This window comes from Streptomyces sp. NPDC006193, assembly GCF_040613915.1.
Classification (GTDB): Bacteria; Actinomycetota; Actinomycetes; order Streptomycetales; family Streptomycetaceae; genus Streptomyces.
This window is the reverse complement of the sequence record NZ_JBEXTB010000011.1, coordinates 1-57,671: the sequence shown is the minus strand read 5'-3', so window position 1 is coordinate 57,671 and position 57,671 is coordinate 1. Positions and strand designations below refer to the sequence as shown.

Below are 57,671 nucleotides of genomic sequence, written 5' to 3'. Positions count from 1 at the left end.
CGGCCTCGACGCCACCGTCAACTTCCAGAGCGAGACCGACCCGGACGGCGTCGACACCGTCACCGGTCTCATCCAGACCGACGTCTGCGCCGAGCCGGGCGACAGCGGCGGTTCCCTCTTCACCCAGGACGGCAGCGCCCTCGGCCTCACCTCCGGTGGCAGCGGCGACTGCACCAGCGGCGGCCAGACCTTCTTCCAGCCCGTCACCACCGCCCTGCAGGCCACCGGCGCCACCCTCGGCGACGGCGGCGCCGGCGCGGGCGACCAGGCGGGCGCCGGTGACGAGGCCGGTGCCGGCGACGAAGCCGGCGCGGGCGACCAGGCGGGCGCCGAGGGCCAGGCCGGGGCCGGTGACGAGCCGGGCGCCGGCGGCGAGGCCGGCGCGGGCGAGCAGGCCGGGGCCGGTGACGGGACCGGAGCCGGTGACGAGGCCGGCGGCGAGCAGATCGGCGGCGGCGCCGACCCGGCCGGCGAGCACTCCGGCGCCGGTGCGGCGCAGGACGGCCACTCGTCCCCGACCCGCACGCACTGAGCGCACCGCCACCCTTGACTCCCCGCCTGCCCTCCGCGGTTCCGGCCGGCGGGGACGGTCCGGCCCTCCGGCGGGAGGGCCGGACCTCGCCGCGCGTCAGCCGCCGGGGCGCGTCAGCCGTCGCCGCGCGCCCGCAGCAGCAGCACCGCCACGTCGTCCACCCGGTCCCGCGCCGCCGTGGCGTGCCGGACCACCTCGTCCGCCAGGTCCTCCAGCGGCCGGCCGCCCGCCTCGGCGAGCAGCCCGCCCAGGCCGGCCAGCGCGTCCTCGATGTCGACGCCCGGGGACTCCACCAGGCCGTCGGTGTACAGGACGAGCAGCGAACCCGGCGCCAGGGGCACCTCCGTCGCCGGATACACCGCCGCCGGGTCGATCCCGAGCAGCGGCCCCCCGGCCAGGTCCAGCACCCGCACCCGTCCGTCCGGCCGTCTCAGCAGCGGCGGCGGATGACCCGCCCGCGCCATCACGGCCCGCCCCCGCGCCGGGTCCAGCCGCAGATACAGACAACTGGCGAACAGGCCGGCCCCGAGATCGATCAGCAGCCGGTTGGTGCTGCCCATCACCTCGTGCGGCCCCTGCCCCACCGTCGTGAACGCCCGCACTCCCGTGCGGAGCTGCCCCATCAGGCCCGCAGCGGTCACATTGTGGCCCTGCACGTCCCCGATCACCGCCGCCGCGTGCGGCCGGGCCGGCAGCAGGTCGTAGAAGTCGCCGCCGATCTCCATGCCGTGGGTGGCCGGCAGATAGCGGGCCGCCGCCTCCACGCCGGGCAGCGCGGGCAGCGAGTGCGGCAGCAGCGCCTGCTGCAGGCCGTGCGCCAGGCGGTGCTTGGCGTCGTACAGCAGGGCCCGCTCCAGGGCCTGCGCGATCAGCCCGCCGAGCGAGCTCAGCACCGCCCGCTCGTCTGCGGGGAACACCTGCGGCTCGGCATAGGCCAGGACGCAGGCGCCGACCGGCCGCCCGGACGCGACCAACGGCAGGCAGGCCCAGGCCGCGAAGCCGTCCGGCCCCTCCTTCCGGCCGGGACACAGCCGCTCCAGCTGCTCGCGTGAGCCGAGGAACGCGGGCACCCCGCTGCCGAGCACCTGCGTGCCCGGGATGCGCTCGGACAGCGGCAGTCCGTCGAACCGCTTCACGACCTCGGCGTCCGGGTAGCCCCGGTGCCCCAGCACGTGCAGCCGCCCGCCCTGCGCCCGCAGGAGCATCAGCGCCTGACTGCCGACGGCCGGCGCCACCTCGTCCCAGACCAGCTGCACCACGTCCTCCACCGACACCGCCTCGGTCAGCGCCCCCGCCAGGCTCAGCACCTGGGAGATGGTCACCAGCCGGGACGGCGCCGGGACGGCCCGCGGAGCCGTGCGCGCCGTCTCCGTCACCGCACGCGCCCGGCCGATGCGCACGCTGAGCCCGGTGGCGCCCGGGTACAGCCGGAAGGACAGCCAGTCGCCCGGCGGGCGCAGCGCCACGAACGACGTCGCCCGCTGGCTGATCAGTGCCGCCCGGTAACGGTCCTCGTACACCGGGTCGTTCAGCCAGGGCACCGACACCCACGGCAGCGTGCCGAGCAGTTCCCCGGCGGGTGTGCCGAGCAGTTCGGCGGCGGCCGCGTTGACGAAGCCGATCCGGCCGTGCAGATCGAGCGACACCAGCCCGTACGGCAGCCGGGACACCATCCGCGCCGCCTCGGCCGAACCCGGCGTCCCCGCCACGCCCGACACCGGCGCCGCGAGCACGTCCGGCTCGCGGCCGAGCGGCCGGTTCTCCGCCGCGGCCCGCTCCAGTTCCAGCGCCAGCCGGTGGCAGGCGGACGCCAGGCGATCGCGTTCCCGGTCCGACAGCTCCGGCGGTCGCGGACCCGGCCAGGTCAGGAAGACCGCGCCGTGCACCGCGCGCTCGGTCGCCACCGGCGCGGCGGCCAGCGCGAACGGATACGGCAGCACCACCGAGATCCGCGGGTAGCGGCGGGCCATCTCGTCCTCGCCGCCCACCCACACCAGCCGCCGCCGGCGCACCGCGTCGGCGACGGGGACCGGCGCGCTCAGCCCGACCCGTTCCCACGGCGCCGCGAAGGCCCGGGGCATCCCCGCCATCACGGCCATCTCCAGCACCGGCTCGTCGGGCCTGAGCAGATAGACCGCGCCGGAGTGCGCGTGCACCTCCTCCAGCAGTGAGGCCAGTGCGAGCGACAGCACCGGCCGGCCGGTCTCCGCCCCGCCGGCCCCCGGCGCCCGCGGCGGGTCTGGACCGTCGGACACGCCGACCACCTCCTCGTACGGCCGCGCGTCGCGCCCAGGTGACCGGACGCGCTTGCGGCGCCGCCCCGCGCACGGCCGGCGCACCTGCGGTCCTCCGCGTGCGCCCCCGCGGCGGCGGGCTTCGGATACCCCGCGAGGCCGTCCCCACGCCTCGCCGGAGTCCGGGGGACGGGGCACGCGCCCGTCGCCCCGAAGAGCGGGGGCGGGCGAGATCCCGTCGTCCCGGGGGTTCGGGCGGGCGCGCCGTGTGCTCCTTCGTGCTCCAGCACGGCGCCGGAGCACCGACGGCGGGCGTGTCGCAGCGAAGGAGGCGCGGGGGCGGTGTATGGGCCCGGCGTGTGCGCCCCTGCCGCGCCGGGATGGCTGAAACTGTGCGTATCGGCGGGGATTGCCGCCGGTCGGGGACGGGTGCCGCTCGCGAGCGGGCCGTGGCGGGATGTACGGCGACCGGATTCCGCCACTCGCGGGCGGAGTCGCCGGTGGCGGGCGCCGGACCGGCCCGCCCCGGGTACCGGATGACCTGCGCTGGCCGAATCGTCACTCCAGATCAGAGGCCGGGTTCAGCCACTCGCCGGACGGCGGTGGAGGCACCCGCGCCCGGCGCGGATCCACGGCGGAAGGGGCGCCGGATGAGCCTCCAGCGGCAGCTTTTTCCGGCGCGCGGGGTTTGCGGCGAAGACGCCGGGGCAGACGCGGCTGCGGCGATCCGGCCGCGCAGTCGTGTGCGGCGAGGGACCGCCGAAGTCGCCCCAGGGTGACGCGAAAGCATCGCCTGAGTACGCTCCGTTCAACTTCAGGGGGTTGCTATCGAGTGACTCACCGTGAAGACTGTGGCCGAGTTCCATCGAAACGAAGGTGATGCGGGTGCGCATCATGCCAATCGTCGGACGGCATGGGCTGAGACTGCGTATTGTCACACCGCGTTTCGGGCACTCGGGGCCGTCGGCTCCGTGTGCGTGAACAAGCCGGGAGGGGCCCGCGTGCACGCTGCGCGGGAAGGTATCGCCGAGGGGGATGATCCATGTCGGGTTGGTGCGCAGCACGCCGGGATGCGCAGGGGGGCCGCGGCCGGCCGCGCAGCCGCCTGACGTGTTGAGGGCCTGAGAGCTCTCGGTCCGTCCCGGCGCCCCGGCCGGCGTCCGCCGACCGCCCGGCCGCGCACCAGGAGGCGTGCGGGCGGCGCGCCCGCCCGGACCGGTTCCCGCGACGGCGGTGAGCCGTGCCCGGGGCCGCCCCGGCCCCCTGCGCCGCCGGCCGCCTCCGGACACCCCCTGCCCGCGCGACTTTTCCGTGCCCCGCACGCCGTCAGCAAGGAGACAAGGTGATCAGCAAGCAACTCACGGGCGACCCGCTCCTGCTGGAGGTGATGCCCGAGCGCTGGCGGGGCTTACGCGAGGCCGGACCGGTGCGGTACGACGAGTCCCAGGGGACATGGCAGGTCCTCGACCACGCCACCGTCTCCACCGTGCTCGCCGACCCGGCGACGTACTCCTCGGACCTGTCCGACCTCACTCCCACCCAGGCCGACTTCGAGACCTTCCGCCAGGGCAACTTCGTCGGCATGGACCCGCCGGAGCACCGCAAGCTCCGCACGCTGGTGAGCCAGGCGTTCACCCCGCGGGTCGTCCAGGGGCTCGAGCCCCGCATCGAGGCGGTCTGCGCCCGGTTGCTGGACGCCGTCGCGGACCACGACCGGTTCGACCTGGTCGACGCGCTCGCCTATCCGCTCCCGATCATCGTGATCGCCGAACTCCTCGGGATCCCCGCCGAGGAACACCGGCTCTTCCAGGAGTGGGCGAGCGTGCTGTTCGGCGGCGAACAGCTCGGCGAGGCGCCCGACATGGCCGACCTGGAGCGGGCCCTGGAGGCCATCGCCCCCACGGTGCGCGAGATGAACGGCTACATGCTGGAGCACATCCGCGCCCGCCGCGCCCGCCCCGGCGACGACCTGACCAGCAGGCTCATCGCCGCCGAGGTCGACGGCGTCCGCCTCGCCGACCAGGAGATGGTCGGATTCGTGGCCCTGCTGCTGGTGGCCGGTCACATCACCACGACCGCGCTGCTCGGCAACGCCGTCGTCGCCTTCGACCGGCACCCCGGCGTCCACGCCGCGCTGCGCGCCGACCCCGCGCGCATCCCGGCCGCCGTCGAGGAGGTGCTGCGCTGGCTGCCCCCCTTCCCCGAGCTGGGCCGCCGGGTCACCCGGCCCGTGGTCCTCGGCGGTCACGAGATCCCCGCGGACGCCCTGCTCATGGCCCACCTGGGCGCCGCCAACCGGGACCCGGCCCGCTTCGGGGAACCCGACGTCTTCGACATCGGCCGCACCCCCAACCCGCATCTGACCTTCGGGCACGGCATCCACTTCTGCTTCGGCGCGCCGCTGGCCCGGCTGGAAGCACGCATCGCCCTCCACATGCTGAACAAACGATTCCGCACGCTGGGGATCCCCTCCTACGAGGACGTCGTCTTCCAGAACCCGGCCGTCATCGTCGGCGTACGACATCTGCCCGTCGAGGTCGGCAGACCGTAACCCGGCGCGCACGCACGCGCCCCCGGCCGGTCCCCGCGCCGCTCGCCACGGGTCCGGCCGGCACACCCGCACATGAGACCCACCCACGGGAGTCCCCTTCTCATGCCGTACACCACACCCACCGCTCCGGCCGCCTCCAGGACGCCGTCGCTGTTACGCCGGGAGCTGCAGGACCGTCTCGACACCCTCGCCCGGACCCACCGCGTGCCCGGCGCCCAACTCGCCCTGGACACCGGCACCGACGTCGTCGCGCTGCACACCGGCACCGCCGACACGGCGACCGGGGCCCCCTTCACCCGGGACACGGCCGTCCCCCTGGGCTCGCTCACCAAGCCCTACACCGCCGCCCTCGTCATGCTGCTGGCCGACGACGGAGACCTGGACCCCGACGAGCCCGCCGCCGCGCACCTGCCCGAACTGGCCGGAATACCCGAGGTGACGATAGGTCACCTCCTCAGCCACACCGGCGGCCTGCCCACCGGACCCGACTCCGACACGGCCGCCGCCACCACGGCCGCCCGCTACCTCGCGGCCGTCTGCACCGCCGACGCCCAACTGTTCCCGCCGGGAACCGACTTCTCCTACTCCAACGCCGGGTACGTCGCCGCCGGCCGGCTGGTGGAGGCCGTCACCGGCATGCCGTGGCACGAGGCGGTCGCCGCCCTGCTGCTCGAACCGCTCGGCACGGCCCCCGCGTTCCTGGGCGGGAGCGCGCACACCCGCCCGGCCGCCGCCGGACACGCCGTCAACACCGCCACGGGACGCCCACTGCCGGCCCGGCAGAACCTGGCGCCGCTCGAAGCGCCCGCCGGTGCGCTGCTGGCCAGCGCCGTCGACCTGATCGCGTTCGGCAACGCGCTGATCGGCCGCTCGCACGTCCTGCCGCCCGCCGTCGCCAAGGACATGCGCCGCCCCGAGCCCGCGGCCCGCCCCGGCGCGCTCGCCGACGGCTGGGGCCTCGGAGTCGCCCTGTACCGGCAGGCCGACCGGGTGTGGTGCGGACACGACGGCAACGCCCAGGGCACCTCCTGCCATCTGCGGGCAGACCCGGAGAGCGGCATGGTGGTCGCCTTCACCGGCAACGCCGCGGGCGCCACCGCGCTATGGCGCGACCTCACCGACGAACTGGCCCGGCTCACCGGCGTGCGGGTACCCGCCACCGCCCAGGACGCGGACCGGGACCGGGGCCGCCCGGTGGCGCTGCCCGAGTGCGTGGGCGCCTACCGCAACGGCACCACGGTCTACTGCGTCGCGCCCGGACCGGACGGCTCACCGGCGCTCTCCGTGGACGGCGACCTGCCCCTCCCGCTGGTGTGCTACGCCGACCTCGCGTGCGACCTGCGGGATCCGGCCACCGGCCGCCTGGAGCCCGGGGGCCGCTTCCACCGCGACCCCGCCACCGGCCGGATCGACCGGGTGCAGATCTCCGGGCGCACGGCACGCCGCACCGACGACGGCTGAACCGCGCTCGCCGCCGCGCCCCGCGGCACCGCCGCCGTGTGCGGCACGCCGCCGGCGGAGCCGTGGCTGCCGCCGCCCGCGTGCCCGCCGCCGGGCCGGGCGGTCGCGCTGCCGCGCCGGCCGGCCGCCCGCCCGTTCCGCTGCCGCCGCCGCACCGGCCGGCGGGCCGGCGGGCGGCGGCGCCGCCGCGGCACCGCCGCCCGCACCCGCGGCCCGGCCGCCCACCCGCCCACCGCACCGCTCCCCGCCGGAGGCCGCCGCGTCCGGCCACCCAGCCCGCGCCGTACCGCCCCGCTCTCCAAAGGACTTGACCCATGACGGACCTGCACGACAAGCCCGCACCGGCGTCCTCCCGGCCGCGGGCCGGCCACACCGCCGGGGCGCCGCAGCGCGCCGCGGCCGCGGCGCACCCGACGCTCGGCGAGCTGTTCACCGCGTGGGTGGCCCGCACCCCGGACGCGCCGGCCCTCACCGACGGGCGGCGGACCTGGACGTACCGCGAACTCGCCGCCCGGGCCGACCGGCTGGCCGGGCACCTGGCACGGCGCGGGGCGGGCCCCGACCGGGTGGTCGCGCTGGTCCTGCCGCGCTCCATGGAGCTGATCGCGGCGGAGCTCGCCGTCGCCCGGGCCGGCGCCGCCTTCCTGCCCGTGGACCCCGACTACCCCGCGGAGCGCCGGGCGCTGATGCTCGCCGACGCCGCGCCCACCGTCACCCTCGACGACCCCCGGCTGGTCGGTGAGCTGCTGGAGACCGCCGACGCCGCGCAGCACGCGGCGAGAGCCGACGCCGACCACGCCGCGTACGTCATCTACACCTCCGGCTCCACCGGTACCCCCAAGGGCGTGACGGTCACCCACCGCGGCCTGGGCGGCTTCACCGAGGCCGCCGCCGAACGGTACGCCGTCGGCCCCGGCGACCGCGTGCTGCAGTTCTCCTCGCCCAGCTTCGACGCCTCCGTCCTGGAGCTGTGCGTCTCCGTCCTGTGCGGCGCCACGCTCGTCGTGCCGCCGCACGGTCCCTGGCTCGGCGAGGAGCTCGCCGCCGTCCTGGACGAGCACCGCATCACCCACGCCCTCATCCCGCCGGCCGCGCTGGCCACCCTGCCCGACCCGCGCGAGGGCGCCGGAAGCGGTCTGCGCACGCTGATCGTGGGCGCCGAGGCCTGCCCGGCCGGACTCGTGGACCGGTGGGCGCCCGGCCGGCGGATGATCAACTCCTACGGCCCGACCGAGGCCACCATCGTCGCCACCTGGACCGGGCCGCTCACGGCGGGCCGGGGCGCCCCGACGATCGGGGACGCCCTGCCGCACACCCGCGTGCACGTCCTCGACGCCGCCATGCGGCCCGTGCCGCCCGGTGCGGACGGCGAGCTGTTCGTGGGCGGCGACGCGGTCGCCCGCGGCTACCTGGGCCGGCCGGGCCTGACCGCGGCCCGCTTCGTCGCCGACCCCTTCGGCGCGCCCGGCGCCCGGCTGTACCGCACCGGGGACCGGGTACGGCGCACCGCCGACGGGGAGCTGGAGTTCCTGGGCCGGCTGGACCGGCAGGTCAAGATACGCGGCTACCGCATCGAACCGGGCGAGATCGAGGCGGCCCTGCGCCGGGCCGGCGCGGGCGCCGTCGGCGAGGCCGTGGTGGTGGTCCGCGAGGACGTCCCCGGCCGCCGCCGCCTCGTCGCCTACGTCACCCCGTCCACCCCGCCGCCCTCCCCGGCCGGCGCCGCCGCCGACGCGATGCCCGCCACCGTCCCGGCCACCCCCGGCGCCACGGCAGCCTCCGCCGGCCCCGCGGCCCCGCCGCGCCCGGCCCGGCCCCTCGACCCGGCGGTCTCCTCCGGCACGGAAACCTCCGCCGACCCGGCGCCCGCCGCCAGTCCGGCGACGTCCGCCGACGCCTCCTCCGACGTGGCGGCTTCGGCCGACTCGTCCTGCGCCGGCACGGCGGTCTCCCCGGACGCGGCAGCGTCCGACGCCCCGGCGGCCTCCTCCGATGCGGCGGCCTACGCCGACCCGTCGCCTTCCGCCGCTCCGTCCGCCGTCGGCCCGGCGCGCGGCGCCGCGGCGGACCCCGGTGTGCACGGGCCGGCGGACCGGCCGCGTCCGGGGCGGCCCCTCGACCCCGGAGCTCTGCGCGGTGCTCTGGCCGCTGTGCTGCCCGCCCACATGGTGCCGTCCGCCGTCGTGGTGCTGGAGCGGATGCCGCTCACCCCGCAGCACAAGATCGACCGGCGGGCGCTGCCCGCGCCCGAGCGCGTCCGTGCCGGAAGCCACGTGCCGCCCCGCTCACCGCAGGAGCGGGCGCTCGCCGCGATCTGGGCGGAGGTGCTGGGCGTCGACGAGGTCGGGGCGGAGGACGACTTCTTCGACCTCGGCGGCGACTCGGTCCTCGCCGCGCGCACCCTGTCCCGGATCCGCGACGAACTGGGCGTGCGGCTGACGGTGCGGGACGTCTTCACCGCGCGGACGGTCGCCGCCCTCGCGCCCCTGCTCGGCGACCCGTCCGCCGCCGCCCCGCCCGAGCCGATCCCGCCCGCCCCGCGAGCGGACGCCCTGCCGCTGTCCAGCGCGCAGCGGCGGCTGTGGTTCCTGGACGACCTGACCGCGGGCGGCACCGAGTACAACACGGGTGTCTCCCTGCGGTTGCGCGGCGCCCTGGACGAGGAGGCCCTGCGCCGGTCCCTGCACCGCCTCGCGGCCCGTCACGACGCCCTGCGCACCACGTTCCCCACGGTCGACGGGCAGGGCGTGCAGCGCGTGGCCGAGGAGCCGGACCTGCCCCTGCGGACGGCCGACCTCACCGGCGTGCCCGAGGCCCGCCGCGCCGAGGCGGCCGAGGAACTGCTCACCGAAGAGCTGAGCCGGCCCTACGACCTGGCGGCCGGACCGCTCACCCGCGCGCTGCTCGTCCGGCTCTCCGCCGACGACCACCTGCTGCTCCTGGCCCAGCACCACATCGTCACCGACGGCTGGTCGGTGGGCATCCTCACCCGTGAGCTCGCGGCCCTCTACGGCGCGGAGGTCACCGGCGAAGGCGACGGCCTGCCGCGGCCCGCCGTGCAGTACCCGGACTTCGCCGTCTGGGAGCAGCGGCAGCGGGCCGCGGACACGGACACCGCGGACCTCGCCTACTGGAAGCGCCACCTGACGGGGATCCAGCACCTGGAGCTGCCCACCGACCGGACCCGTCCCGCCGTGCGCACCACCGCCGGCGCGGCCCACCGGCACCATCTGCCCGCGGAGCTGACGGCCCGGCTGCGCCACCTGGCCGCAGGGCGCGGCACGACGGTGTTCACCCTGTTCGCGGGGGCGTCCGCGCTGCTGTTCTCCCGCTACTCCGGGCAGCGGGACGTGGCGTTCGGCACCGTCACCAACGGGCGGGGCCGCCGGGACCTGGAGGAGGTGCCGGGGTTCTTCGCCAACACGGTGGTCCTGCGCACGGACGTGGACGAGCGGGCGACCGTCGACCGTTTCGTGGAGAGCGTGCGGACGACGGTGCTGGACGCCTTCACCCACGACGGGGTGCCGTTCGACCGGGTGGTCGAGGAACTGGCCCCGCCCCGCGACCCCAGCCGCACCCCGCTGGTGCAGGCGCTCGTCGTGCAGCAGACCGCACTCGGCGTGCCGCCGCGCTCCGGCGGCCTGCGCCTGGAGGAGCATCCGCTGCCCCGCCCGGCCGCCCGGTTCGACCTGGTGCTGGAGTTCACGCCGGCCGCGGACGGCGGCTGCGCGCTGACCGTCGAGTACAACACGGACCTGTTCGAGGCGGCGACCGTGGCCCGGCTGACGGGCCACCTGCACCGCCTGCTGGAGGGCATGGCGGACGGCCCGGGCCGCACCCTGGCCGAGCTGCCCATGCTGTCGGCCGACGAGCAGCGCACGCTGGTGGACGCCTGGAACCCGCCCGCCCGTCACGCCCGGGAAACGGGCGACGCCACACTGCCGGCGCTGTTCCGCGCCCAGGTGGCCCGTACCCCCGACCGGACCGCCGTCGTCTGCGGGTCCGTCCGGCTCGACTACGCCGAGGTGGACCGGCGCGCGAGCCGGCTGGCGCGGCTGCTGGTCGCCCGCGGCGCCGGCCCCGAGACCCTGGTCGCGCTGTGCCTGCCGCGCACCGCCGACCTGGTGCCCGTGCTGTGGGCGGTGCTGAAGTCGGGCGCGGGCTACCTTCCCGTGGACCCCGCCTATCCGGCGGAGCGGATCCGCTTCATGCTCGCCGACGCCCGGCCCGCCCTGGTGATCGCCACCCGGGACACCGCGCCGGCCCTGCCCGACGACTGCGCCCCGCTGCTCCTGGAGGACTGCGCCGCCCCGGCCGGCGCGGACCTGACCGGTGCGGATCTCACCGATGCGGATCTGACCGACGCCGACCGCGTCCGGCCGCTGCTGCCGGAGCATCCCGCCTACGTCATCTACACGTCGGGCTCCACCGGCCGCCCCAAGGGCGTCGTGGTCACCCACCGCAGTGTCGCCGCGCTGGCCGCCTGGGCGGGGGAGCGGTTCGGACCGGACGGCCTCGCCCACGTGATCGGCTCCACCTCCCTCAACTTCGACGTCTCGGTCTTCGAGCTGCTGTGCCCGCTGCTGGCCGGCGGCACCGTGGAGGTGGTCGCCGACCTCCCGGCCCTCGCCGACGCACCGGCCCCCCGGCGCGCCGGGCTGCTCAGCGGAGTGCCCTCCGTCGTCTCCCGCCTCGTCGCGGACGGCACGGCGCCCGTGACGGCGGACACCGTCGTGCTCGCCGGCGAGGCCCTGCCCGCGCAGACGGTGCACGACGTGCGCGCCGCCATGCCGGGATGCCGGATCGCCAACATCTACGGGCCCACCGAGGCCACCGTGTACGCCACCGCCTGGTTCGCCGACGGCCCGCTGCCCGAGCACGCCCCGCCCATCGGCGAACCGGTGGCGCTCACCCGGGCCTACGTCCTGGACCGCTCCCTGCGGCCGCAGCCGCCCGGCGTCACCGGGGAGCTGTACCTCGGCGGCGGCGGACTGGCGCGCGGCTACCTGAACCGTCCGGGACTGACCGCCGCCCGCTTCGTCGCCGATCCGTTCGGCGCGCCCGGCGCGCGCATGTACCGCACCGGCGACCTGGTGCGCCGGCGCGCCGACGGCCTGCTGGAGTACCTCGGCCGGATCGACCAGCAGGTCAAGGTGCGCGGCTTCCGCATCGAGCTGGGCGAGGTGGAGGAGGCGCTGCGCCGCTGCGCCGGCGTGGCCGAGGCCGCGGCCACCGCCGCCGACGGCGACGGCCACCGGCGGCTGGTCGGCTACGTCGTGCCCGCCGCCGGAACACGGGTGGAGCCCGAAGCCGTGCGCCGGGAGCTGGGCCGTACGCTGCCCGACTACATGGTTCCGGCGACCGTCGTCGTACTGGACGGCCTGCCCCTCAACCCCAACGGCAAGCTCGACCGCACGCGCCTGCCCGACCCGGGCCCGGCCGTGCGCGCCGTACGGCACGTCGCCCCCCGCACGCCCACCGAGCACGCCCTCGCCGCGATCTGGGCGGACGTGCTGCACCTGGAGCGGGTCGGCGTCGACGACAACTTCTTCGAACTCGGCGGCGACTCGATCGTCAGCATCCAGGTGGTGGCCCGTGCCCGGCAGGAGGGCCTGCTGCTGACCTCGCGGGACCTGTACCAGCACCAGACGGTCGCCGCCCTCGCCCGCTGCGCGGACGCCGCGGGCTCCCCGACCGCCGCCGCGCCCGCGCCGGAGGCGGCCACCGGGGCGGCCCCCCTGACGCCCATCCAGCACTGGCTGTTCGCCGCCGCCGCCGAACGGGCCGGCCACTACGCCCAGGCGCTGTCCGTCCAGGTCCCCGACGACCTGGACGCGGCCGCCCTCGAGGACGCGCTGAACGACCTGGCCGCCCACCACGACGCCCTGCGCTCGCGTTTCACCGCAGGCGACGACGCCCACGGGGTCGTCTGGTCCGTCGAGGAGCGGACGGCCCGGATCCGCCTGGCCCGCCACACCGGCCCGGACGCGGACACCCCTCACTTCGGCCCCTTCGACCTGGCCCGCGGGCCGCTGCTGCGGGCCGCGCTGCACGACCGCGGCGCCGGCCGGCCCCGCGTCCTGCACCTCGCCGTCCATCACCTGGTGGTCGACGGGGTGTCGTGGCGGGTGCTGCTGGAGGACCTGGACCGCGCCTACCGGGCCCGCCGCGCCGGTGACGACGGCGCGGCGGCCCTGCCCGCGAAGTCCTCGCCGCTGCGGCAGTGGGCGCGCCGGCTCAGCGCCCACGCGGCCGACGGCGGCTTCGACGACGAGCGGGAGTACTGGGCGGCGGCGGTGCCGGACAGCGGGCCCGCGCTCCCCGCCGACGGGCCGGGCGGCGCCAACACCTACGCCTCGCAGCGGGCGGTCACCGTCCGCCTCGGCCCCGAGGACACCGCGGCGCTGCTGCGCACCCTGCCCGACACCTACCGCACCCAGGTCAACGACGTGCTGCTCAGCGCCCTGGGCCGCGCGCTGTGCGCCGGGACCGGACTCGAGCGGGTGCTGGTCGACGTGGAGGGGCACGGCCGGGAGGAACTCTTCCCGGAGCTGGACCTCAGCCGCACGGTCGGCTGGTTCACCACCCGCTTCCCCGTCGCCCTCGCCGTCCCCGCGGACGCCGGCTGGGACGCCGTGCTGAAACAGGTCAAGGAGCAGCTGCGCGCCGTGCCCCGGCACGGCCTCGGGCACGACGCGCTGCGCTACCTGACCGCACCGGGGACGGCGCCGCGGACCCCGGACGCCGACATCAGCTTCAACTACCTGGGGCGCATGGGACTGCCGGAGGACGCCGACGGCCTGTACCGGGGCACCGTCCGGCCGCTGGAGCTGGACGCCGACCCGGCCGCCGAGCGTCCGCACGCCCTGGAGGTCGTCGGACACCTGGACGGCGACTGCCTGGAGTTCACCTGGTTCTACTCGCACCGGCTGCACCGGGACGACACGGTCGCCGGGCTGGCGCGGCGGTTCACGGACGCGCTGGCGGACCTCGCCCGGTACGCGGCCGCACCGGGCGCCGCCGGGCGCACCCCTTCCGACTTCCCGCTGGCCCGGCTCGACCAGCCCGCCGTGGACCGGATCACGGGCGCCGACCCGGCTGCGGTGGCGGACGTCCTGCCGCTCACGCCGACCCAGGCCGGCATGCTCTTCCACGGCCTGTCCCAGGACGACCGCGGCGTCTACTTCCAGCAGCTGACCTTCGTCCTGGACGGCGTGCCCGACCCGCGGGCCCTCGCCGCCGCCTGGCAGCGCGTGACCGACCGCACCGAGGTGCTGCGCGGCCGTATCGTCTGGCAGGACGTGCCCGAGCCGCTGCTGGTGGTGCAGCGCCACGCGGACGTGCCCGTCACCCACCTGGACTGGCGCGAGCTGGGCGAGGAGGAGCGCCGCGCCCGGCTGGACGACGTGCTGGCCCGCGACCGCGCCGACGGCATCGACCTGACCCGGGCCCCGCTGCAGCGCCTGCTCCTCGCCCGCGTCTCCGGCACCGCGGTGCGCGTGGTGTGGTCCTTCCACCACCTCCTGCTGGACGGCTGGAGCCTGTTCCAGGTGCTCTCCGACGTGTTCGCCGAGCACGCCGGGGCCGGACCGGACGGCCTGCCGGACCGGCCGCCGTACCGGGACTACGTGGCGTGGCTGCGCGGACGCGACACGGCCGAGGCCGAGCGGCACTGGCGGCGCCGCCTGTCCGGCCTGGCCGAGGCCACCCCGCTGCCGTACGACCGCGAGCCCCGCGAGAGCCACCGCGCCGAGTCCACGCACGAGGTCCGCGCCACGGTGCCCGCGGCGACGACGCGGGCGCTGGAGGAGCTGGCGCGGAGTTCCGGCCTGACCCTCAACACCCTCGTGCAGGGCGCCTGGGCGCTGCTGCTGGGCCGTCAGGCCGGGCGTGACGAGGTGGTCTTCGGCACCACCGTGTCCGGACGGCCGCCCGAGCTGCCCGGCGCCGACGCCATGACCGGCCTGTTCATCACCACCCTGCCCACCCGGGTCACGGTGCCGGCCCGCGGCGCCCTCCTCGACTGGCTGCGTGCCCTCCAGCGCGACCAGAGCGAGGACCGGCGCTTCGACCATGTGCCGCTGACCCGGCTGAAGGCATACACCGGACTCCCCGAGCGGGCAAGCCTGTTCGACAGCATCGTCGTCTTCGAGAACTACCCGGTGGACGACGGCCTCGCCGCCGCCCACGGACTGCGCCTGAGCGGTCTGGAGGGCGTCGAGACCACCAACTACCCGCTGAGCCTGACCGCCTACCCGGGCCCGGAGCTCACCCTGCGCGTCGGCTACGACCCGGAGCTGTTCGACGCCGGCACCGCCGAGCGGACGGCCGAGTACCTGACCGTCCTGCTCGCCGGCATGACCGACGGCGCGCACCGCCCGCCCGCCCGGCTGCCGCTGCTCACCCCCGCCCGCCGCGAACAGGTGCTGCGCGCCTGGAACGACACGGACACCGGCCTGCCCGAGACCACGGTCGCCGGCCTCTTCGCCGCACAGGCGCGCCGCACCCCCGGCGCCGTGGCGCTCCAGGCCGGCGACGAGCACGTCACCTACCGGGACCTCGACGTCCGCTCGGCGCGGCTGGCGGCCCGGCTCGCCGCGCTCGGCGTACGGCCGGAACGCCCGGTCGGCGTGCTGATGGACCGCTCCGTGGACCTGATCACCGTGCAGCTGGCCCTCGTCCGCGCCGGCGGCGTGTACGTGCCGCTGGACGGCCGGGCGCCCCGCGAACGGCTGCGCCGGACGCTGGCCGAGGCCGGCGCGGACCTGCTGCTCACCGACGCCGCATGGGAGGAGACGGCCCGCGACGTGCTGCCGGGCGACGGCGTCCTGCGCGCCGACCGCGCCGACGGAGCCGACGGCGCCGCCCGCGAGGACGGAGCGGACGCAGCGGACGCAGCGGACACAGCGGAACGTCCCGCGCCCACGTACCCGGTCCACCCCGACAACGTGCAGTACCTGATGTTCACCTCCGGCTCCACCGGCACCCCCAAGGGCGTCGCCGTGCGCCAGCGGGACGTCGCCGCGCTCGCCCTGGACCGGGCCTTCGCCGGGCACGACCGCGTCCTCGTGCACTCCCCGCACGCCTTCGACGCCGCCACCTACGAGGTGTGGGTGCCGCTGCTGCGCGGCGGCACCGCCGTGCTCGCCCCGCCGGCCGACCTGGACGCCGCCGTCGTCCGCCGCGCCGTCACGGAGCAGGGCGTGACCTGCCTGTGGCTGACCGCGGGACTGTTCCGCCTCCTCGCCCAGGAGGACCCCGGCTGCCTGCGCGGCGCGCGGGAGGTGTGGACGGGCGGCGAGGCCGTGCCCGGCGCGGTCGTCCGGCGGGTGCTGGACGCCTGCCCCGGCCTCACCGTCGTGGACGGCTACGGCCCCACCGAGACCACCACCTTCGCCACCCGCCGCGTCTTCCGCACCGGCGACCCGCTGCCCGCCGTCCTGCCCATCGGCCGTCCGCTGGACAACACGCGCGCCTACGTCCTGGACTCCGCCCTGCAGCCGCAGCCGCCCGGTGTGCCCGGTGAGCTGTACATCGCCGGCGCCGGACTCGCCCGGGGCTACGCGGGCCGCCCCGGCGCCACCGCCGCCCGCTACCTCGCCGACCCGTTCGGGCCGCCCGGCGGGCGGATGTACCGCACCGGCGACATCGTGCGCTGGAGCGCCGACGGCGAACTGCACTTCGTCGGCCGCGCGGACGACCAGATCAAGATCCGCGGCTTCCGCGTCGAACCCGCCGAGATCGAGGCCCGGCTCACCGCCCACCCCGGCGTCGCCGAGGCCGTCGTGTCCCTGTACGAGGAGGCGGGACGCAAACGGCTGGCCGCCCACCTCGTACCGGCCGGCGCCGCCGTGCCGTCCGCCGGCGAGCTGCGCGACCACCTGGCCGCGGGCCTGCCCGACTACATGCTGCCCGCCGCGTTCGTCACCGTCCCCGAACTGCCGCTGACCGCCAACGGCAAGGTCGACCGGCGGCGGCTGCCCGCCCCCGACTGGTCCGCGGCCGGCGAGCGCGCCTACCGGGCCCCGCGCACCGGGCCCGAGCGGCTGCTCGCCGGGATCTGGGCCGACCTGCTCGGCGTGGCACAGGTCGGCGTCGACGACAACTTCTTCATGCTGGGCGGCGACTCCATCCTCAGCATCCAGGTGGTCTCCCGCGCCCGGGCCGCGGGCCTGACCCTCACCCCCCGCGACCTGTTCCGGCACCCCACGGTGGCCGAGCTGGCCGCCGCCGCCGACGGGGCCGCGTCCGCCGTCGCGGGCACCGGACCGGTCAGCGGCGAGGTGGACCTCACCCCCATCCAGCACTGGTTCCTCGACCCGCGGCCGGCCCACGCCTCGTACTTCAACCAGTCGGTCGTCGTCGAGACGGCCGGCGCCGTCGACGAGGACGCCCTGCGCCGCGCCCTCACCGCCCTGTGGACCCACCACGACGCCCTGCGCGCCCGGTTCGTCCTCGACGGCGACGGCACCTGGCGCCAGCACGTCCCCCCCGCCGGCGACCCGGCCCCCGCGCTGCTCCAGGTCCACGACCCGGCGGCCGAGGAACTCGTCACGGCGGCGGCCCACGCCGGACTCCGGCTGGACACCGGCCCGCTGTTCACCGCCCGCCTGTTCACCCCCGGCGACGCCCGGCCCGCCCGGCTGCTGCTCGTCGTCCACCACCTGGCGGTCGACGGCGTCTCCTGGCGGATCCTGCTGGAGGACCTGGAGACCGCCTACCGGCAGGCCGTCGCCGGACAGCCCGTGCAGCTGCCCGCCCGCACCACCTCCGTACAGGAATGGGCGCGCAGGCTGCGCGACCGCGCGGACGTCTTCGCCGGGCAGCGCGCCCACTGGGAACAGGCCGCCCGGGCCTGCGCCGTCGCGCTGCCCGTCGACGGCGACGGCGGCAACACCACGGCCGACGCCCGCGAGGTGACCGTGCGGCTGGACCGCGAACGCACCGGCCTGCTGCTGCGCCGCGTCCCCGGCGTCTACCGCACCCGCATCGACGACGTCCTGCTCACCGCGCTGGGCCGGGTCCTCGCGGACTGGACCGGACGCGGCACCGTCGCCGTCGGCCTGGAGGGGCACGGCCGCGAGGACCAGCTGTTCGAGGACGTCGACCTGTCCCGCACGGTCGGCTGGTTCACCTCGCTCTACCCGGTCGCCCTCACCGTCCCGGACGGGGACTGGGGGACGGCCCTGAAGGCGGTGAAGGAACAGCTGCGGGCCGTGCCCGACCGCGGACTCGGCCACGGCGTCCTGCGCCACCTCCTCCGCGACGAGACCCTCGCCGGCGCGCCCATGCCCGGCATCAGCTTCAACTACCTGGGCCGCTTCGACTGGTCCGGCGGCGGCGCCCTGATCGGGGCGGTGCCCGGCGGACTCGGCGGCGCGGAGGCCCCCGGCGCCGAGCGGGCGCACCTGCTGGACGTGATCGCCCGCGTCGAGGACGACGAACTGGAGATCACCTGGCACTACAGCGCCGGACGGCACCGCGAGGAGACCGTCGCCGCGCTCGCCGAGGGCATGCTGCGGGCGCTCGGGGACGTCATCGCGCACTGCGCCCGGCCGGACGCGGGCGGCCGCACCCCGTCGGACTTCCCGCTGGCCCGTCTGGACCAGGCCGCCGTGGACCGGATCGCCGGCGACGGACGCGACGTCGAGGAAGTGCTCCCGCTGACGCCGATGCAGGCGGGCATGCTCTTCCACAGCCTGCTGGACCCCGACGGCCGCACCTACGTCAACCAGGTGCAGCTGGTCCTGTCCGGCGTCACCGACCCGCGGGCGCTCGCCGAGGCGTGGCAGCACACCGCGGACGCCAACCCGGTGCTGCGCACCCGCCTGGTGTGGCAGGAGACCCCCGAACCCCTCCAGGTCGTCCGGCGCCGGGCCACCGTGCCCGTCGCCCACCACGACTGGACCGGGCTCCCCGCCGACCGGTGCGCCCGCGAGCTGGACCGCCTGCTGGCCGAGGACCGGCGGGCGGGCGTCGACCTGGGCACGGCGCCCCTGATGCGGCTGACGCTGATCCGGCTGGCCCCGGACCGGGTCCGCCTGGTGTGGACCTTCCACCACGTCCTGCTCGACGGATGGAGCGCCGCCCAGGTCTTCGACGAGGTGTGCGAGCGGTACGCGGCCCTGACCTCCGGGCGCCGCCCCCAGGTGCCCGAACGCAGGCCGTTCGCCGACTACCTGCGCCGGCTCGCCGCACAGGACACCGGGCGGGCCGAGCGGTACTGGCGGGAGACCCTCGCCGGCTTCCAGGCCCCCACGGAACTGCCCCGCGACCGGCGGCCCGACGGGGCGCACCGCAGCTCCTCCTCCGGGTCGGTGCGGATGACCCTCGGCCGGGACGTGTCGGCACGGCTGCGGGAGACGGCCCAGCGGGCGGGACTGACCCTCAACACCGTGCTGCAGGGCGCGTGGGCGCTGCTGCTGTCCCGCTACGGCGGCGGGGACGACGTGGTGTTCGGCACGACCGTCTCCGGCCGGCCCGCCGACCTGCCCGGCGTCACCTCGATGGTCGGCCTGTTCATCAACACCCTGCCCACCCGGGCCCGGGTCGACGGGCGGCGCCCGCTGCTGGCATGGCTGCGCGAGCTGCAGGCCGCCCAGTCCGAGGCCCGGCGCCACGACTTCGTCTCGCTGGCCCAGGTGCAGTCCTGGAGCGAGGTGCCCGGCGGCACCCACCTGTTCGACTCCATCGTGGTCTTCGAGAACTACCCGTTCGACGAGGGGGCGCTGGCCCGGCACGGCCTGGCGATGGAGCAGGAGCGCGACCTGGAGCCGACGAACTACCCGCTCAGCGTGGTCGTCGCGCCCGGCGACAGCCTCGCCGTGAACCTCGACTACGACCCGGCGGCCTTCGACGCCGCGACCGTGGAGGCGCTCGGCGACAGCCTGCGCACCCTGCTGACCGGGATGGCCGCCGACCCGGACCGCCGCCTGGCCGAACTGCCGCTCCTGGACCCCGTCCGGGGCCGGGACCTCGTCGCCCGGTTCGGCGGACGGCAGGCCGAGGCGCCGCACGGCACACTGCCCGAGGCGTTCCGGCGGCAGGCCGAGCGCACCCCGGACGCCCCGGCGGTCCGCTGCGGCGACCGGCTCCTCACCTACCGCGACCTCGACGCGCGCTCCAACCGGCTGGCCCGGCTGCTGATCGCCGCCGGAGCGGGACCCGAGGGCTTCGTCGCCCTCTGCCTGCCCCGCACCGCCGACCTGGTGGTCGCGCTCCTGGCGGTGCTCAAGAGCGGCGCCGCCTACCTTCCGGTCGACCCGCAGTACCCGGCCGAGCGCGTCGCGTTCCTCTTCGAGGACGTCCGGCCCGACGCCGTGGTCACCAGCACCGAGACCGCCGGCCGGCTGCCCGGGGGCCCGTTCACCCGGATCGTGCTCGACGAGGACCCGGGCGCCGCCGTGCCGGACACCCCGGTCGAGGACGCGGAACGGCGGGGCGCGCTGCTGCCCGGCCACCCCGCCTACGTCATCCACACCTCCGGCTCCACCGGCCGCCCCAAGGGCGTCCTCGTCAGCCACGCCTCGGTGCTGGCCCTGACCGACTGGGCCGCGGCCGAGTTCACCGGCCGGCAACTGGCGCACGTGGTGGCGTCCACCTCGCTCAACTTCGACGTGTCGGTGTTCGAGATCTTCTCCCCGCTGCTGTCCGGGGGCTGCGTCGAGATCGTCCGCGATCTGCTGGCCCTGGCCGAGCGCCGCGAACCCTGGCGGGCCGGACTGCTCAGCGCGGTTCCCTCGGCCCTGGACCGGCTGCTCGCCGAGGACACCGTGCGGGTCACCGCGGACACCGTCGTCCTCGCCGGGGAGGGACTGCCCGCCCGGACCGTGCGCCGGGTCCGCGAGGCCGTCCCCGGCTGCCGGGTCATGAACATCTACGGCCCCACCGAGGCCACCGTCTACGCCACCGCCTTCACCTGCGACCCCGCCGACCCCGACCGCGACCCGCCGATCGGCCGCCCGGTCGGCGGGGCCCGCGCCTACGTGCTGGACGAGCGGATGCGCCCGGTGCCCCCCGGCGCGCCCGGCGAGCTGTTCCTCGCGGGCACCGGCGTCGCCCGCGGCTACCTGCGCCGCCCCGGCCTGACCGCGTCCCGCTTCCTGCCCGACCCGTTCGGGCCGCCCGGCGCCCGCATGTACCGCACCGGCGACCTGGTCCGCTGGACGGCCGACGGCGACCTCGTCTACCTCGGCCGCGGCGACGACCAGGTGAAGGTGCGCGGCTTCCGGATCGAGCTCGGCGAGGTGGAGGCCGCACTGGCCCGCCACCCCGCGGTCGCCGCGGCGGCGGCCCGGGTGGTCGAGCACGCCGGCCACCGCCGGCTGGTCGGCTACGCGGTGCCCCGCGGGGCCCTGCCCGACGCGGCCGAGCTGCGCGCCTTCCTCGCCCGCAGCCTCCCCGACCACCTCGTCCCCGCGCTCGTCGTGCCGCTGGAGCGGCTGCCGCTCGGCGCGACCGGCAAACTCGACCGGCGGGCGCTGCCCGCACCCGAGTGGACCGCCCCGGCCGCCGGCCGGGCCGCCCGGCCGCCGCGCACCGCGGCGGAGCAGACCCTCGCGGCGATCTGGTCCGAGGTGCTCGGCGTGCCCGAGGTCGGCGCCGACGACAACTACTTCGCACTCGGCGGCGACTCCATCCTCGGCATCCAGATCGTCTCGGCCGCCCGCCGCGCCGGTTACGCCCTGAGCCCCCGGCACCTGTTCACCCACCAGACCCTCGCCGAACTCGCCGCCGCGGCCGGGCAGCACACAGAGCCCGCGGCGACGGCCGAGCAGGGCCCGGTGACCGGCGACGCCCCGCTCACCCCCGTACAGCACTGGCTGCTCGACACCCTCACCGGCGATCCCGCCCACTTCAGCCAGACCGTCGCCTTCGAACTGGCCGCGGACCCCGGCGAACCGCTGCTGCGGGCGGCCCTGGCGGCCGTACTGGAGCACCACGACGCCCTCCGGCTGCGTTTCGAGCCGGCCGGGGACGGGCGGTGGCGGCAGTACGGCGCCGCGCCCGCCGACACGCCCCCGCACCTGAAGGTCCACGACGGCGCGGCCGTGCCGGAGGTGGCCGCCGCCCTCGCCGCCGGCTTCGACCTGGCCGCCGGCCCGCTGCTGCGGGCCGCGCTGTGCCGCCCCGGCGACGGCGGCCGGCCGGTGCTGCTGCTGTCCGCCCACCACCTGGTCGTGGACGCCGTCTCCTGGCGGCTGCTCCTGGAGGACCTGGACACCGCCTACCGCGCCCTGCGGGACGGCCGCACGCCCGACCTCGGCCCCAAGAGCACCTCCTTCCGGACCTGGGCCGAGCGGCTCGCCGGCCACACCGCGGCGGGGGGCTTCGACGCCGAACTCGACCACTGGCGCGGCCTCGGCGCCGGCGCCGCCCTGCCGGCCGACCACCCCGGCGGCGCGAACACCGCCGCCGACGAGGACAGCGTGACCGCCGGCCTCGACGCCGAGGACACCCGCCGGCTCCTCCAGGACGTGCCGGACGTGTACCGCACCCGCGTCAACGACGTCCTGCTGTGCGCGCTGGGCCGGGTCCTGGCCCGGTGGACCGGCCGGGACCGGGTCGCGGTGACCCTGGAGGGCCACGGCCGCGAGGACCTGTTCGACGACGTCGACCTCGCCCGGACCGTCGGCTGGTTCACCGCCGTGTACCCGGTCGCCCTGCACGTCCCCCGCGACGCGGACACCGGCACCGTGCTCAAGGCCGTCAAGGAGGACCTGCGGGCCGTGCCGCACGGCGGACTGGGCTACGGCGCGCTGCGCCACCTGCACCCCACCGCCGGCCCCGACCTGCCGGACCTGCCGCAGATCTGCTTCAACTACCTGGGCCAGCAGGACTTCACGCCCGCACCGGGCGGCCTGCTGCACGCGCCCCACGGCGGCCTCACCGGAGGCATGGACCCCGCGGCCGAGCGCCCCCACCTCCTCGACGTCCTCGGCCGGGTGGCCGACGGCAGGCTGGAGTTCACCTGGTCGTACTCCCGCGAGGTGCACCGGCCCGAGACCGTCGCCCGGCTCGCGTCCGAACTGGCCGCGGAACTCCGCGCGATCGTCCGGCACTGCGCCGAGCCCGGCGCCGGCGGCCGCACCCCGTCCGACTTCCCGCTGGCCCGCCTGGACCAGCGGGACGTCGACCGGCTCGTCGGCACCGGAGCGGACGTCACGGACGTCTACCCGCTCACGCCCACCCAGGCCGGCATGGTGATGCACGGCCTGGACGACGCCGAACACGGCCTGTACGTCGAGCAGATCACCTTCGTCGTCGACGGCGCCCGGGACCCGGGGCGGCTCGCCGCCGCCTGGCAGCACGTCGTCGACCGCACCCCCGTGCTGCGCACCTCCGTCGCCCTGCACGACGTGCCGGAGCCGCTGCAGATCGTGCACCGGCACGTCACCGCGCCGGTCACCGAGCACGACTGGAGCGATGTGCCGGCGGACCGGCAGGAAGCGGAACTGGAACGGCTGCTCGCCGACGAACGGGCCCGGGGCCTCGCCCTGGACCGCGCCCCGCTGCTGCGGCTCGCCCTCGTCCGGCTCTCACCGGACGCGGTACGGGTGGTGTGGACCTTCCACCACGTCCTGCTGGACGGCTGGAGCGTCTTCCACGTCCTGTCCGACGTCATGGCCGCGCACGCCGCCCTCGTCCGCGGCGAGGCGCCGCGGCTGCCGGAGCGCAGGCCGTTCGCGGACTACGCCGCCTGGCTCGCCGCCCGCGACACCGGCCGGGCCGAACAGCACTGGCGCGGTGTCCTGGAGGACCTGAGCAGCCCCACCCCGCTGCCCTACGACCGCCGGCCCGCACCGGGAGCCACGGCCCGCTCCGGCACCTGGCTGTCGCAGCGGCTCGGCGCCGAGGAGACGCGCCGGCTGCAGGAGTTCGCCCGCCGCCACCACGTCACCCTGAACACGCTGGTGCAGGGCGCCTGGGCGCTGCTGCTGGCGCGGTGCAGCGGCGAACGGGAGGTCTGCTTCGGCACCACCGTCTCCGGGCGGCCCGCCGACCTGCCCGGCGCCGACACCATCACCGGCCTGTTCATCACCACCCTGCCCGCCCGGATCGGCGTCGACGGCGGCGCGCCCTGCGGCGCCTGGCTGCGCGCGGTGCAGGAGGCCCGCGCCGAGGACCGCCGCCACGACCACCTGCCCCTCAGCGCACTGCACGCCCTCACCCGGCTGCCGCACGGCACCGCCCTGTTCGACAGCCTGGTCGTCTTCGAGAACTACCCGGTCGGCGACGCGACGGCCGGCGCGCACGGGCTGACCCTGCGCGACCTGGACGCCCGGGAGGCCACCAACTACCCGCTCACCGTGGTCGTCTCGCCCGGCGACCGGCTCGCCGTCGAACTCGGCTACGACCCCCGCTGCTTCGACGCGGCCACCGCCCGATCCCTGGCCGGCCGGCTGCTGCACACCCTGCACGCCCTGGCCGCCACCGACGGCACCGCCCGCCTCGACGACATCGACGTCCTCCCGGCCGAGGACAGGCACCGGCTGCTGCACGGGCCGGCCCGCCCCGCCCTCGGCCCGGTCCCCGCGGCCACCCTGCCCGCCCTGGTGGAGGCCGCCGTCGACCGGTGGCCCACCGCCGCCGCACTCGACGCGCCCGGAGCGCTGCTCACCTTCGCCGAGACCGAGACGCGGGCCAACCGGCTCGCGCACCGGCTGATCGCCCGCGGCGCCGGACCCGGTGACCTCGTCGCGCTGCTGCTGCCCCGCTCCGCGGACATGGTGCTGGCGCAGCTCGCGGTCACCAAGGCGGGCGCCGCCTTCCTGCCCGTGGACCCCGCCTACCCGGAGGAACGGATCGCCCTGATGCTGCGCGACGCCGCCCCCGCCCTCACCCTCGACGCCAAGGAGGTCGCCGGCCTGCTCGCCGCACCGCCGGACGGCACGCCCGGACACCGGCCCACCGACGCCGACCGGACCCGCCCCCTCGACCTGGACGACCCGGCCTACGTCATCTACACGTCCGGCTCCACCGGCACCCCCAAGGGCGTCGTCGTCACCCACCGCGGACTCGCCGGGTTCGCCGCCGCCGAGGCCGCCCACTACGGCGTGGCCGCGGGCGACCGGGTGCTGTCCTTCGCCACGCCCAGCTTCGACGCCTCCGTGCTGGAGCTGTGCATGTCCCTGCCGCACGGCGCCCGACTGGTCGTACCCCAGGCCGGCCCGCTGCTCGGTCCCGCGCTCGCCGAGGTGCTGCGCACCGCGCGCATCACGCACACCCTGCTGCCTCCGGCCGCCCTCGCCACCCTGCCGCCCGGCACGCCCGGCACCCTGCCGGACCTGAAGACGCTGATCGTCGGCGCCGACGCGTGCAGCGCCGAACTCGTCGCCCGCTGGGCCCCGCACCACCGCATGGTGAACTCCTACGGGCCCACCGAGGCCACCGTCGTCGCCACCTGGTCCGCGCCCCTGGAGCCGGACGGCGCCGCCCCGCCCGTCGGCCGCCCGCTGCCCGCCACCCGCGCCTACGTCCTCGACGCCCGGCTCCGGCTGGTCCCCGACGGCGTCGCCGGCGAACTCTGGCTCGCCGGACCGGCACTGGCCCGCGGCTACCTCGGCCGGCCCGGTCTGACCGCCGCCCGGTTCACCGCCGACCCGTTCGGGCCGCCCGGCTCCCGCATGTACCGCACCGGCGACCTGGTGCGCCGCGACGCCCACGGCGAACTGCACTACCTCGGCCGCACCGACCACCAGCTCAAGCTGCGCGGCCACCGCATCGAGGCGGGCGAGGTCGAGGCGGCCCTGGTGCGCCATCCGGACGTGCTGGACGCCGTGGTGACCGTACGGGAGGACGAACCCGGGCAGCCGCGCCTGGTCGCCCACCTGCTCACCGCCCCCGGAGCCGAACCGCCCGCTCCGGCCGCGCTGCGGGCCCTGGCCGCCCGCTCGCTGCCCGGCTACATGGTCCCCTCGGCGTTCGTGGTGCTGGACCGCTTCCCGCTCACCGAGAACGGCAAGATTGACCGGGCCGCCCTGCCCGCCCCCGCGCCCGCCGACGAGCAGGCCGGGGAACGCGCCGGGTACGTGGCCCCCCGCACCCCCACCGAGGAGGCGATGGCCGCCATCTGGGAGGAGACCCTCCAGACGGCCGTCGGCGCCGAGGACGACTACTTCCTGCTGGGCGGCGACTCCATGCGGGCCCTGCTCATCGCCTCCCGCGCCAACGACGCCTTCGGCGTCACGCTGACCCCCCGCGACGTCCTGGTCTCCCGCACCGTCGCCGCCCTGGCGGAACGGGTGGAGGACGAGGTGCTGCGCGAACTCGAAGACGCCGCGTACGGCGGCCACGACCACGACGAACGGTGAGGATCCGACGACCATGACGTCTTCGACCCCTTCGAACCCCTCCGGCGCCGCCCAGCCCTCCCGCCGGGACCGCGCCCAGGCGCTGCCCGAGGACCTGCGGGAGGCGCTGCGCCGGCGGCTGGCCGGCCGGGCCGGCGCAGCGGCGGCCCCGGGCGCCCGGCAGGGCATTCCGCGCGCCGACCGCGACCGCCCGCTGCCGCTGTCCTTCGCGCAGCAGCGCCTGTGGTTCCTGGACCGGCTGCGGCCGGGCGACGCGCGCTACAACAGCGCGGTCGCCGTGCGCCTGACCGGCACGCTCGACCGGGCGGCGCTGGGCGAGGCCCTGACCGCCGTGGTGGCCCGGCACGAGGCGCTGCGCACCACGTTCGCGGAGACCGACGGCCGGCCGGCGCAGACCGTGCACCCGGCCGGGCCGGTGCTGCTGCCGGTCCGCGACACCGCGGACCTGGAGGCGGACCTGCAGGCGGAGTACTCCCGGCCCTTCGACCTCGGGCAGGGGCCGCTGGTGCGCGCCCTGCTGCTGCGCGAGTCCGCCGCCTCCCACGTCCTGCTGCTGACGGCCCACCACATCGTCACCGACGGCTGGTCGATGGGCGTCGTCCTGGACGAGCTGTGCACCGCCTACGACGCCCTCGCCCGGGGCGCCGAGCCGGACCTGCCCCCGGTGGCGACGCAGTACCCGGACTTCGCGGTGTGGCAGCGCGAACAGCTCTCCGGCGCGCGCCTCGAACGGCATCTCGCCCACTGGCGGGAGCGGCTGTCCGGCGCGGTCGCCCCGCAGCTGCCGCTCGACCGGCCGCGGCGCGGCGAGGAGGCCGGCGAGGGCGCCGTCCACGCCTTCACCGTCCCCGCCCCCCTCACGGCCCGGTTGCGCGACCTCGCCCGGGAGCAGCACACCACCCTCCACACCGTTCTGGTCGCCGCGGCCCAGGCCCTGCTGGCCCGCTGGTCCGGCCAGGACGACATCACCGTCGGCTCCCTCACCCCCGGCCGCTCGCGCACCGACCTGGAACGGGCCGTCGGGTTCTTCGTGAACACCGTCGCGCTGCGCACCACGGTGGAGGCGTCCGCCTCCTTCCGCGACCTGCTGGCACGCACGGCCGACACGGTCAACGACGCCTTCGCCCACGGCGACACGCCGTTCGAGCGGATCGTGGAGGCGGTGGGCGCCCCCCGCGAGGCCGGCCGCAACCCGCTGTTCGACGTACTGGTGCTGCTGCACCCCGACCCGCCCGCCGCGACCGCCCCGCACGGGCTCGAGACCTCACCGGTCACCGTGCCCCGCAACGCGGCGACCTTCGACCTGAGCCTGGAGTTCGTACCGGACGGTGACCGGCTGGCCGGGCTGCTGGAGTACCGCACCGACCTGTTCGACGCGGCCACGGCCGAACGGATGGCCGGGCAGCTGCTGCGCCTGCTGCAGGGCGCCGCCGGCGCGCCGGACCGCCCCCTGGGCGGCCTGCCCCTGCTGTCCGCCGAGCAGATCCGGCAGGTCGTCCACGACTGGAACCCGCCCGCGCACCCGGTGGAGGACACCACCTACCCGGAGCTGTTCCAGCGCCGCGCCGCCCTCACCCCGGACGCGCTCGCCCTCGTCGCGGGCGGGGAACGGCTCGACTACGGCACGCTCAACGCCCGCGCCAACCGGCTCGCCCACCACCTCATCGCCCTCGGCGCCGGCCCCGAACGGCTGGTCGCGCTGCGCCTGCCGCGCACCGCCGACATGATCGTGGCCATCCTCGCCACCTGGAAGTCCGGCGCGGGCTACCTGCCGCTGGACCCGGCCCTGCCCGAGGAACGCCTCCGGTACCTGCTGGACGACGCGCGCCCGGCCCTGGTCCTGGACGAGGCCGCCCTGCGCGCGGCGCCCGCCACGGCCCCCGACACCGACCCGGCCGACGCCGACCGGAACGGCCGGCTGCACCCGCAGAACACCGCCTACGTCATCTACACCTCCGGCTCCACCGGCCGCCCCAAGGGCGTCGCCGTGGCCCACCGGTCCGCGGCGCACCTGCTGGCCGCCCACCGCGCGGGCTTCGTCGCCGAGGCCGGCGGCGGCCCGCTGCGGGTGGCGCTCACCGCGTCGTTCTCCTTCGACACCTCCCTCGAGGGCGTGCTGCTGATGGCCGACGGCCACCCGCTGCACCTGGTCGACGAGGCGACCCGGATGGACCCGGCCGCCCTCGTCGAGTACGTGGTCGAGCACCGCATCGACTTCCTCGACGTCACCCCCTCCTACCTGCGGCAGCTGCTGCCCGCCGGACTGCTCACCGATCCCCGGCACCGCCCCCGGGTGCTCATGCTGGGCGGCGAGGCGATCGGCACCGCCCTGTGGCGCGAACTGGCCGCCCACCCGGACGTGACCGCCCACAACTTCTACGGCCCCACCGAGTGCACGGTCGACGCGCTGTCCTGCCGCGTCGACGGCGGGGACCGCCCGCTGGTCGGCCGCCCCCTGCCCGGCGTCCGCGCCTACGTCCTCGACGACCGGCTCCAGCCGGTGCCGCCCGGCGTCGGCGGCGAGCTGTACCTGGCGGGCGCGCAGCTCGCCCGCGGCTACACCGGCCGGCCCGGCCTGACCGCGGCCCGCTTCCTGCCCGACCCGTACGGGCCGCCCGGCACCCGCATGTACCGCACCGGCGACCTGGCCCGCTGGACCGCCGACGGCCGCCTCGACTACCTCGGGCGCGCCGACGACCAGGTCAAGGTGCGCGGCCACCGCATCGAGCCCGGGGAGATCGAGGCCGCCCTGCTCGCCCTGCCCGGCGTCGGCGCCGCCGCGGTCGTCGCCGTGCCCGACGCGCACGGCCACACCCGCCTCGCCGCCTACACGGTCCCCGCGCCCGGCGCCGCCCGGCCGGCCGCCGCCGACCTGCGGGCGGCCCTGCGCCGCGTCCTGCCCGACGCCCTGGTGCCCTCCTCCTTCACCACCCTCGACGCGCTGCCCCTGACCACCAGCGGCAAGCTGGACCGCCGTGCCCTGCCCGCACCGGAGGCCGCGGAGCCGGAACGCGAGTTCGTCGCCCCGCGCACCCCCGCGGAGGAGACGCTGGCCGGCATCTGGGCCGAGGTCCTCGGCGTGGCCCGGGTGGGGGTCACGGACAACTTCTTCGAACTGGGCGGCGACTCGATCCTGAGCATCCAGGCCGTCTCCCGGGCCCGCGCGGCGGGGCTGCGGATCGGCTCGCAGGACGTCTTCCGGCACCAGACGGTCGCCGACCTGGCCGCCGCCGCGGACCACCGCACCACCGCCTCGCCCGCCCCCCGGCGCCCGCACGAGGAGGGGCCCGCCCCGCTCACCCCCGTCCAGGAATGGTTCTTCGCCACCCACGGCCCGCTGCGGCACTTCAGCATGTCGATGCTGCTCGACCTGCCCCGCGACCTGGACGAGCGGGCCCTGGAACGGGCGCTGGAAGCCCTCGTGGCCCGGCACCCCGCGCTGCGCGCGCGCTTCACCCGCACCCCGGACGGCTGGCGGCAGGACCCCGGCGCCGGCCCGGCCACCGCGCTGCTGACCCGGCACGCCCCGGACGTCCCGCCCGCCGACGCCGCCGACGCCGCACGCGCGGCCCTGGACCCGGCCGGCGGAGCGCTGCTGCGGGCGGCCCTGCTGACCGGCGCCGACCGGCCGCGGCTGTTCCTCGCCGTCCACCACCTGGCGGTCGACAGCGTCTCCTTGCGGGTGCTGCTCGCCGACCTGGAACAGGCCTACCGGCAGGCGGCGGCGGGCGGGGAACCGCTGCTCGAGCCCGAGCACACCCCGTTCGCCGACTGGGCGCACCGGCTCGCCGAACGGGTCCGGGCCGGAGACCTGGACGACGACCTGCCGTACTGGACGCGGGAGACCGCCGAGCCGCGCACCCCGCTGCCCGTGGACCTCCCCGGCGCCCCGCTCGCCGGCTCGGTGCGCACCGTGCGCACCCGCGTGGACCGCGCCACCACCGAGGCGCTGCTGCGGCGGGTGCCCGGCGTGTACCGCACCCAGGTCAACGACGTGCTGCTGAGCGCGCTGGCGCGGGTGCTCGCCGACTGGACGGGCGCGGACCGGGTGACCGTCGCCCTGGAGGGCCACGGCCGGGAGGAGGACCTGGCCGACGGCGCCGACCTGTCCCGCACGGTCGGCTGGTTCACCACCCAGTACCCGGTCACGCTGACCCCGGCCGGCCCCGCCGGCCCGGAGGGCTGGGGCGCGACGCTCAAGGCCGTCAAGGAGCGGCTGCGGGCCGTGCCCCGCCGGGGCCTGAGCTACCAGGCGCTGGCCCACCTCGGCTCGCCCCGCCCCGAGGCGGCCGCCCTCGCCCGCACCCCGCTGCCCGAGGTCTGCTTCACCTACCACGGCCAGTGGGAGACGTCCGAGGGGCGGGACTTCGCGCCGGTCGCCGACGTGCCCGGCCGCGACACCGACCCCGGCGCGCGGCTGACCCACCTGCTCGACGTCTCCGCCGCGGTGTCCGACGGCGAACTGGAGATCACCTGGCACTACAGCGACCGGGTCCACCGGGCCGGCACCGTACGGCGGCTGGCCGACGGCATGGTGCGGGCGCTCGCCGCCGTCGTCGAGCACTGCGCCCGGCCCGGCGCGGGCGGCCGCACCCCCTCCGACTTCCCGCTGGCCCGCCTGGACCAGGCCGGCGTGGACCGCCTCGCCGGGGACGGCCGGGACGTGGAGGACCTGCTCCCGCTCACCCCGCTGCAGGAGGGCATGCTCTTCCACCGGCTGGTCGGCGGACCCGACGACGTGTACGTCGACCAGGCCGCCCTGCTGCTGGAGGGCGTCACCGACCCCGGCGCCCTCGCCCTGGCCTGGCAGCGGGTCGCCGACCGCACCCCCGCCCTGCGCACCCGCGTGGTGTGGGAGGACGTGCCCGTGCCGCTCCAGGTCGTGCACCGCCGGGTCACCGTCCCGGTGGAGCAGCTGGACTGGCGGGAACTGGACGCGGCCGAGCGGGCCGAGCGGCTGGACCGGCTGCGCGCCGACGACCTCGCGCGCGGCCTGGACCTCGGCACGGCGCCCCTGATGCGGCTGACCCTCGTCCGCCTGCCCGAGGCCCGGCTGCAGCTGCTGTGGACCTCCCACCACCTGATCCTGGACGGCTGGAGCCTCGCCCAGGTGCTCACCGAGGTGTTCGAGGAGTACGCGGCCCTCACCTCCGGCGCCGAACCGCGGCCCCCGGTGCGGCGGCCGTTCGGCGACTACGTGCGCTGGCTGGCCGGCCAGGACACCGAGGCGGCACGCGCCCACTGGCGGGCCGTCCTCGACGGATTCGCCACGCCCACCCCGCTGCCCGCCGACCGCGTCCGGCGCCCGGGGCACGAGACCCGGTCCGCGGACGTCCACACGGCCGCGCTGTCCGGCGAGGTCTCCGCCCGCCTTGCGCGCACCGCCCGGACCGCCGGCCTGACCCTCGGCACCGTGGTGCAGGGCGCCTGGGCGCTGCTGCTCGCCCGCTACAGCGCCGAGCGGGACGTGCTGTTCGGCACCACCGTCTCCGGGCGCCCCGACGACCTGCCCGGCGCGGAGTCGATGGTGGGCATGTTCATCAACACCCTGCCCACCCGGGTGCGGGTGGAGGAGAGCCGTACCGCCGCCGACTGGCTGCGGGAGCTGCAGGAGGCGCAGGCCGAGGCACGCCGGTTCGCCGCCGTGTCCCTCGCCGAGCTGACCGGCCTGAGCGACGTGCCCGCCGGCACCCCGCTGTTCGACAGCATGGTCGCCTTCGAGAACTACCCCTTCGACCGGGCCCGTTCGGCCGCCACCGGGATACGCCTCGCGGACGTCTCCTCGCGGGACGCCACCAACTACCCCCTCGTGCTGCGCGCCCACCAGGGCGAGCGGTTCGGCTTCGACCTGGCCTACGACCCCGAGCTGTTCGACGCCACCACCGTACGGGCCCTCGCCGGCCGGCTGTGCCTGCTGCTCACCGAACTGGCCGACGACCCGGACCGCCCGCTGCACGCCCTCGCCTGGACCACCGCCGAGGAGCGGCGCCGGCTGCTGACCGAGTGGAACGGCACCGCCGAGGGCCGGCCCGCCGACACCCTGGCGGACCTGTTCGCCGCCCAGGCCGCCCGCACTCCGCACGCCGAGGCCGTCAGCTGCGGCGACGACCGCCTCGACTACGCCACCCTGGACGCCCGCGCGGGCCGCCTCGCCCACCGGCTCGCCGAACTCGGCGCCGGACCCGAGACGTTCGTCGCCCTGGCGCTGCCCCGCTCCACCGACCTCGTCGTGGCGGTCCTCGCCGTCCTCAAGACCGGCGCCGCCTACCTGCCCGTCGACCCCAAGCTGCCCGCCGAACGCGTCCGGAGCCTGCTGGCCGACGCCCGGCCGGTGGCGCTGGTCACCACGCGGGACACCCCGGCCGGCACGGACGTGCCCGTCCTGCTCCTCGACGACCCCGGTGTGCGCGCCGACCTGGCCCGGCGCCCGGCGTCCGGCCCGGCGGACCCGGCCCGGCGCCCGCTGCCGGAGAGCCCCGCCTACGCCATCTACACCTCCGGCTCCACCGGCCGCCCCAAGGGCGTCGTCGTCCCGCACGCCAACGTGGTGCGGCTGTTCACCCGCACCCGGCACTGGTTCGGCTTCGGCCCCGACGACGTGTGGACGCTGTTCCACTCCTACGCCTTCGACTTCTCGGTGTGGGAGCTGTGGGGCCCGCTGCTGCACGGCGGCCGGCTCGTCGTCGTCCCCGAGGACACCGCACGCTCCCCGGAGGACTTCCTGCGCCTGCTCGCCGACGAGCGGGTCACCGTGCTCAACCAAACCCCGTCCGCCTTCTACCCGCTGATGCGCGCGGACGCCGAACTCCCCGACACCGGCGCGCGGCTGGCGCTGCGCACGGTGATCTTCGGCGGTGAGGCGCTGGACGTGTCCCGGCTCGCCGACTGGTACACCCGCCACCCGGACACCGCGCCCCGGCTGGTCAACATGTACGGCATCACCGAGACCACCGTGCACGTCACCTACGCCCCGCTGGACCGCGCGACGGCCCGGGCCGGCGTCGCCGGCCCCATCGGCACCGGCATCCCCGACCTGCGCGTCCACGTCCTCGACGACCGTCTGCAGCCCGTGCCGCCGGGCGCCGTGGGCGAGTTGTTCGTCGCCGGGGAAGGACTGGCCCGCGGCTACCTGAACCGGCCCGGCCTCACCGCCACCCGCTTCGTCGCCGACCCGTTCGGACGGCCCGGCACCCGCATGTACCGCACCGGGGACCGGGCCCGCCGGCGCGCCGACGGCACCCTGGAGTACCTGGGCCGCGCCGACCAGCAGGTCAAGATCCGCGGCTACCGGATCGAGCCCGGCGAGATCGAGGCCGCCCTGCACAGCCACCCGGGCGTGGGCGCCGCCGCCGTCGGCGTGTACGAGGACGCGGCCGGGACGCGCCGCCTGGTCGCCCACGTCGTCGGCGCCGGCACCGGCGACCGCGCCGCACCGCCGCCCTCCGCCGCCGAACTGCGCGCCCACGCCGCGCGGTTGCTGCCCGCCCACATGGTGCCCGCGGCCTACGTGCCGATGGCCGCGCTGCCGCTCACCGCCAACGGCAAGCTGGACCGGCGCGCCCTGCCCGCCCCCGGGCCCGACGGCTTCGCCGCCGACGGCCCCCGCACCCCGCTGCGCACCGACGCCGAACGCGCCGTCGCCGCCGCGTGGACGGACGTCCTGGACATCGACGAGGCCGGCGCCGACGACGACTTCTTCGCGCTGGGCGGCGACTCCATCCTCGCCGTCCGCGTCACCTCCCGGCTGCGGGCCGCCTTCGGCACGGACGTCTCCCCGCGGCTGCTGTTCACCCACTCCCGGCTGTCCGACCTGGCGGCCGCGCTGGGCGACCCCGGGACGGACGGCGGCGCCGACGTCATCCCGGCCGCCGACCCCGAAGCCCCCGCGCCGCTGTCGTACGCCCAGCAGCGCCTGTGGTTCCTCGACCGGTTCGAGCCCGGCAGCACCGAGTACACGACCCTGTCGGCGCTGCGCCTGCGCGGCCCGCTCGACACCGCCGCCCTGCGCACCGCCCTGGACGGCCTGGTCGCCCGGCACGAGACCCTGCGCACCACGTTCGCCGAGTCCGGCGGCGAGGCGCACCAGGTCGTCCACCCGCCGCGGCCCGTGGACCTCCCGCTGGAGGACCTGCCGGACGCCGCCGCCCTGGACGCCCTCCTGGAACGCGAGGCCGCCACGCCGTTCGACCTGGCCGCCGGACCGCTGCTGCGGGCCCGCCTGGCCCGGCTCGCCGCCGACGAGCACGTCCTCGTCCTGGCCGTGCACCACATCGTCACCGACGGCTGGTCCGTCGGGGTCCTCGGCCGCGACCTCGGCGAGCTGTACGCGGCGGCCCTGGAGCGCCGCAGCCCCGACCTGCCCGCCCTGCCGGTCCGCTACGCCGACTACGCCGCCTGGCAGCGCGGCCGCGCCGACCGCGCCGAGGCCGACCTCGCGCACTGGCGGCAGGCCCTGGACGGCGTGACCCCGCTGGAGCTGCCCACCGACCGTCCCCGCCCGGCCGTCCGCACCCGGGACGGCGCCCTGGTGACCTTCGCCCTCCCGGCCGGCCTCACCGAGCGGCTGCGGGAGCGGGGGAGGGAGGCCGACGCCACCCTCTACATGACCTTGGTGACGGCCTGCCAGGTGCTGCTCGCCCGCTGGGCCGGCCAGGAGGACGTCACCGTCGGCACCGTCACCGCCGGCCGTGAGCGGCCCGAACTGGACGACCTCGTCGGCATGTTCGTCAACACCCTGGTCCTGCGCGCCCGCGTCCGCCCGGGACTGCCCTTCCGCGACCTCCTCGCCGAGGTGCGCGCCACCGTCCTGGAGGCGTTCGCCCACCAGGAGGCGCCCTTCGAACGCGTGGTGGACGCCCTCCGGCCGGAGCGGGACACCAGCCGCACCCCGCTGTTCCAGGTGATGGTCGCCCTGCACAACCTGGGCGCCCGGACCCCCCGGCTGCCCGGCCTCACGGTGGAGCCGGTGACCCCGCCGGTGCGCAACGCCACCTTCGACCTCGCCTTCGACTTCGTGGAGAGCGACGGCGGCCTCACCGGCTACCTGGAGTACGACACCGGCCTCTTCGACGCCGGCACCGCCGAGCGGCTCGCCGCACGGCTGCGGATCCTGCTCGAGGCCGCCGCCGAGGACCCGGCACGTCCCGTGGACGCCCTGCCGCTGATGACCGCCGACGAGCGGCGCCAGGTCCTGCGGTACGGCGAGGGCGCCCGCCTGCCCGAGCCGGACACCGGCTTCCCCGCCCTGTTCGAGGCGCAGGCCGCCCGCACCCCGCACCGCACCGCCCTGGTGGCCCGGGACGCCCGCCTGGACTTCGCCGGGCTGAACCGGCGCGCCAACCGGCTCGCCCACCACCTGATAGCCCGGGGCGCCGGCCCCGAGGACGTGGTCGCCGTCCGCCTCCCGCGCACCTCCGACCTGATGGTGGCGGTCCTCGCGGTCCTCAAGGCGGGCGCCGCGCTGCTCTGCCTGGACCCCGGACTGCCGCGGGAGCGCCAGGAGTTCCTCCTCGCCGACGCCCGGCCGCACACCCTGCTCACCGGCCTCGGCGACGTGCCCTGGGACCGGCTGCCCGACCACGACCCGGCCGACTGCGACCGCGTCCGGCCGCTGCTGCCCGGGCACACCGCCTACCTCGTCTACACCTCCGGCTCCACCGGCCGCCCCAAGGGCGTCGCCGTCGAGCACCGGCACCTGGTCAACCTCTGCCACGACCACCGCGCGCACCTGCTCGCCCCGCACACCGCCGGCGGGCGGCGGCTGCGGGCCGCGCTCAGCGCCTCCTTCTCCTTCGACACCTCCTGGGAGGGACCGCTGCTCCTCGCCCTCGGCCACGAGGTCCACCTCGTCGACGAGGACGTACGCCTGGACCCGGAGGCGTTCTGCGCCCAGGTCGACCGGGACCGCCTCGACCTGGTGAACGTCACCCCGTCCTTCCTGCGCGAACTCACCCGTGCCGGCCTGCTCGCGCCCGGCCGCCACCACCCCCGCCTGCTGCTCGTCGGCGGCGAGGCCGTCACCCCCTCCGCCTGGCGCGAACTCGTGCGGGCCGAGGAGGAGACGGGCGTGGCCGTGTACAACATGTACGGCCCCACCGAGTGCACCGTCGACGCCGTCTACGCCCGCTGCGCCGACCGGCCCGAGCGCCCGGTGATCGGCCGCCCCGGCGGCAACCTGCGGGCTCATGTCCTCGACGGCGCCCTGCGCCCGGTGCCGCCCGGCGTGCCCGGCGAGCTGTACCTGGCCGGGGCGCAGGTGGCCCGCGGCTACCTGCGCCGGCCCGGGCTGACCGCGGCCCGCTTCCTCGCCGACCCGTTCGGGGCGCCGGGGGAGCGGATGTACCGCACCGGGGACCGGGCCCGCTGGCTGGACGACGGGCTGCTGGAGTTCCTCGGCCGCGTGGACGAACAGGTCAAGATCCGCGGGTTCCGCATCGAGCCCGGCGAGGTGGAGGCCGCCCTCCTCGACCACCCGGACGTCGCCGACGCGGCGGTGGCCGCGCGCGAGCACGCCGGCCGCCTCATGCTGGTCGCCTACGTGGTGCCCGCCCCCGGCCGGACCCCGTCCCCCGACGCCCTGCGCATCGCGCTGCGCCGCGGCCTGCCCGACCACATGGTGCCCGCCGCGTTCGTCCCGCTGGACCGGATCCCGCGCACCACCAGCGGCAAGACCGACCGGCGCGCCCTGCCCGCCCCGCCCGCGCAGCCCGACAGCACCACCGGCTACGTCGCCCCGCGCCCCGGCACGGAGGAACGCCTCGCCGCGATCTGGGCGGAGGTGCTCGGCGTCGAACGGGTCGGCGCCCGGGACAACTTCTTCGCCCTCGGCGGCGACTCCATCCTCAGCATCCAGATCGTCTCCCGCGCCCGCCAGGCCGGGCTCGCCCTCACCACCAAGGACGTCTTCCGCCACCAGACGGTCGCCGAACTCGCCCTGCGCGTCGGCGAGGCGGCGCCGCGGCCCGCCGCCGCCGACGAGACCCCCGGCCGGGCGCCGCTCACCCCGATCCAGCACTGGTACCTGGACGACCGGGGCCCCGGACAGCGGCTGCGCTTCACCATGACCCAGCGCCTGCGGCTCGCCCCGGGCACGGAGGCGCCGGCGCTGCGGCAGGCCACCGACGCCCTCGTGCGCCACCACGCGGCCCTGCGCACCCGCTTCCTGCGCACCGGCGACGGCTGGTGCCAGGAGGTCCTGCCCGAGGCGCCGGACGGCGTCTTCACCCGCCACGACCTGACGGAACTGGACGACGCGGCGGTGGAGTCGGAAGCGCAGCGGCTCACGGACGAGGCGCAGAACGCCCTCGACCCCGCCGAGGGAAGGGTCGTCCGCGTCCTGTTCCTCGACCGCGGCCCGCGGCAGCCGGGGCAACTCGTCGTCACCGCCCACCACCTGGTGATCGACGGCGTCTCCTGGCGCATCCTGCTGTCGGACCTGGAGACCGCCCACCGGGCCGCCGCGGCCGGCCGCCGACCCGAGCTGGCCCCGGGCACCTCGTACGCCCACTGGGCGGCCCGGCTCGACCGGCACACCCGCTCCGGCGCCCTGGACGCCGACCTGCCGTACTGGACGCGCACCTGCGCCGCCCCGGCCGAACTGCCCGCCGGACGGCCGGGCCCCAACACCTACGGCACCGCCGCCACCGTCACCGTCACGCTGGACGCCGAGACCACCGCCGCCCTGCTGCGGCAGGTCCCGGAGGTCTACCGCACCCAGGTCAACGACGTCCTGCTGAGCGCCCTCGGCCGCACCCTGGCCCGCTGGTGCGGACGCGACACGGTGCTGCTCGGCGTGGAGGGCCACGGCCGGGAGGACCTGTTCGAGGACCTCGACCTGTCGCGGACCGTCGGCTGGTTCACCGCCGAGTTCCCGCTCGCCCTGCGCGTCGACCCGGACGCCGGGTGGCACGACACCCTCCGCTCGGTCAAGGAGCAGCTGCGCGCGGTGCCGCTGCACGGCCTCAGCCACGGCGCCCTGCGGCACCTGTCGCCCGGCAGCCCGCTCACCGGCGCCCCCGCCCCGCAGGTCGGCTTCAACTACCACGGGCAGTGGGACGCGGGCGGCCCCGGCGCCGGCGGACTGATCCGCGGCTCGCTGCCCCCGGCCGGCCGCGACACCGACCCCGGCGAACCCCGCCCCTACGTCCTGGACGTCACCGGCGTCGTCCAGCACGGCAGGCTCGAACTCGGCTGGACCTACCCGGCGGCCGTCTACGACGAGGCCACCGTCCGCCGGCTCGCCCAGGAGACGAACGCGGCCCTGCGGGACATCGCGGCCCACTGCGCGCGTCCCGGCGCGGGCGGCCGCACCCCGTCCGACTTCCCCCTCGCCGGCCTCACCCAGGACCGGCTGGACCGGCTCGTCGGCGACGGCCGGCACGTCGAGGACGTCCTGCCGCTGACCCCGCTGCAGTCCGGCATGCTCTTCCACGGCCTGGTCGACACCGAGCACGCCTACTTCGACCGCACCGCCGTCCGCCTGTCCGGGGTGGCCGACCCGGGCGCCTTCGCCGCGGCCTGGCAGCAGGTCGCCGACCGCACCCCGGCCCTGCGCACCAGCGTCCACTGGCAGGGCCTGCCGCACCCGGTGCAGGTCGTCCACCGCGCCGCCGCCCTGCCCGTCACCCACCTGGACTGGCGCACCCTCACCCCCGCACAGCGCGCCGAGGCCACCGAGCGGCTGCTCGCCGAGGACCGCGCGGCGGGCATGGACCTCACCGCCGCGCCGCTGACCCGCCTCACCCTGGCCGCGCTGCCCGGCGACGAGGTGCTGCTGCTGTGGTCCACCCACCACATCGTCCTCGACGGCTGGAGCACCGGACAGCTCCTCACGGAGGTGTGCGAACGCTACGCCGGACTGACCGGCGGCCCGCACACCGCGCCACCGGCACGGCGGCCCTTCGCGGACTTCCTGCACTGGCTGCGCGCACAGGACGAGACCGCGGCCGAGCGGCACTGGGCCGAGGCCCTGGCCGGGTTCACCGCCCGCACGCCGCTGCCGTACGACCGCACACCCGCCGAGGCGCACCGCGCCCGGTCCGCCGCCGCCGTCCACCACGAGCTGGACACGACGGTCTCGCAGCGGCTGCGGGAGACCGCCGCCCGCGCCGGACTCACCGTCAGCACCGTGGTGGAGGGCGCCTGGGCGCTGCTGCTGGCCCGCTACAGCGGCCGGGACGACGTGGTGTTCGGCACCACCGTCTCCGGCCGGCCCGCCGAACTGCCCGGAGTCGAAGGCATGATCGGCATGTTCATCAACACCGTCCCGACCCGTGTCCGGATACCCTCCGGGCCCGTGCTGCCGTGGCTGCGCGGGCTCCAGGACCGGCAGAGCGACGCCCGCCGCTTCGACTTCCTCGCCCTGCCCCGCATCCAGGCGGTCACCGGCGTCCCGTCCGGCGAGCCGCTGTTCGACAGCATGGTGGTGTTCGAGAACTACCCCGTGGACGAGGCGGCCGCGGCCCGCACCGGCGTCCGCGTCGAGGAGGTGCGCGCCGACGACGCCACCACCTTCCCCTGGTGCCTCCGCGCCCACCTGGCCGAACGCCTCGCCTTCGACCTGGCCTACGACCCCGCCCTGTTCGACCCCGGCACCGTCCGGCGCGCCGCGGACCGCCTGGCCGCCCTGCTCACCGCCCTCGCCGACGGCTTCGACACCGGCATCGACGACCTCGGCCTGCTCACCCCGGCCGACCGCGACCTGCTGGCGGCCTGGAACACCACCGCCCGCCCGGCCGCCCCGCGCAGCCCGGTCGACGTGTTCGCCGCGCAGGCCCGCCGCACCCCCGGGGCCGTCGCGGTCGGCGACGGCGACCGCGAGCTCACCTACGGTCAGCTCGCCGACTGGGCCGGGCGCCTGGCGGCGCGGCTGGTCGCCGGCGGGCTCGCCGCCGAGGACCGGGTGGCGCTGCTCATGGACCGCTCCGCCGAACTCGTCGTCGCCCAGCTCGCGGTGCTCATGGCGGGCGGCGCCTACGTGCCCGTGGACGCCCGCGCCCCCGAGGACCGCCGCCGCACCCTGCTCGCCCAGGCGGGCGCGACCGTCCGGCTCACCGCCGCCGACGTCGCCGCGGCCCGCGCCGGCGCCGTCGCCGAGCGGGAACTGCCGCCCGCCGACCCGGACCGGCTGGCGTACGTGATGTTCACCTCCGGCTCCACCGGACTGCCCAAGGCGGTCGCCGTACGGCACCGCGACGTGGCGGCCCTCGCCACCGACTGCCGCTTCTCCGGCGGCGCCTGCGCCCGGGTGCTGCTGCACTCGCCGGTGGCCTTCGACGCCTCCACCTTCGAGGTGTGGGCGCCGCTGCTGAACGGCGGCCGGGTGGTCGTGGCCCCCGGCGACGGAGTGGACGCGGCCCTGCTGCGCCGACTGGCCGCCGACGGCGGGCTGACCGCGCTGTGGCTGACCGCCGGCCTGTTCCGGCTGCTCGCGCAGGACGCGCCCGACTGCTTCCGGGGCCTCGACCAGGTCTGGACCGGCGGCGACGTCGTCCCCGCAGCGGCCGTGCGCCGGGTCCTGGCCGCCTGCCCCGGCCTGACCGTCGTGGACGGCTACGGACCCACCGAGACCACCACCTTCGCCACCTCCCACGCCGTCGCCGACGCCGCCGAGGTGCCCGGCACCCTTCCCATCGGCCGCCCGCTGGACGACATGCGGGTCCACGTCCTGGACGCCCGGCTGCGGCCCGTGCCGCCCGGTTGCGCGGGCGAGCTGTACGTCGCCGGGGAGGGCGTGGCCCGCGGCTACCTGGGCCGTCCCGGCGACACCGCGGCCCGCTTCCTCGCCGACCCCTACGGCCCGCCCGGCGCCCGGATGTACCGCACGGGCGACCTGGCCCGGCGGCGGCCCGACGGCACCCTGGAGTTCCTGGGCCGCGCCGACGACCAGGTGAAGATCCGCGGCTTCCGGGTGGAACCCGGCGAGGTCGAGGCGGCGCTCGCCGCCCACCCCGGCGTCGTGGACGTGGCCGTGCTGGCCCGTGAGGACCGGCCCGGCGCCAAACGGCTCGTGGCCTATGTGGTCGGACCGGCCGGGCGGGACGGCGGGGAACTGCGCGCCTTCGCCGCCCGCACCCTGCCCGACTACCTCGTCCCCACCGCCGTCGTCCCGCTCGACGCCCTCCCGCTCAGCGGCAACGGCAAGGTGGACCGGGCGGCCCTGCCCGCGCCCGCGGCCCAGGAGCCGGCCGGGCGGGTCGAGCCGCGCGACGAGGCGGAGCGCCGCACGGCCGACGTGTTCGGCGAGGTGCTGGGCATCGAACCGCCGGGCGTCGAGGACGACTTCTTCCAGCTCGGCGGCGACTCCATCCTCAGCATCCGGCTCGCCTCCCGGCTCGCCGAGGCCTTCGACACCGACCTCACCCCCCGCGCGGTGTTCACCCACTCCACACCCGCCGGACTGGCCCGGCTGCTCGGCGCCCGGCAGGGCTCGGGCCGGCCGGAGATCGTGCCGGTGGCCCGCGACGGGGCCGCCCCGATGTCGTACGCCCAGCAACGCCTCTGGTTCCTGGAGGAGTTCGCACCCGGCGGCGCCGAGTACGTCACCGCGCTCGCCCTGCGCCTGCGCGGCGCCCTGGACACCGGCGCCCTCCGCGCGGCCCTGGACGCCCTGGTGGCCCGGCACGAGTCGCTGCGCACCACCTTCGACAGCGTCGACGGCCACGGCGTCCAGCGCATCCACCCGCCCCACCGGACGCCGCTGCCGGTGCACGACCTGTCGCGGGCCGCGGACCCCGGGAAGGAACCCGCGCTGCGGGCCCTGCTCGCCGAGGAACGCTCCCGCCCCTTCGACCTGCGTCAGGGACCGCTGCTGCGCACCTGCCTGGTCCGGCTGGCCGACGACGACCACGTGCTCGCCCTCACCCTGCACCACATCGTCACCGACGGCTGGTCCACCTCGGTCCTGCTCGGCGACCTCGCCCACCTCTACCGTGCCGAACTCGGCCTGGAGACGCACGCGCTGCCGCCGCTGCCGGTGCAGTACGCCGACTACGCGCACTGGCAGCGCACCGCCGCGGCCGCCGACGCCGAGGAGCAGCTCGGCTACTGGAAGGAGCACCTGGCCGGCACCGCCCCGCTGGACCTGCCCACCGACCGGCCCCGGCCGCCGGTGCGCACCAGCTCCGGCGCGACCACCCCCGTGGTGGTGCCCGCCCGGACCGCCCGCCGGCTGGCCCGGCTCGCCCGGGACCGGGGGACCACCCTGTTCACCGCGCTCGTCGCCGCCGCCCAGACCTACCTGGCCCGGCTCTCCGGCGCCGACGACATCGCCGTGGGCACCGTCACCTCCGGCCGGGACCGGGCCGAGACCCAGGCCCTCGTCGGGTTCTTCGTCAACACCCTGGTGCTGCGCTCCCGGGTCGAGGCCGAGCTGCCGTTCACCGCGTTCCTGGACTCGGTGCGGCAGACGGTGCTGGACGCCTTCGCCCACCAGGACGTGCCGTTCGAGCGGGTCGTGGACGAGGTGCAGCCGGTCCGCGACACCAGCCGCACCCCCCTGTTCCAGGTGATGGTCGTCCTGCAGAACACCCCCGCGGCGGGCCTCGACCTGCCCGGCATCGACGTCACCGACGTCGAACCGGAGTCGGAGCAGGCCGCGTTCGACCTCACCCTGGAGTTCGCCGAGACCGGCTCCGGGGAGCTGCACGGCCTGCTCACCTACAACACCGACCTGTTCGACGCGGCCACGGCCGGGCGGATGGCCGGCCAGCTCGGCACCCTGCTGGACGCCGTCGCCGAGGACCCGGACCGTCCCCTCGGGGCGCTGCCGCTGGCCACCGACGACGAGCTCAGGGCGCTGCTCGCGCAGGGGCGGGGCGCCTTCCGCCCGGTGCCCGAGGCGACCCTGCCCGCCCTGTTCGAACGGCAGGCCGCCCGGACCCCGGACGCGGTGGCGCTGATCGACGGCGACCGGCGGGTGACGTACGCCGAGCTGGACCGGGCCGCCAACCGGCTGGCCCACCGGCTCCTGGCGGACGGCGTCGGACCGGAGCGGGTGGTGGCCGTCGCGCTGCCCCGCTCGGCGGCGACGGTGGTGGCCCAGCTGGCCGTGGTCAAGGCCGGCGGCGCGTTCCTGCCGGTGGACCCGGACTACCCGCCGCAGCGCCGCGAGTTCATGATCCGGGACGCGGGGGCCCACCTGGTCCTCGGCGACCCCGCCGCGGTGTGGGCCGCCGACGGGCCGGAGACGGCCCCCACGGACGCCGACCGCCGCTGCCCGCTCACCCCCGCCCACCCCGCGTACGTCATCTACACCTCGGGTTCCACCGGCACCCCCAAGGGCGTGGCGGTCACCCACCGGGGCCTGGCCTCCTTCGCCGCGGCCGCCGCCGAGCAGTACGCGGCGGGCCCCGGCGACCGGGTGCTGCAGTTCGCCTCGCCCAGCTTCGACGCCTCCGTGCTGGAGCTGTGCGTCTCCCTGCTCAGCGGGGCCGCGCTGGTGACCGGCGAGGAGGGGCCGCTGGTCGGGGAACGGCTGGCGGAGGTGCTCGCCGAGCGGCGCATCACCCACACCCTGATCCCGCCGGCGGCCCTCGCGACCGTCCCGGCCGCGACGGCCGCGGCCCTGCCCCACCTGCGCACGCTCATCGTGGGCGCCGAGGCCTGCCCGGCCGACCTGGTGGACACCTGGGCGCCCGGCCGCCGGATGATCAACTCGTACGGGCCCACCGAGGCCACCGTGGTCGCCACCTGGACCGGCCCGCTGACCCCCGGCACGGGCGCCCCGCCCATCGGGCGGCCCGCCGCCGGCACCCGCGTCCACGTCCTCGACACCGCCCTGCGTCCCGTCCCGCCCGGCGTCACGGGAGAGCTGTACCTCGCCGGGCCGGGTCTCGCCCGCGGCTACCTCGGCCGGCCGGGGCTCACCGCCCGGCGGTTCGTCGCCGACCCGTTCGGCGCGCCGGGGGAGCGGATGTACCGCACCGGGGACCTGGTGCGCTGGACCGCCGACGGCCGGCTCCGCTTCGCCGGCCGCGCCGACGACCAGGTGAAACTGCGCGGCTTCCGCATCGAGCCCGGCGAGATCGAGAGCGCGCTGCGCCGCAGCCCCCTCGTGCGCGACGCGGCCGTCGTCGTCCGCGAGGGCGACACGCCCGGCGCCCCGGCCCGGCTCGTCGCCTACGTCGTCCCGGCCGGCCCGGACGCCGCCCCGCCGCCCGTCGGCGAGCTGCGGCTGCACCTGGCGGGGCTGCTGCCCCCGCACATGGTGCCGTCGGTCTTCGTGCCGCTGGACCGGCTGCCGCTCACCCCGAACGGCAAGACCGACCGGCGGGCGCTGCCCGCACCCGGGCCCGCACAGGCCGGCGACGGCCCGCGGACCGCGCCGCGCACCGACGCCGAACGCCGCATCGCCCGCATCTGGGCCGATGTGCTGGGCATCGAGGAGGTCGGCGCCGACGACAACTTCTTCGCGCTCGGCGGCGACTCCGTGCTGAGCATGCAGGTCGTCTCCCGGCTGCGCCGCGACGGCCTGCACATCGCCACCCGGGACCTGTTCACCCACCAGACCGTCGCCGAACTCGCCACCGTCGTCCGCGACGCCCCCCGGCGGCAAGGGGAGGGCCCGGTGACCGGCGAGGTGCCGCTCACCCCGATCCAGGAGTGGTTCCTGACCACCCCGCGCGCCGCCCACCACCACTTCAACCAGTCGGCGCTGCTCGAACTCGACACCGCCGCCGACCCCGGTGCGCTGCGCGCCGCGCTCGACGCGCTGCTGGACCACCACGACGCCCTGCGCATGCGGTTCACCCGCGACGCCGACGGCGGCTGGCGGCAGTTCGACCCGCCGCCCGCCGGCCACTACGACGTCCTCGTCCGCCACGACCTCACCGGGCTGTCCGCCGAGGAGGCCGACGCGGCGATGACGAAGACCGCGGACGAGCTGCACGCCGGCTTCGACCTGGCCCGCGGACCGCTGCTGCGGGCGGCCCTGTTCACCGGCGCACCGGACCGGGCCCCCCTGCTGCTGCTCGTCGCCCACCACCTGGTCGTGGACGCCGTCTCCTGGCGCATCCTCCGCGACGACCTGGAGACCGCCTACCGGCAGGCGCTGAAGGGCGACACCGTCACGCTCGGGGAGCGCGGCACCAGCTTCCGGGAGTGGTCCCGCAGGCTCGCCGCGCACGTCGCCGAGGGCGGCCTCGACCACGAACTGCCGCACTGGGAGCAGACCGTGCGCGCCGAACCCGCTCCGGCGGACCCGGCGCCGGACCCGGACCCGGCGCCCGCCGCCGCGGTGGGCGTGGAACTCGACGAGGAGGACACCGCGGCGCTGCTGCGCTCGGCGCCCACCGCCTACCGCACCCGGGTCAACGACGTGCTGCTCGCCGCCCTGGCACTGGCGCTGGCCCGCTGGACGGGCCAGGACCGGGTCCGCCTCGACCTGGAGGGCCACGGCCGCGAGGACCTGCTCGACGGCGTGGACCTGTCCCGTACCGTCGGCTGGTTCACCACCGTCTACCCGGTCGCCCTCCAGGTGCCCGACCCGGCCGGCCCCGGGCCGGACCGGGACTGGCGGTCCCTGGTGAAGTCGGTGCGCCGCCAGCTGCGGGCCGTGCCCGGCAACGGCATCGGGTTCGGCGCCCTGCGCACGTTCGGCCCGCCCGAGGTCCGCGAGCGCCTCGGCGGCAGCGCACACAGCCAGGTGGTGTTCAACTACCTGGGCCAGTGGGACGCCCGCCCCGACACCGCGGACGGCGGTCTGATCCGGGCCGAACACGGCTCCTTCGGGCAGGACCACGACCCCCGCGACCCCGGCTCGCACCCCGTGGAGGTGGTGGGCGCGGTGCAGCACGGCCGCCTCGCCTTCACCTGGCACCACCGGCCCGGCGTCCACGACACGGCGACCGTGCGCCGCGTGGCCGAGGAGTTCGCCGAGGCCCTGCGCCACCTCGCCCGCGACGCCAGGGGAGGCCGGTGACAGGACTCCGGCCCCGCGAGGCGCCGCACCGGAGGACCGCCCGGCTCGGTCCCCGCTCACCCCGCGCCCCGACCGGCGCACAGCCCGGCCGGACCGATGAAGGACCGCTGCCGGACCGTGAAGAACCGCTGCAGGACCGCTGCAGAACCGCTGAGAACCGCTGAGGAAGGAACGCGACATGGACGAGAACACCCGCTACCAGGTGCTGCGCAACGACGAGGAGCAGTACTCCCTCTGGCCCGCCGACATCGAGGTGCCCGCCGGCTGGCAGCCCGTCGGCAAGGAGGGCACCGAGGCCGAGTGCTCCGCCTACGTCGACGAGGTCTGGACCGACATGCGCCCCAAGAGCCTGCGCGAGCGCATGGAGAACGCCGGCGCCTGACCGAACGCCCGGACACCGCCCGCCGGGCCGGCCGCACCGGCCGGCCCGGCACCTCACCGCACCCCGCCGCCCGCACCCCTCCCGCCCCGCAGCCCCGCCGCCCGCACGATTCCCGCCCCACCGCCCCGCCGCCCGCACGATTTCCGCCCCGCAGCCCTGCCGCCCCGGCGCCCCACCGCCCTCGGCCCCCTGGACCACCGCACAACCGCACCGCATCTCCCCGAGGAGCCCGCGATGACCCCCGTACTGCGCACCGAACGCCTTCAGTTCCTCCCGTACCGGGCCGAGGACGAGGACGTCTTCGTCGCCCTGCTGCGCAACGAGGAGGTGTGCCGCTGGATGGGCCAGGACCTCGTGCCCGAGCCCGAGCTCCGCGCCCTGTTCCGCGCCATCCTCACCGACGTCTACCCGCAGCGCCGCTTCGACGTGTGGGGCCTGTGGCTGGGGGACGCCTACGTCGGCCATGCCGAGGTGAAGCCGACCGGCAACGTCGACGGCCACGAACTCGTCACCGCGCTCGCCCCCGCCTACTGGGGGCGCGGACTGGGCGGCGAGGTGGTGCGCGGCCTGCTCCGGCACGCCGCCGACAACCTGGGGCTCACCGAGGCGTACGGCATGGTGGGCGCCGAGAACACCGCCAGCCTGGCCATGTGCCGCCGCCTGGGCTTCCGGCACGTACGGGACGTCGTCGGCGACGACGGGTCCGTGACCCGGATGCTGGTCGTCCCCACCACGGCGGGCGCCGCGGCGACGGACGCCGGAGACCCGGTGTGACCCGGCCGCCGCTCACCGGGACCTCCGCCGGGGACACGGACACCGGACCGCCCGCGAACCTGTGGCACAACCGCGACTTCACCCTCCTGTGGTCCGGACAGTGCCTGTCGGACCTGGGCGGCGCCCTGGTGGAGCTGGCCCTGCCGCTGCTGGTCCTGGAGCGGACCGGGTCCCCGGCGCAGGCCGGGCTCGCCGGCACCGCCGGGCTCGTCACCGCCATGCTGTGCCGGCTGCCGGCCGGCGTCCTCGCCGACCGGTGCGACCGGCGCCGGCTGATGATCGCCTGCGATGTGCTGCGGCTCGCCGTGTACGCCCTGCTCGGCTGCGCCGTCGCCGCGGGCGCGGCCGGGCTCCCGGTGATCCTCGCCGCGGTCGTCGCCGGCGCCGCCGCCACCGCCGTCTTCAGCACCGCCGAGCACGCCGCGGTCCGCAACCTCGTCCGCACCGACCAGCTCACCACAGCCGTCGCCCGCAACGAGGCCCGGACCTACGGCGTCGCGCTGGCCGGCCCGCCGCTGGGCGGCCTGCTGTTCGGGGCCGGCCGGGCGCTGCCGTTCTTCGGCAACGCCGTCAGCTTCCTGCTGTCCCTGATCGCCGTCCTGTGCATCCGCCGGCCCCTGCAGCGCACCGGGACGGGGACGCCCCCGGCCGCCGCCGCGTCCGCCGCCGAGGGCCTGCGCTTCCTGCTGGGCCATCCGTTCCTACGGGCCCTGCTGGTGATCGCCGTCCCGCTCAACACGGCCTTCACCGGCATGGTCTTCGCGATGACCCTGGCGCTGCGGCGCGCCGGTCTCCCGCCGGTCACCGTCGGCCTCGCCGGGACGATCTTCGCCGCGGGCGGCCTCCTCGGCGCCTTCGCCGCCCCGGCGCTCCAGCGGCGGCTGCGCATGCCCGTGCTGATCACGCTGCTGTGCTGGACGACGGCCGTGCTGATGACGGTCGCCGCCCTGCTGTCCCCCGGCGTCCTGGCCGCGGTGCCCCTGGCCGCCGCGGTCTTCCTCGGCCCCACCGCGAACGCCGCGCTCTTCGGCCACCAGGCCGCCGTCACCCCCGACCACCTGCAAGGGCGCGTGGTCAGCGTGCTGCTGCTCGCCGCCGGCTCGGCCGGCGCGCTCGCCCCCGTCCTGGCCGGGGCGCTGCTGGCCCGCTGGTCACCGGGGACGGCGCTGCTGGTGTTCCCGCTGCTGGTGGCCGTCGCCGCGGTGACGGCCGGCCTCAGCCGAGGCATCCGGGCGATGCCCGCATAGCCCGCGGTCACAGGGGCTGCGCAGGCGGCGCATCCGCGCTGTAATGGCGAAGTGGTCAGTAGGGGCGCTGCGATCAGCGGAACGACGAGGGCGCCGGAGCGCGCCGAAGCCGCCCTCGCCTCCCTGATGGCGTCACCCGCCGCCCCGGACCGGCTGCGCCGGGTCCTGGAACAGGCGCTCGTGCTGGCGGGGGCCTCCTTCGTCGGCGTGTACACGCCCGGCGACGACCCCGCGGTGCTGCGCCTCGCCGAGTCGGCCGGCCTGCCGCACACCCTGTACGGCCTCCGGGAGGGCTACCCGGCCGCGGGCGCCTCCCCCGTCGCCGAGGCCCACCGCACCGGCCGGGCGCAGTGGCTGAGCCCCGCCGGACCGGCCGGCTGCCCGGAGGGCCGCCGCACCCCGGCCGCGGACTTCTCCGCCGCCGCCCTGCCGCTCGGCCCGGCCGGCGGCGGCTGCCTGCTGGCCGTCGGAGAACACCCCGGCGGCTTCGGCGCGGACGACCGCAGATGCCTGGAGCTGATCGCCCGCGCGGTCGCCGTCCCCGCACCGGCCGCCCCCGGTGAGCCCGGTGAGCCCGGCGAATTGGCCGAGGACGCCTTCAGCCTGGACATGGACACCGGCCGGGTCCGGGTCGGCGACACGATCCTGCGGCTGTTCGGGATCCCCCGCGACGGCTTCGACGGCCGGGTGGAGACCCTCCTCGGCCACACGGTGCCCGAGGACCTGCCCGCGCTGATGTCCGTGGTCGAGGCCGACCACATGTCCATCGGCGACCGCGAGCTGGAGTTCCGCATCCTCCAGCCCTCCGGCCCGCCCAAGTGGCTGCGGCTGCGGGGCCGGCTGCTGCCCGCCGGCGAGGACCGACCCGCCCGGCTCGTCGGCACCGTCGCCGACGCCTCCACCCTGCGCTCCGGCGTCACCGACGTCGCCCGCGTGCAGCGCCTGGCCGCCGCGCTCGCCACCGCCGGCACCGTCAAGGACGTCGGCCAGGCCGTCGTCGCCGCCCTGCGGGGGCCGTTGAAGGCCGACCGGATCGCCCTCGCCGAACTCGAGAACGACCGGCTGGTCGTCACGGTCCTCGACCCGCCCGAACCCGAGGCCTGGCCGGAGGTGTGGCGCACCGAATGGCGCACCGAGTGGCCCGACGCGCCGGTGCGCGCCATGCCCACGCTGGCCGCCGCGCTGCGCGAGGGCCGCGCCCGGATCTGGCCGGCCGGCGCGGACCTGGAGCCCGCCCTGGCCGAGGTCGGCCCCGGCGGCCTGGCCGTGCTGCCGCTGCCCGCCGGGGCCCGCATGGCCGGCGCCTGCCTGGTCGGCTGGGACCGCCCGCACGAGTTCGCGCCCGACGAACGCGCCCTGCTCACCGCCTGCGCCGGCCTCGCCGGGCAGGCTCTGCTGCGCGCCCACGCCTTCGACGCCGAGCACGAACTCGTCGGCATGCTCCAGCGCACCCTGCTGCCGCGCCGCCTGCCCCGGCTGCCCGGCGCGGTCGCCGTCGCCCGCTACCTGCCCACCACCGCGGGCCTGGAGGTCGGCGGCGACTGGTACGACGTCATCCCGCTCGCCGACAACCACGCCGCCCTGGTCATCGGCGACGTCCAGGGCCACAACGCGGGCGCCGCCACCCTGATGGGCCAGATGCGCACCGCGCTGCGCGCCTACGCCGCCGAGGGGCATCCCCCGGACGTGGTCGTCGCCCACGCCAACCGGCTGCTGCTGGACATGGAGACCGACCTCTTCGCCACCTGCGCCTACGTCGACGTGGACATGGAGGAGGGCACCGCCTGGTGCGTGCGGGCCGGGCACCTGCAGCCCGTGCTGCGGCACCCGGACGGCACCACCGAGATCGCCCAGGCCGAGGGCGGCCCGCCGCTCGGGGTGCTCGCCCGGGCCGAGTTCCCGATGACCCCGCTCCGGCTGCAGCGCGGCACGGTCCTCGCCCTGACCACCGACGGCCTGGTGGAGTCCGCCGCGACCGACCTCGACGCCGGCATGGACCGCCTCGCCCGCGCCCTCGCCGCCGCCGACCCCGCCCACCTCGGTCTGGTCGCCGACTCCCTGCTGTCGGGCGCCCACCGCGGCGACGACGTGGCCCTGCTGCTGATGCGCTACGACGGCATGGCCGTACGCCCGCTGCGGGAGAGCTGGACGGTGTGGCGGGTGCCGGAGGCGGTCCGGCACGCCCGCCGCTTCACCCGGCGCACCCTGCGGGACTGGGGCCTGTCCCGCGACACGGTCGACGCGGCCCTGCTGGTCGTCTCCGAGCTGGTCACCAACGCGCTGGTGCACACCGGCGGCCAGGTCCGGCTCGACCTCAGCCTGGTCAACCACCGGCTGCGGGTCGCCGTCGCCGACTCCTCGCCGCGCAGTCCCGTCAAGCCCGCCGGCATCGGCTGGGAGGCCACCGGGGGCCGGGGCATCCTGCTGGTGGAGGCCGTGTCGGCGGCCTGGGGCACCATCCCGGTCAGCGGCGGCAAACAGGTCTGGGCCGACCTCGTCCCCGACGGCTGACCGCCGTCCGGGCACCGGCGGGCGCCGTTCGGGCAGGTTCGGCAGGCGCGCCGCGCCATCCCTGCCTAGGGTCGGTTGGTGTGGCACACACCTTCGATGAACTGGTGCAGAAGCAGCGCGCGGCCGACGCGGCCCACGCCACGGTCGACGACCTGCGGCAGGCCTACGGCCCGCCGGCCGAGCGGCGGATGACCGGCGCCCAGTCGGGCACCTACGAGACCGCCCTGCGCGCCTGGCGGGACCTGGCCCGCGACGTGCAGACGGCGGTGAGCGAGTACGCCAAGGAGACGGGCCGGCCGCGGGCCGAGGTCGAGGCGGAGGTGGAACGGGCCGCCGCGCAGCGGGACGGCTGACGGGCGGCCGGGGAGGCCGGGGGAGGCCGGACGGAGGACCCTGCCCGGAGCAGGCATCCGGCGTGCGTGCCCGGGTACCCGCCGTGCATGGACACTGCCATGTACGAAGCCGCCTCGGGCCTCACCATCCAGGGATACATCGGCCTGGCCGCCGCGGGCATCGGGATCGTCGCGGTCCTCGTCGCGGCCTTCGCGCTGGGACTGCGGGTGCGCCGCCGCGAGTCCCGGCCGCCGCGCAGGGACGAGCAGCCCACGATGCCGCCGTCCGGGCCGGTCCACGAGACCCGCGAGGTCCGCGAGCCCGCGGAGGTGCCCCGGACCACGAACGGCGAGCGTCTGAGCCCGCACCAGCTCGGCAACTCCGGCACCCAGCGCGCCGAGGACCAGAGCCGTTCGCGCTGGTCGTCCGGTTCCAGCGGGTCCTTCGGCGGCGGTGGCGGCGGCCAGACCTGAACCGGCGTCAGCCCTGCCCGTGTTTGCGCCCCCGGCGGCCCGGGGACCCGGGCACGACCCCGCCCGGCTCCCGGGCGGACCCGACGGACCGGTTCCGCAGTCGGCGGGACCCGGAAGGGCGATGGACGACGTGACCGCGCATGCGACTGAGAAACCGGCCATACCCGACGCGGAGACGGGCTGGGCCCTGGCCCGCCGCCGACGGGGCGGGGGAGTGCGCACCTGCCTGCCCGCCGTGCTGGACCGCGGCGCGGTCCGGGGGCAGGGCCCCGACGCCGAGGACACCATCGTGCGCGGCGAGGACTGACCGGGGGACGCGGAGCGGCCCGGCGCCGGGACGGACGGCGCCCGCGCCACGGACGGCGTGCTTGCGAAAGCTGCCGCGCCCCCGTCTTCCGTGCTCCCGTCTTTCGCGCCCCCGTTTCCGAGCCCGAAGTCTTCCGCCCCCCCATGACGCGGGCGGGTGTCGGCGAATCGCGCAGGCCCGGCCGACGCGGTTCGCCGACACCCCGCCCCGGCCCTCGCGGAGGAAGCCGGCGCATGCCCGCCGGGTGGCCCGACGGACGGCCCGACGGACGGCCCGACAGACACCGCTGCGAATGAGGAGGACCATGCCCCCCACCGTCGTCATCACCGGCGCCAGCGCCGGGATCGGCCGCGCCACCGCCCGCCTGTACGCCCGGCGCGGCGCCGACGTCGTCCTGATCGCGCGCGGCGCAGGCGGCCTGGAGGCGGCGGCCGACGAGGTCGCGGCGCTCGGCGGACGGCCTCTCGTCCAGGTGGCCGACGCCGCCGATCCGGCCCAGCTGGAGGCCGCCGCGGACGCCGCGGAGAAGTCGTTCGGCCCGATCGACGTGTGGATCAACTGCGCGTTCTCCACCGTGTTCGCGCCGTTCGAGGAGATCACCGCCGAGGAGTTCCAGCGGGTCACCGAGGTGACCTACCTCGGCTTCGTCAACGGCACCCGCTCCGCCCTCAAGCGGATGCTGCCCCGCGACCGGGGCACGATCGTGCAGGTCGGCTCGGCGCTCGGGGAACGCTCCATCCCCCTGCAGTCGGCGTACTGCGGCGCCAAGCACGCCATCAACGGCTTCACCTCCTCCCTGCGCACCGAACTGCTGCACCGCGGCAGCAACGTGCACCTCACGATCGCCCAGATGCCCGCCGTCAACACGCCCCAGTTCCAGTGGGTCCGCTCCCGGCTGCCCGGGCACCCCATGCCGGTCCCGCCGATCTACCAGCCCGAGGTCGCCGCGCGGGGCGTGCTGTACGCGGCCGACCATCCGCGCCGCAAGCAGTACTACGTCGGCGCGACGACCGTCGCCACCCTCTGGGCCAACCGGCTCGCCCCGGCCCTCCTCGACCGCTACCTCGCCCGCACCGGCTTCGGCTCGCAGCAGATCGACCGCATGCCGCCGGCCGGCTTGGACAACCTGTTCGAGCCGGTGGACCGCGAGCCCGCCGAGGACCAGGGCGCCCACGGCGCCTTCGACGACACCGCCCACGCCCGCTCCTGGGAGGAGACGCTGGTCCGGCACCCCGCCGTCACCGCCCTGGGCGTGGGCGCCGCCCTGTTCGGCGCCGTCCGCGGCGTCCGCCGCCTGGCGTCCTGACCTTGAGGGGGACGGCGTGCGCCTGCTGCTCATGTCCGACACGCACCTGCCGAAGCGCGCCAAGCGCCTCCCGGAGCAGCTGCTGGCCGAGATCCCGCACGCGGACGTCGTCCTGCACGCCGGGGACTGGGTGGACACCGCCACGCTCGACCTGCTGGAGAGCCGCAGCCGCCGGCTGATCGGCGTGTACGGCAACAACGACGGCCCCGAACTGCGCGCCCGGCTTCCCGAGGTGGCCTACGCGGAGCTGGGCGGCCTGCGCTTCGGCGTCGTCCACGAGACCGGTCCCGCACAGGGGCGCGAGGCCCGCTGCGCCGCCCGCTTCCCCGACCTGGACGTCCTGGTCTTCGGCCACAGCCACATCCCCTGGGACACCACCGCCCCCGGCGGCCTGCGCCTGCTCAATCCCGGCTCCCCGACCGACCGCCGCCGCCAGCCCCACTGCACCTACCTGACGGCGAACGCCGCCGGGGGGACGCTGACCGACGTCACCCTGCACCGGCTGCCGCCGCGCTGACGCCCGCCCGACGGAGGCCGCACGGCCGGCCGGTGACGCGCCTGCGGTGGCGTGCGAGGATCCCGTGGTGACCGACAGCACCGGGATACCCGACGTCGTGCCCGCGGGCCGCATGGCCCGCCGGAGCCAGCCCGTGCTCGACCTGCCCGGCGGCCACGGCCTGCGCCCCTGGCGGGCGGACGACGCCGACGCGCTGGTCCGCGCCGGGCAGGACCCGGACATCCGGCGGTGGAACCTGTTCACCGTGGCCGATCGCGCTCAGGCCCGGACCCGGATCGCCCGCATGCACGAGCGGTGGCGGGCGGAGACCGGCGCCGTGTGGGCCGTGGCCCGGCCCGGCGAGCCGCCCGTCGGCCTCGTCGGCCTCGGCGACGTCGACCTCGCGGGCGGCAGTGCCGAGCTGCTCCACTGGCTGCTGCCCGAGGCGCGCGGCGCCGGCCTCGCCGTGCGGGCCGCCCGCGGGCCGGCGCGCTGGGCCCTGGCCGACCTGGGGCTGCACCGCCTGCGGCTGTGCCACTCCACGGCCGATCCCGCGTCCTGCCGGGTGGCCGAGAAGGCCGGCTTCCGCTTCGAGGGCACCCAACGCAGCGCCCTGCTGCACGCCGACGGCTGGCACGACCAGCACCTGCACGCCCGTGTGGCCGGCGACCCCGGCCCCGCATCCGACCCGCCCGGCCGGCGGAGCTGAGAGCGGGGGGTGTCCGCGGTCCACCCGTGGCGGCGAAGTGGCCTCCGGAGTGAGTGGGGCACCCCGGAGGCCACGCTTCGACGGCCCGTCACCTTCCGGCGGGGCCGCTCCAGTCGGTGCGCACGTGCCCCAGCCGCACCCGCTGAGGGTGGTCGCCGACCGGGACCGACGCCACCTTGCGGCCCGTGGCGAAGTCGATCGCCGTCACCCGGTCGGCACCGCTCTCGGAGACGACGCAGTCCTTGCCGTCGCCGCTGACCGTCGCCCAGTACGGCTTGGAGGCCGTGACCAGCGGGCCCTCCTGCAGGGTGGCCCGGTCGACCACGGCCGCGTAGTCGTCCATGGTGCCGGCGACGCACAGCTTGGTGCCCGCCGGGTTCATCGAGATGCCGTGGTGGCGCGAGTCGTTGACCCAGGTGGTGCGGTCCTCGCTGGTCGCCGGGTTCTTCGGCAGGGTCTTCGTCCGGGTGATCCGGTCGGTGGCCAGGTCGTACTCCAGGAAGCCGTTGAAGAACGACACCTGGAAGTACAGCTTGGACTCGTCGGGCGAGAACACGGCCGGGCGGACCGCGTCGGAGAAGTCCTTCAGCCCGGCCGCGTCCAGCCGCTGCCGCATGTCGATGACCTTGACCTGCTTGTACGTCGTCGCGTCCACGACCGTGATGCGCCGGTCGCCCTTGGTCCAGTCCCAGCCCGGGTCGTCCAGGGCGGTGTTCACGTCGCCGATGGACATGTTCCAGATCTGCTTGCCGTCCTTGGTGAACACGTTCTCGTGCGGCTTGTCGCCGGTCGGGAAGGAGCCCAGCTGCCTGCCGGTGACGATGTCGAGGACGTGCACGGTGTTCGCGGTGGAAGCCGAGACCGCCACCCGGCTGCCGTCCGGGGAGACCGCCATGTGGTCGGCGCGGTAACCGGACACCGCGAAACGCCAGTTGACCCTGCCGGTGGCCAGGTCGATGGAGACCACGTCCGCGAAGCTCGGCCGGGACACCACCACCGACCTGCCGTCCGGGGTGGAGTACATGTCGTCGGCGAACTGGTCGTGGCCCTCCCCGACGCTGTTGCGGATCGCCTGGAAGTAGATCCACTTGATCGGGTCCGCGTTGATCTCCGCCATCCGCGCGTCCTTGTCGGGGATGACGTCGATCCGGCCGATCCGGGCGAAGTCGCCGGAGGACGCGATGACGTCTGCGGTGCCGTCCCAGTTGTTGCCGACGAACAGCACCTCGCGCAGGCCGTCGGCGCCGGCGGGCGCCGCGGAGGCGGCGGCCGCCGGTCCGGCGGCGGTCAGGGCGAGGGCCGCGGCCACGGAGCACAGGTGCCTGGTTCTGGAGGCAGGCATGAGGGCTCTCTTTCCTCGGGGGAATCGGAACACGGTCGCTTTCACATTGAACTTACTGAAAAGTAAGGACCGGCGGCCTGCTCGACAAGACGTGTGCACGACACGATCGGGAGAACGGCCGGCGCCGGCGCGTGACACGCCGGCCCCACGGGTGTGCCGGTCCGGGCCGGCCGGGGTGCGGACGGCTCGGCGCGCGGGATCGCCCGTGAGCTGTTTCGCTGGTGCGGGGGGCCGTACCCACTCCGGAGAGACCCATGAACACCTATCGAGTCGCGCAGGTGACCGCCGCGGGCGGCGCGTTCGAACCGGCCGAGCGCGAGGTGCCGCAGCCGGGCCCCGGTCATGTCCGCATCGCCGTCGAGGCGTGCGGCGTCTGCCACAGCGACGCCTTCTTCGTGACCGCCGCACTGCCCGGCATCACGTTCCCGGAGGTGCCCGGGCACGAGATCGCCGGGCGGATCGCCGCCCTCGGCGAGGGAGTGCGGGAGCGGGGATGGCAGGCCGGCGACCGGGTGGCGGTCGGCTGGTTCGGCGGCAGCTGCGGCTATTGCCGGCCCTGCCGCCAGGGCGACTTCATCGTGTGCGCCCGCCTGAAGGTCCCCGGGTGGGCCTACGACGGCGGTTTCGCCGAGCAGGTGGTCGCACCCGTGGACGCCCTGGCCCGGATTCCCGACGCGCTCGCGGCGAGCGACGCCGGACCGATGGCCTGTGCGGGCGTCACCACGTACAACGGGCTGCGGCGCGGCTCCGCCCGGCCGGGCGACCTGGTCGCCGTGCTCGGCGTCGGCGGCCTCGGCCACCTGGGTGTGCAGTACGCGGCCGCGATGGGCTTCGAGACCGTGGCGATCGCCCGGGGCGCCGAGAAGGCGGACTTCGTCAAGCGGCTGGGAGCCCACCACTACATCGACAGCACCGCGCGGACCCCGGTGGCCGAGGCCCTGCAGTCCCTCGGCGGGGCGCGGCTCGTGCTGGCCACCGCCGGCGACTCCGGGGCCATCACGGCCGCCGTGGACGGGCTGGCGCCGCGCGGCGAGCTGGTCGTCATCGGCGCGGATCCGCAAGCCCTGGGCATCAGCCCGGTCCAGCTGATCGCGCACGGCCGCGTCGTCCGCGGACACCCCTCCGGCACCGCGCAGGACGTCGAGGACACCATGGCCTTCAGCGCCCTGCACGGCATCCGCCCGATGACCGAGACGGTGCCGCTGGCCCGGGCCGGGGAGGCCTACGACAGGATGCTCTCCGGCGCCGCACGCTTCCGGATGGTCCTCACCATGTCCTGACCCGCCGCCCGGCAGCCGCCCTACGCGGCGGCGGACAGCAGCAGTAGCAGGCCGGCCGCCAGCACGGCGCAGCCCAGCACACAGCAGGCGAGCAGCCGCCGGCGCAGTTCCCGGTACCGGGCCTCGTACGCCTGCCGCAGCTCCTGGGCCCGCTCGGCCGTGCGGCGCCAGGAGAGGCGGGCCAGCGCCAGGTATTCGGCCTCGAACTGCCGCTCCAGCTCATCGCGTTGGCTGTCGGTGAGCCAGCCCAGCCGGGAGCTGAGCCGCCCGGCGGCCGCCCGGCCCTCCCGCCGGGCGGCGGCCAGCAGCAGATGGCCCTCGACCTGCCGGACGAGGGACCGCGCGTCGTGGTCCGTCATCGCGGGGCCGGCTCCCGCACCGGCTGCCGCACCTCGAGGAGCGGCACTTCGGGGTGGTGCAGGTCGAACGCCGGGGATTCGCTGCGGATCCGCGGCAGGGTGAGGAAGTTGTGCCGGGGCGGCGGGCAGGAGGTCGCCCACTC

The 57,671-nt window shown here is 76.7% G+C and carries 19 protein-coding genes (1 of these 19 running past the window's edge); 16 read left to right on the top strand and 3 right to left on the bottom strand.

Translation table 11 applies throughout. From position 1 onward, the window contains the following. A protein-coding gene (locus ABZ261_RS13445; RefSeq protein WP_356858718.1) for a S1 family peptidase crosses the window boundary here: on the top strand, window positions 1-532 show its end. 893 nt of this gene lie to the left of the window's left edge; only the last 532 of its 1,425 coding nucleotides appear in the window; its start codon lies off the left edge, out of view; the stop codon is at window positions 530-532. Between the two features lie 113 nt (window positions 533-645). On the opposite strand, the gene ABZ261_RS13440 is transcribed toward ABZ261_RS13445, so the two are convergent. Beyond that, window positions 646-2,787, bottom strand: coding sequence for a SpoIIE family protein phosphatase (locus tag ABZ261_RS13440; protein ID WP_356858532.1), 2,142 nt, complete (start codon window positions 2,785-2,787; stop codon window positions 646-648). Window positions 2,788-4,108: 1,321 nt separating this feature from the next. On the opposite strand from ABZ261_RS13440, the gene ABZ261_RS13435 reads away from it, so the two are divergent. The 14 genes from ABZ261_RS13435 (at window position 4,109) to ABZ261_RS13370 (ending at window position 54,547) form a co-directional block, all read left to right on the top strand. Continuing rightward, a complete protein-coding gene (locus ABZ261_RS13435; protein ID WP_356858530.1) occupies window positions 4,109-5,317 on the top strand; it encodes a cytochrome P450 in 1,209 nt (402 codons plus the stop codon). Between the two features lie 102 nt (window positions 5,318-5,419). Next, the gene (locus ABZ261_RS13430) at window positions 5,420-6,778 is read left to right on the top strand and encodes a serine hydrolase domain-containing protein (RefSeq protein ID WP_356858529.1); all 1,359 of its coding nucleotides are present in this window, start codon (window positions 5,420-5,422) and stop codon (window positions 6,776-6,778) included. A 314-nt stretch (window positions 6,779-7,092) separates the two neighbouring features. After that, complete coding sequence (locus ABZ261_RS13425; RefSeq protein WP_356858527.1) at window positions 7,093-26,091, top strand: non-ribosomal peptide synthase/polyketide synthase; 18,999 nt, start codon at window positions 7,093-7,095, stop codon at window positions 26,089-26,091. Window positions 26,092-26,104: 13 nt separating this feature from the next. Continuing rightward, the gene (locus tag ABZ261_RS13420) at window positions 26,105-46,009 is read left to right on the top strand and encodes a non-ribosomal peptide synthase/polyketide synthase (protein WP_356858525.1); all 19,905 of its coding nucleotides are present in this window, start codon (window positions 26,105-26,107) and stop codon (window positions 46,007-46,009) included. Window positions 46,010-46,187: 178 nt separating this feature from the next. Next, window positions 46,188-46,391, top strand: a complete 204-nt coding sequence (locus ABZ261_RS13415) for an MbtH family NRPS accessory protein (protein ID WP_067045059.1) — start codon at window positions 46,188-46,190, stop codon at window positions 46,389-46,391. A gap of 234 nt (window positions 46,392-46,625) precedes the next feature. Next, a complete protein-coding gene (locus tag ABZ261_RS13410) occupies window positions 46,626-47,165 on the top strand; it encodes a GNAT family N-acetyltransferase (RefSeq protein ID WP_356858522.1) in 540 nt (179 codons plus the stop codon). Further along, window positions 47,162-48,412: an MFS transporter gene (locus ABZ261_RS13405; protein WP_356858520.1), complete on the top strand. Its 1,251-nt coding sequence runs from the start codon at window positions 47,162-47,164 to the stop codon at window positions 48,410-48,412. Before ABZ261_RS13410 ends, ABZ261_RS13405 begins: the two co-directional genes overlap by 4 nt. A gap of 126 nt (window positions 48,413-48,538) precedes the next feature. Further along, a complete protein-coding gene (locus ABZ261_RS13400) occupies window positions 48,539-50,923 on the top strand; it encodes a SpoIIE family protein phosphatase (protein WP_356858717.1) in 2,385 nt (794 codons plus the stop codon). Between the two features lie 80 nt (window positions 50,924-51,003). Beyond that, window positions 51,004-51,276 (top strand): hypothetical protein, encoded by a 273-nt coding sequence (locus ABZ261_RS13395; RefSeq protein WP_356858519.1) that lies wholly within the window; start codon window positions 51,004-51,006, stop codon window positions 51,274-51,276. A gap of 87 nt (window positions 51,277-51,363) precedes the next feature. Beyond that, a complete protein-coding gene (locus ABZ261_RS13390) occupies window positions 51,364-51,729 on the top strand; it encodes a DUF6479 family protein (protein WP_356858517.1) in 366 nt (121 codons plus the stop codon). 121 nt (window positions 51,730-51,850) lie between these two features. After that, a complete protein-coding gene (locus tag ABZ261_RS13385) occupies window positions 51,851-52,036 on the top strand; it encodes a hypothetical protein (protein WP_356858738.1) in 186 nt (61 codons plus the stop codon). A 304-nt stretch (window positions 52,037-52,340) separates the two neighbouring features. Further along, window positions 52,341-53,342 carry an SDR family oxidoreductase gene (locus ABZ261_RS13380; protein ID WP_356858515.1) on the top strand — a complete coding sequence of 334 codons (1,002 nt, stop codon included), beginning with the start codon at window positions 52,341-52,343 and terminating at the stop codon, window positions 53,340-53,342. 16 nt (window positions 53,343-53,358) lie between these two features. Further along, complete coding sequence (locus tag ABZ261_RS13375; RefSeq protein ID WP_356858514.1) at window positions 53,359-53,859, top strand: metallophosphoesterase; 501 nt, start codon at window positions 53,359-53,361, stop codon at window positions 53,857-53,859. Between the two features lie 67 nt (window positions 53,860-53,926). Further along, the gene (locus ABZ261_RS13370) at window positions 53,927-54,547 is read left to right on the top strand and encodes a GNAT family N-acetyltransferase (protein ID WP_356858512.1); all 621 of its coding nucleotides are present in this window, start codon (window positions 53,927-53,929) and stop codon (window positions 54,545-54,547) included. Window positions 54,548-54,635: 88 nt separating this feature from the next. Here ABZ261_RS13370 and ABZ261_RS13365 read toward each other — a convergent pair whose 3' ends face one another. Next, complete coding sequence (locus ABZ261_RS13365; RefSeq protein ID WP_356858510.1) at window positions 54,636-55,889, bottom strand: YncE family protein; 1,254 nt, start codon at window positions 55,887-55,889, stop codon at window positions 54,636-54,638. A 254-nt stretch (window positions 55,890-56,143) separates the two neighbouring features. Here ABZ261_RS13365 and ABZ261_RS13360 point away from each other — a divergent pair, with 254 nt between their 5' ends. Then, window positions 56,144-57,169 (top strand): alcohol dehydrogenase, encoded by a 1,026-nt coding sequence (locus ABZ261_RS13360; protein WP_356858508.1) that lies wholly within the window; start codon window positions 56,144-56,146, stop codon window positions 57,167-57,169. Between the two features lie 20 nt (window positions 57,170-57,189). Here ABZ261_RS13360 and ABZ261_RS13355 read toward each other — a convergent pair whose 3' ends face one another. Then, on the bottom strand, window positions 57,190-57,528 hold the full coding sequence (locus tag ABZ261_RS13355) for a hypothetical protein (protein ID WP_356858506.1): 339 nt from the start codon (window positions 57,526-57,528) through the stop codon (window positions 57,190-57,192). Window positions 57,529-57,671 lie beyond the last annotated feature (143 nt).

What these genes read in the sequence shown, in the direction of transcription:
- ABZ261_RS13400 (WP_356858717.1), top strand. Translation starts at nt 48,539, where the DNA reads ATGGCGTCACCCGCCGCCCCGGACCGGCTGCGCCGGGTCCTGGAACAG.
- ABZ261_RS13410 (WP_356858522.1), top strand. Translation starts at nt 46,626, where the DNA reads ATGACCCCCGTACTGCGCACCGAACGCCTTCAGTTCCTCCCGTACCGG.
- ABZ261_RS13380 (WP_356858515.1), top strand. Translation starts at nt 52,341, where the DNA reads ATGCCCCCCACCGTCGTCATCACCGGCGCCAGCGCCGGGATCGGCCGC.
- ABZ261_RS13355 (WP_356858506.1), bottom strand. Translation starts at nt 57,528, where the DNA reads ATGACGGACCACGACGCGCGGTCCCTCGTCCGGCAGGTCGAGGGCCAT.
- ABZ261_RS13420 (WP_356858525.1), top strand. Translation starts at nt 26,105, where the DNA reads ATGACGTCTTCGACCCCTTCGAACCCCTCCGGCGCCGCCCAGCCCTCC.
- ABZ261_RS13430 (WP_356858529.1), top strand. Translation starts at nt 5,420, where the DNA reads ATGCCGTACACCACACCCACCGCTCCGGCCGCCTCCAGGACGCCGTCG.
- ABZ261_RS13390 (WP_356858517.1), top strand. Translation starts at nt 51,364, where the DNA reads ATGGACACTGCCATGTACGAAGCCGCCTCGGGCCTCACCATCCAGGGA.
- ABZ261_RS13415 (WP_067045059.1), top strand. Translation starts at nt 46,188, where the DNA reads ATGGACGAGAACACCCGCTACCAGGTGCTGCGCAACGACGAGGAGCAG.
- ABZ261_RS13360 (WP_356858508.1), top strand. Translation starts at nt 56,144, where the DNA reads ATGAACACCTATCGAGTCGCGCAGGTGACCGCCGCGGGCGGCGCGTTC.
- ABZ261_RS13385 (WP_356858738.1), top strand. Translation starts at nt 51,851, where the DNA reads ATGGACGACGTGACCGCGCATGCGACTGAGAAACCGGCCATACCCGAC.
- ABZ261_RS13425 (WP_356858527.1), top strand. Translation starts at nt 7,093, where the DNA reads ATGACGGACCTGCACGACAAGCCCGCACCGGCGTCCTCCCGGCCGCGG.
- ABZ261_RS13365 (WP_356858510.1), bottom strand. Translation starts at nt 55,889, where the DNA reads ATGCCTGCCTCCAGAACCAGGCACCTGTGCTCCGTGGCCGCGGCCCTC.